At 62.4% G+C, this 56,614-nt stretch carries 48 protein-coding genes, 11 tRNA genes and 1 pseudogene; 28 read left to right on the top strand and 32 right to left on the bottom strand.

Translation table 11 applies throughout. From position 1 onward, the window contains the following. Positions 1-19 precede the first annotated feature (19 nt). From JHL16_RS11795 to JHL16_RS11785, 3 genes are read right to left on the bottom strand one after another with little or no spacing between them, the layout of a single operon-like run. On the bottom strand, positions 20-1,231 hold the full coding sequence (locus JHL16_RS11795; protein WP_200185048.1) for an ABC transporter permease: 1,212 nt from the start codon (positions 1,229-1,231) through the stop codon (positions 20-22). Beyond that, positions 1,231-1,935 carry an ABC transporter ATP-binding protein gene (locus tag JHL16_RS11790; RefSeq protein WP_137859060.1) on the bottom strand — a complete coding sequence of 235 codons (705 nt, stop codon included), beginning with the start codon at positions 1,933-1,935 and terminating at the stop codon, positions 1,231-1,233. The genes JHL16_RS11795 and JHL16_RS11790 overlap by 1 nt, the downstream gene beginning before the upstream one ends. Continuing rightward, positions 1,932-3,116 (bottom strand): efflux RND transporter periplasmic adaptor subunit, encoded by a 1,185-nt coding sequence (locus JHL16_RS11785; protein ID WP_348647200.1) that lies wholly within the window; start codon positions 3,114-3,116, stop codon positions 1,932-1,934. Before JHL16_RS11785 ends, JHL16_RS11790 begins: the two co-directional genes overlap by 4 nt. Positions 3,117-3,388: 272 nt before the next feature. Here JHL16_RS11785 and JHL16_RS11780 point away from each other — a divergent pair, with 272 nt between their 5' ends. Next, positions 3,389-3,649 carry a hypothetical protein gene (locus JHL16_RS11780; protein WP_200185047.1) on the top strand — a complete coding sequence of 87 codons (261 nt, stop codon included), beginning with the start codon at positions 3,389-3,391 and terminating at the stop codon, positions 3,647-3,649. A 9-nt stretch (positions 3,650-3,658) separates the two neighbouring features. Here the strand turns inward: JHL16_RS11780 and JHL16_RS11775 are convergent, their stop codons facing one another. Then, positions 3,659-5,212, bottom strand: coding sequence for a DHA2 family efflux MFS transporter permease subunit (locus JHL16_RS11775; protein WP_200185046.1), 1,554 nt, complete (start codon positions 5,210-5,212; stop codon positions 3,659-3,661). Between the two features lie 11 nt (positions 5,213-5,223). Continuing rightward, positions 5,224-6,462, bottom strand: a complete 1,239-nt coding sequence (locus tag JHL16_RS11770) for an HlyD family secretion protein (protein WP_200185045.1) — start codon at positions 6,460-6,462, stop codon at positions 5,224-5,226. Positions 6,463-6,680: 218 nt separating this feature from the next. Here JHL16_RS11770 and JHL16_RS11765 point away from each other — a divergent pair, with 218 nt between their 5' ends. Together JHL16_RS11765 and JHL16_RS11760 are read left to right on the top strand one after the other, a co-directional pair. After that, positions 6,681-7,319 carry a TetR/AcrR family transcriptional regulator gene (locus JHL16_RS11765; protein WP_246771014.1) on the top strand — a complete coding sequence of 213 codons (639 nt, stop codon included), beginning with the start codon at positions 6,681-6,683 and terminating at the stop codon, positions 7,317-7,319. 19 nt (positions 7,320-7,338) lie between these two features. Beyond that, on the top strand, positions 7,339-8,268 hold the full coding sequence (locus JHL16_RS11760) for a zinc-dependent alcohol dehydrogenase family protein (protein WP_200185043.1): 930 nt from the start codon (positions 7,339-7,341) through the stop codon (positions 8,266-8,268). Here the strand turns inward: JHL16_RS11760 and JHL16_RS11755 are convergent. Then, positions 8,252-9,910, bottom strand: a complete 1,659-nt coding sequence (locus JHL16_RS11755; protein WP_200185042.1) for a tetratricopeptide repeat protein — start codon at positions 9,908-9,910, stop codon at positions 8,252-8,254. The two genes, JHL16_RS11760 and JHL16_RS11755, sit on opposite strands and share 17 nt — an antisense overlap. Positions 9,911-10,118: 208 nt before the next feature. Here JHL16_RS11755 and JHL16_RS11750 point away from each other — a divergent pair, with 208 nt between their 5' ends. Together JHL16_RS11750 and JHL16_RS11745 are read left to right on the top strand one after the other, a co-directional pair. After that, positions 10,119-11,390, top strand: a complete 1,272-nt coding sequence (locus JHL16_RS11750; protein WP_200185041.1) for an SDR family oxidoreductase — start codon at positions 10,119-10,121, stop codon at positions 11,388-11,390. Further along, positions 11,387-11,863, top strand: coding sequence for a DUF2269 family protein (locus JHL16_RS11745; RefSeq protein ID WP_200185040.1), 477 nt, complete (start codon positions 11,387-11,389; stop codon positions 11,861-11,863). The genes JHL16_RS11750 and JHL16_RS11745 overlap by 4 nt, the downstream gene beginning before the upstream one ends. On the opposite strand, the gene JHL16_RS11740 is transcribed toward JHL16_RS11745, so the two are convergent. Together JHL16_RS11740 and JHL16_RS11735 are read right to left on the bottom strand one after the other, a co-directional pair. Then, on the bottom strand, positions 11,864-12,274 hold the full coding sequence (locus tag JHL16_RS11740; RefSeq protein ID WP_200185039.1) for a hypothetical protein: 411 nt from the start codon (positions 12,272-12,274) through the stop codon (positions 11,864-11,866). It abuts the gene before it with no gap. 96 nt (positions 12,275-12,370) lie between these two features. Further along, a complete protein-coding gene (locus tag JHL16_RS11735; protein ID WP_137859134.1) occupies positions 12,371-12,730 on the bottom strand; it encodes a DUF4406 domain-containing protein in 360 nt (119 codons plus the stop codon). A 91-nt stretch (positions 12,731-12,821) separates the two neighbouring features. Here JHL16_RS11735 and JHL16_RS11730 point away from each other — a divergent pair, with 91 nt between their 5' ends. Then, positions 12,822-13,562, top strand: coding sequence for a DeoR/GlpR family DNA-binding transcription regulator (locus tag JHL16_RS11730; protein WP_200185038.1), 741 nt, complete (start codon positions 12,822-12,824; stop codon positions 13,560-13,562). Positions 13,563-13,616: 54 nt separating this feature from the next. Here JHL16_RS11730 and groL read toward each other — a convergent pair whose 3' ends face one another. After that, positions 13,617-15,254: a chaperonin GroEL gene (groL, locus tag JHL16_RS11725; protein ID WP_200185037.1), complete on the bottom strand. Its 1,638-nt coding sequence runs from the start codon at positions 15,252-15,254 to the stop codon at positions 13,617-13,619. A gap of 44 nt (positions 15,255-15,298) precedes the next feature. Continuing rightward, positions 15,299-15,613, bottom strand: coding sequence for a co-chaperone GroES (locus JHL16_RS11720; protein ID WP_119270047.1), 315 nt, complete (start codon positions 15,611-15,613; stop codon positions 15,299-15,301). Positions 15,614-16,100: 487 nt separating this feature from the next. On the opposite strand from JHL16_RS11720, the gene JHL16_RS11715 reads away from it, so the two are divergent. From JHL16_RS11715 to JHL16_RS11685, 7 genes are all read left to right on the top strand, one after another. After that, positions 16,101-17,150 carry an ATP-NAD kinase family protein gene (locus JHL16_RS11715; protein WP_200185036.1) on the top strand — a complete coding sequence of 350 codons (1,050 nt, stop codon included), beginning with the start codon at positions 16,101-16,103 and terminating at the stop codon, positions 17,148-17,150. A 12-nt stretch (positions 17,151-17,162) separates the two neighbouring features. Then, complete coding sequence (locus JHL16_RS11710) at positions 17,163-18,146, top strand: thiamine pyrophosphate-dependent dehydrogenase E1 component subunit alpha (RefSeq protein ID WP_200185035.1); 984 nt, start codon at positions 17,163-17,165, stop codon at positions 18,144-18,146. A 12-nt stretch (positions 18,147-18,158) separates the two neighbouring features. Further along, positions 18,159-19,166 (top strand): alpha-ketoacid dehydrogenase subunit beta, encoded by a 1,008-nt coding sequence (locus JHL16_RS11705; protein ID WP_200185034.1) that lies wholly within the window; start codon positions 18,159-18,161, stop codon positions 19,164-19,166. A gap of 9 nt (positions 19,167-19,175) precedes the next feature. Beyond that, on the top strand, positions 19,176-20,291 hold the full coding sequence (locus JHL16_RS11700) for an acetoin dehydrogenase dihydrolipoyllysine-residue acetyltransferase subunit (RefSeq protein WP_200185033.1): 1,116 nt from the start codon (positions 19,176-19,178) through the stop codon (positions 20,289-20,291). A gap of 130 nt (positions 20,292-20,421) precedes the next feature. Then, positions 20,422-20,748, top strand: a complete 327-nt coding sequence (locus tag JHL16_RS11695; RefSeq protein ID WP_200185032.1) for a hypothetical protein — start codon at positions 20,422-20,424, stop codon at positions 20,746-20,748. Between the two features lie 169 nt (positions 20,749-20,917). Further along, positions 20,918-21,217 carry a hypothetical protein gene (locus JHL16_RS11690; RefSeq protein ID WP_200185031.1) on the top strand — a complete coding sequence of 100 codons (300 nt, stop codon included), beginning with the start codon at positions 20,918-20,920 and terminating at the stop codon, positions 21,215-21,217. 181 nt (positions 21,218-21,398) lie between these two features. Beyond that, complete coding sequence (locus tag JHL16_RS11685) at positions 21,399-21,743, top strand: hypothetical protein (protein WP_200185030.1); 345 nt, start codon at positions 21,399-21,401, stop codon at positions 21,741-21,743. Between the two features lie 66 nt (positions 21,744-21,809). Here JHL16_RS11685 and otnI read toward each other — a convergent pair whose 3' ends face one another. Further along, complete coding sequence (gene otnI / locus JHL16_RS11680; protein ID WP_200185029.1) at positions 21,810-22,610, bottom strand: 2-oxo-tetronate isomerase; 801 nt, start codon at positions 22,608-22,610, stop codon at positions 21,810-21,812. 67 nt (positions 22,611-22,677) lie between these two features. On the opposite strand from otnI, the gene JHL16_RS11675 reads away from it, so the two are divergent. From JHL16_RS11675 to JHL16_RS11640, 8 genes are read left to right on the top strand one after another with little or no spacing between them, the layout of a single operon-like run. After that, positions 22,678-25,152 carry a glycogen/starch/alpha-glucan phosphorylase gene (locus JHL16_RS11675; RefSeq protein ID WP_200185028.1) on the top strand — a complete coding sequence of 825 codons (2,475 nt, stop codon included), beginning with the start codon at positions 22,678-22,680 and terminating at the stop codon, positions 25,150-25,152. A gap of 9 nt (positions 25,153-25,161) precedes the next feature. After that, the gene (gene glgB, locus JHL16_RS11670; RefSeq protein ID WP_200185027.1) at positions 25,162-27,357 is read left to right on the top strand and encodes a 1,4-alpha-glucan branching protein GlgB; all 2,196 of its coding nucleotides are present in this window, start codon (positions 25,162-25,164) and stop codon (positions 27,355-27,357) included. Positions 27,358-27,367: 10 nt separating this feature from the next. Continuing rightward, a complete protein-coding gene (glgC, locus tag JHL16_RS11665; protein WP_200185026.1) occupies positions 27,368-28,630 on the top strand; it encodes a glucose-1-phosphate adenylyltransferase in 1,263 nt (420 codons plus the stop codon). After that, a complete protein-coding gene (glgA, locus tag JHL16_RS11660; protein ID WP_200187116.1) occupies positions 28,630-30,072 on the top strand; it encodes a glycogen synthase GlgA in 1,443 nt (480 codons plus the stop codon). The genes glgC and glgA overlap by 1 nt, the downstream gene beginning before the upstream one ends. A gap of 27 nt (positions 30,073-30,099) precedes the next feature. Then, positions 30,100-31,728 carry an alpha-D-glucose phosphate-specific phosphoglucomutase gene (locus JHL16_RS11655; RefSeq protein ID WP_200185025.1) on the top strand — a complete coding sequence of 543 codons (1,629 nt, stop codon included), beginning with the start codon at positions 30,100-30,102 and terminating at the stop codon, positions 31,726-31,728. Continuing rightward, a complete protein-coding gene (gene glgX / locus JHL16_RS11650) occupies positions 31,706-35,386 on the top strand; it encodes a glycogen debranching protein GlgX (protein WP_200185024.1) in 3,681 nt (1,226 codons plus the stop codon). Before JHL16_RS11655 ends, glgX begins: the two co-directional genes overlap by 23 nt. Beyond that, positions 35,387-35,974, top strand: coding sequence for an NUDIX domain-containing protein (locus tag JHL16_RS11645; RefSeq protein ID WP_200185023.1), 588 nt, complete (start codon positions 35,387-35,389; stop codon positions 35,972-35,974). Then, positions 35,974-37,128, top strand: coding sequence for a Gfo/Idh/MocA family protein (locus JHL16_RS11640; protein ID WP_200185022.1), 1,155 nt, complete (start codon positions 35,974-35,976; stop codon positions 37,126-37,128). Before JHL16_RS11645 ends, JHL16_RS11640 begins: the two co-directional genes overlap by 1 nt. Positions 37,129-37,282: 154 nt before the next feature. Here the strand turns inward: JHL16_RS11640 and JHL16_RS11635 are convergent, their stop codons facing one another. Both JHL16_RS11635 and JHL16_RS11630 read right to left on the bottom strand, forming a co-directional pair. Then, positions 37,283-37,591, bottom strand: coding sequence for a hypothetical protein (locus JHL16_RS11635; RefSeq protein WP_200185021.1), 309 nt, complete (start codon positions 37,589-37,591; stop codon positions 37,283-37,285). A gap of 44 nt (positions 37,592-37,635) precedes the next feature. Then, positions 37,636-38,430: a helix-turn-helix transcriptional regulator gene (locus JHL16_RS11630; protein ID WP_246770921.1), complete on the bottom strand. Its 795-nt coding sequence runs from the start codon at positions 38,428-38,430 to the stop codon at positions 37,636-37,638. Positions 38,431-38,516: 86 nt separating this feature from the next. On the opposite strand from JHL16_RS11630, the gene JHL16_RS11625 reads away from it, so the two are divergent. Then, positions 38,517-40,076: an MFS transporter gene (locus JHL16_RS11625; protein WP_200185020.1), complete on the top strand. Its 1,560-nt coding sequence runs from the start codon at positions 38,517-38,519 to the stop codon at positions 40,074-40,076. Between the two features lie 638 nt (positions 40,077-40,714). Here JHL16_RS11625 and JHL16_RS34945 read toward each other — a convergent pair. The 3 genes and pseudogenes from JHL16_RS34945 to JHL16_RS11615 all read right to left on the bottom strand — a co-directional run. Further along, positions 40,715-40,918: pseudogene (locus tag JHL16_RS34945) on the bottom strand (glutathione-dependent formaldehyde dehydrogenase); the annotation flags it as partial. Between the two features lie 60 nt (positions 40,919-40,978). After that, a complete protein-coding gene (locus JHL16_RS11620; RefSeq protein WP_200185019.1) occupies positions 40,979-41,350 on the bottom strand; it encodes a hypothetical protein in 372 nt (123 codons plus the stop codon). A 118-nt stretch (positions 41,351-41,468) separates the two neighbouring features. Beyond that, positions 41,469-41,969, bottom strand: coding sequence for a YciE/YciF ferroxidase family protein (locus JHL16_RS11615; protein ID WP_200185018.1), 501 nt, complete (start codon positions 41,967-41,969; stop codon positions 41,469-41,471). A gap of 141 nt (positions 41,970-42,110) precedes the next feature. Here JHL16_RS11615 and JHL16_RS11610 point away from each other — a divergent pair, with 141 nt between their 5' ends. The 4 genes from JHL16_RS11610 (at position 42,111) to JHL16_RS11595 (ending at position 44,928) form a co-directional block, all read left to right on the top strand. Next, positions 42,111-42,395 carry a hypothetical protein gene (locus tag JHL16_RS11610; protein ID WP_200185017.1) on the top strand — a complete coding sequence of 95 codons (285 nt, stop codon included), beginning with the start codon at positions 42,111-42,113 and terminating at the stop codon, positions 42,393-42,395. A 75-nt stretch (positions 42,396-42,470) separates the two neighbouring features. Next, on the top strand, positions 42,471-43,466 hold the full coding sequence (locus JHL16_RS11605) for a YihY/virulence factor BrkB family protein (RefSeq protein WP_200185016.1): 996 nt from the start codon (positions 42,471-42,473) through the stop codon (positions 43,464-43,466). A gap of 99 nt (positions 43,467-43,565) precedes the next feature. Beyond that, a complete protein-coding gene (locus JHL16_RS11600; protein ID WP_200185015.1) occupies positions 43,566-43,742 on the top strand; it encodes a hypothetical protein in 177 nt (58 codons plus the stop codon). Between the two features lie 781 nt (positions 43,743-44,523). Further along, positions 44,524-44,928 (top strand): hypothetical protein, encoded by a 405-nt coding sequence (locus tag JHL16_RS11595; protein WP_200185014.1) that lies wholly within the window; start codon positions 44,524-44,526, stop codon positions 44,926-44,928. A gap of 77 nt (positions 44,929-45,005) precedes the next feature. Here the strand turns inward: JHL16_RS11595 and JHL16_RS11590 are convergent, their stop codons facing one another. After that, positions 45,006-45,338, bottom strand: a complete 333-nt coding sequence (locus tag JHL16_RS11590; RefSeq protein WP_200185013.1) for a YciI family protein — start codon at positions 45,336-45,338, stop codon at positions 45,006-45,008. Positions 45,339-45,625: 287 nt separating this feature from the next. Here JHL16_RS11590 and JHL16_RS11585 point away from each other — a divergent pair, with 287 nt between their 5' ends. Continuing rightward, positions 45,626-45,940, top strand: coding sequence for a hypothetical protein (locus tag JHL16_RS11585; RefSeq protein ID WP_200185012.1), 315 nt, complete (start codon positions 45,626-45,628; stop codon positions 45,938-45,940). 806 nt (positions 45,941-46,746) lie between these two features. On the opposite strand, the gene JHL16_RS11580 is transcribed toward JHL16_RS11585, so the two are convergent. After that, the gene (locus JHL16_RS11580; RefSeq protein WP_200185011.1) at positions 46,747-47,076 is read right to left on the bottom strand and encodes a DUF4279 domain-containing protein; all 330 of its coding nucleotides are present in this window, start codon (positions 47,074-47,076) and stop codon (positions 46,747-46,749) included. Between the two features lie 352 nt (positions 47,077-47,428). Here JHL16_RS11580 and JHL16_RS11575 point away from each other — a divergent pair, with 352 nt between their 5' ends. Further along, positions 47,429-48,010 (top strand): GNAT family N-acetyltransferase, encoded by a 582-nt coding sequence (locus JHL16_RS11575; protein WP_200185010.1) that lies wholly within the window; start codon positions 47,429-47,431, stop codon positions 48,008-48,010. Between the two features lie 101 nt (positions 48,011-48,111). Here the strand turns inward: JHL16_RS11575 and JHL16_RS11570 are convergent. The 14 genes from JHL16_RS11570 to JHL16_RS11505 form a co-directional block, all read right to left on the bottom strand. Then, positions 48,112-48,188: transfer RNA gene (locus JHL16_RS11570), tRNA-Arg, on the bottom strand. 11 nt (positions 48,189-48,199) lie between these two features. Further along, a tRNA-Cys gene (locus JHL16_RS11565) sits at positions 48,200-48,273 on the bottom strand. A 271-nt stretch (positions 48,274-48,544) separates the two neighbouring features. Further along, a complete protein-coding gene (locus tag JHL16_RS11560; RefSeq protein WP_200185009.1) occupies positions 48,545-49,081 on the bottom strand; it encodes an HNH endonuclease in 537 nt (178 codons plus the stop codon). Between the two features lie 21 nt (positions 49,082-49,102). Further along, a tRNA-Ile gene (locus JHL16_RS11555) sits at positions 49,103-49,177 on the bottom strand. Positions 49,178-49,186: 9 nt separating this feature from the next. Beyond that, positions 49,187-49,264, bottom strand: a tRNA-Pro gene (locus JHL16_RS11550). A 61-nt stretch (positions 49,265-49,325) separates the two neighbouring features. Then, positions 49,326-49,400, bottom strand: a tRNA-Asp gene (locus JHL16_RS11545). A gap of 139 nt (positions 49,401-49,539) precedes the next feature. Continuing rightward, positions 49,540-49,625: transfer RNA gene (locus JHL16_RS11540), tRNA-Lys, on the bottom strand. 6 nt (positions 49,626-49,631) lie between these two features. Further along, positions 49,632-49,721: transfer RNA gene (locus JHL16_RS11535), tRNA-Lys, on the bottom strand. Positions 49,722-49,937: 216 nt separating this feature from the next. Continuing rightward, a complete protein-coding gene (locus tag JHL16_RS11530; RefSeq protein WP_200185008.1) occupies positions 49,938-52,910 on the bottom strand; it encodes a caspase family protein in 2,973 nt (990 codons plus the stop codon). 125 nt (positions 52,911-53,035) lie between these two features. After that, a tRNA-His gene (locus JHL16_RS11525) sits at positions 53,036-53,111 on the bottom strand. A 148-nt stretch (positions 53,112-53,259) separates the two neighbouring features. After that, a tRNA-Gln gene (locus JHL16_RS11520) sits at positions 53,260-53,334 on the bottom strand. Between the two features lie 208 nt (positions 53,335-53,542). Further along, positions 53,543-53,626 (bottom strand) — tRNA-Asn (locus JHL16_RS11515). A 59-nt stretch (positions 53,627-53,685) separates the two neighbouring features. Beyond that, positions 53,686-53,759, bottom strand: a tRNA-Gly gene (locus JHL16_RS11510). A gap of 94 nt (positions 53,760-53,853) precedes the next feature. Then, positions 53,854-56,614: autotransporter outer membrane beta-barrel domain-containing protein (locus JHL16_RS11505; protein ID WP_200185007.1), on the bottom strand; the 2,761-nt coding region annotated here is incomplete at its 5' end.

Here is a 56,614-nt window from a genome sequence, read left to right as displayed (position 1 = left end):
TTTAGAAGGAGAGAAGACGTCACTCGTGGCGCAATGCCTCGATCGGATCGAGCCTGGCGGCGCGGCGCGCCGGGAAGAATCCGAAGCCCAGGCCGATAGCGCCTGAAAACAGGAAGGCGAGCACGATGATCGACAGGCTCGGCGCGAAGGGAATGGCGAGGAAATAGCCGGCGGCGCCGGCCAGCGCCAGGCCGAGCATGATGCCGATCACGCCACCCAGCAAAGCCAGCACCAGCGCCTCGACCAGGAACTGGGTGAGCACCTGGCGCTCGAGCGCGCCGATGGCGAGGCGAATGCCGATCTCTCGGGTGCGCTCGGTGACCGAGACCAGCATGATATTCATGATGCCGATGCCGCCGACCAGCAGGCTGACGCCCGCCACCGCGCTCAACAGGCCGGTGAGCAGTGTCGAGGTGGAGGTCATGGTCGAGATGATCTGGCTCATGTCGCGTACCGTGAAGGTGTCGTCCTTGTCGGGACCGACGCGGCGGACCTCGCGCAATATCTGCTCGGTACTGGCAGTGACGGCGGGAATGTCCTCAGCCGTCGCCGCCGAAATATAGATGGTGGGAATGCGGGTATTGCCGGCGAGCCGGCGCTGATAGGTGCGCAGCGGCATGACGACCGTATTGTCCTGGTCGTTGCCGAAGGCGCCTTGCCCTTTGCTGGCGAGCACGCCGATCACGTCGCAGGAAATCGTGCCGACGCGCATCCGCTTGCCGAGGCCGCTATCGGGCGTGAAGAGGGCGTCCTCGACGCTCTTGCCGATGATACAGACGGCGCTGCCGGATTTGACCTCGCCATCGGTGAAAGGACGGCCTTGCGCGAAGCTCCAGTCCTGGGCGGCGAAGAACTCGGAATCAGTGCCGGTCACCGTGGTCGCGAAGTTGAGCGCGCCATAAATGAGCGTGGCGGCGCGGGTGGCGGACGGTGCTATGGCGCGCACGCCGGTCAGCTCGGCGCGCAATTTCGCCAGCGTGCGGTCGTCGAAGGAGCGGTTCTCCTGGCCGGCGCCGCCGGGGCCGAATGTGTTGCGGCCGGGCTGCACGATCAGCAGATTACTGCCGAGCTTGGAGAGATCCTCGGTCACGCGCTGCGTCGTGCCATTGCCGATGGTCACCATGGCGATCACCGCGCCGACGCCGATGACGATGCCGAGCAGCGTCAGGATCGAGCGCAGCACATTGCGGCGGACCGACAGCAGAGCGAGCTTGAAAGCTTCCCACAACATCAGGCGGCCTCGCGCCGGTGCTCGGACTCGATATGGCCGTCGAGGAACCGGATGGTGCGGTGGGCGAAGGCGGCCATGTCGGGCTCATGCGTCACCATGATGATGGTGAGGCCGCGCTCGTCATTGAGGCGGGTCAGAAGCTCCATGATCTCATGGCTGCGCGCGGTGTCGAGATTGCCGGTCGGCTCGTCGGCGAGCAGCACCAATGGATCGGTGACGATGGCGCGGGCGATGGCGACACGCTGCTGCTGGCCACCCGACAGCTGCGCCGGGGTGTGATGCTCACGGCCTTCCAGGCCGACGAGCCGCAGAGCCTCGATGGCGCGCTCGTGGCGTTCATGGCGCGGCGTGCCGCGATAAACGAGGGGCAGCTCGATATTCTCGACCGCGGTGGTGCGGGCGAGGAGATTATAGCCCTGGAAGACGAAGCCGAGGAAATTGCGCCGCAGCAAGGCGCGCTGGTCGCGGCTGAGCGCCGTCACATCGGCGCCGCCGAAGAGATAACGCCCGGCGGTCGGCTTATCGAGGCAACCCAGAATGTTCATCGCGGTCGATTTGCCGGAGCCCGACGGGCCCATGATGGCGAGGAATTCGCCGCGCTCGATGGCGAGGTCGACACCCGCCAGCGCTTTGACCCGGCCGGCGCCTTCGCCATAGATCTTCTGGACCTTCTCGAAGGCGATGAAGGGCTGAAGCTTCGTCATTGTCCAGCCGAGCGCGAGGTGGTGATCACCTGATCGCCGCCCTTGAGATCGCCTTGAAGGATCTGGGTTAGCTTGCCGTCGGTGACGCCGGTGGTGACACTCACCTGCTGCGGCTTGCCATCCTTGAGGACGTAGATGCTGCGCTCATTGGCCGGGGTGTCGCGCTTGGGCTCGCCGCGGCCGCCGCGCGGCCGCGGGAAGAAGATGCGGGTCAGATCGAAGCCGGTCTCGGTACGACGCTGCGGCGGCTGGTAGCGCAAGGCGGCATTGGGCGCGGCCAGCGTGTCTGGAACCTTCTGCGTGATGATCTGAGCCGTTGCCGTCATGCCGGGACGCAGCAGCAGCTCGGTATTGTCGACGGTGAGGATGGCCTTGTAGGTGACGACGCCGTCGGTGGTGAGGGGCGAGAATTCGAGTGTTTCGATCTTGGCCGGGAAGGCCTTGCCCGGATAGGCATCGACGGTGAACTGGGCGTCCTGGCCGGCCTTCACTGCGCCGATGTCGGCTTCGTCGATATTGGCCTCGACCTGCATGCGCTTCAGATCCTCGGCGAGGGTGAAGAGGATCGGCGCCTGGAGCGAGGAGGCGACCGTCTGGCCGGGCTGCACGGCGCGCTTCAGCACGATGCCGTCGACGGGGGAAACAATGCTCGATTTGCCGATGTCGATCTCCTGCAGCGCGATATCGGCCTTGGCGACCTCGATATCGGCTTCCGCCGAGGCGACGGCGGCGATGGCGCTGTCGCGGGTTGCGGTCGCATCGTCGAGAGTCTGGGTGGCGGCGAAGCCTTTCTTGCTCAAGGCGGCTTGGCGCTCATAAGCGAGGCGGCGCTGCTCCAAGGTAGCCTTGGCGTCGGCGAGCTTCGCCTCGCTGGCGGCAAGTGTCGCCTTGGCGCGGCCGAGCTGGGCATTGAGGCGCTTGACGTCGAGGCCGGCCAGCACGTCGCCCTTCTTGACCAGGCTGTTGTTGTCGACATTGACGGTGCGCACGACGCCCGAGATTTCGCTCGAGACATCGACCTGCGTGGTAGGCTGGACGGTGCCGGTGGCGGTCACCGTGACGGTGAGCGGCGTCATGACCGCAGGCGTCGTGTCATAGACGAATCTGGCGGCTGACGAGTCTGGTGACCCATACCAGTAAGCGAGGCCGCCCAGGGCGGCCGCGCCGATGAGAAAATACACGAATTTCCGGCTCCAACGTTTTGTTTTGGAACGGGAATCAAGACCTATAGCGGCCTCGATCTCGGCCGGATCGATGGGTTTTTGCATATTCATTCGTCAAACTCTCTCCACGAGAGATAAGACGACTCTGCGTCGGAATTCCGGCGCAAGGCCCGCCACGGTCCTTCCTTTCTGAAATGTCACTTGGAGATTATAATTCTGCTCCAAACCAAGCAGATACCAGAGGGCCTATGCGCGATTCCCACCTTCATTCACAACAATCGGTTCGGCACTTGCGGCGCGAGACGCGCCTGCAAGCCGCGCGCATCGCGTTCCCGGCCATCGGCATCGCCGCTTATTATCTGGTGACGTCCGCGATGCCGATTTTCAATGCCGTGCTCGGCTCATCGGGATTCGAGGTCTCGCAAGAAATCGAGGATGGCTTCACGACCGGCATCCTGCTCACGATCGTCGCTATTGCGGTCTACTATCTGGCGCTCAGGGCGTTGTGGCGCCTCAAGGTCGTCGAGGCTGCTCATTCGGCCTCTCACTAGCCTTCCGAGCTAGTGACCGCCGGCGGGCGCGCCACGTGGAGCGGGCTTGCGCACCAGAGGCACCAGCAGAACCATCGTCAGGAACACCGCGCCCAGAACGAGGAAGACATCTGAGAAGGCCATCACCAGGGACTCCCGGTGCGCCGACTGGGTCATCAGCTTGATCGCCGCCAGCTCGCTGTCGCTGCCGAGGCGGGTACTGAAAGCCTGCGTCATGGTCTGAAGCCGCTCGACCGCCGCCTGGCTGCTCCAATTCACCGCCTCATGCAGCCTGGCGATGTGGAGATCGGTGCGGTCATTGAGCAGTGTGGTGATGAGGGCGAGGCCGACGGCGCCACCCAGATTGCGGGTGAGGTTGAAGAGGCCGGAGCCGTTCTTGATGAGCTGCGGCGACAGCGTGCCGAGCGCCAGCATCGAAACGGGCACGATCAGCAGCATCAAAGCGACGCCCCGCATGGCCTGCGGGATGAACAATTCGACGAAGGCCCAGTCCTTGGTGATCGGCACGAGCTCGAGACAGGAGACGGCGAACAGCACCATGCCGAAGCCGACGATCCAGCGCGCATCGAAGCGCTGGGCGAGGCGGCCGGCAAAAGGCGCCGTCATCATCTGGAACAGGCCGGTAACGAACATCGTCTCGCCGATCTGCAGCGAGTCGTAGCCACGGACCCGCGCCAGGAAGACCGGATAGAGATAGACGAGGCCATAGAGGCCGACGCCGATGAAGAAGGAGAATATCGAGCCGGTGGCGAAGTTGCGATCGCCAAAGGTCCTGAGATCGACGACCGGCTCCTCGGCGGTGAAGGCGCGCCAGAAGAACAGGACGGCGCCGACGCCCGAGACGATGGCGAGATTGCGCACCGTGTCGTCGCTGAACCAGTCATATTGCGGGCCTTCCTCGAGCACATATTCGAGTCCACCCAGGAAGGCCGCCAGCGTCACCAGGCCGATATAGTCGAATTTCCGCAGCAGCTTGAAGTCGGGCTTGTCGAAATCGATGAGGAAATAGGCGGCGGCCGTCACCGCGATGCCCGGCACGACATTGACCAGGAACAGCCAGTGCCAGGAGAACAGATTGGTCAGATAGCCGCCGACGGTCGGGCCGATGGTCGGCGCCATGGTGGCGATGAGGCCGACCATCGCCGTGACGGAGCCGCGCTTCTGCGGTGGGAAGATGGTGAAGGAGGCGGCGAAGACCGAGGGGATCATGGCGCCGCCGATGAAGCCCTGCAGCGCCCGGTAGATCATCATCTGGTCGATCGAGGTGGCAGTGGCGCAGAGCGCGCTGGTGAGGGTGAAGCCGCCGGCGGCAATGGCGAAGAGATAACGCGTCGACAGAGCGCGGCTGAGAAAGCCCGACAGCGGGATCATCACCACTTCGGCGATGAGATAAGAGGTTTGTACCCAGGAGATCTCAGAGGCGCCGGCGGAGAGGCCGGCCTGAATCTCGTTCAGCGACGAGGAGACGATCTGGATGTCGAGGATCGCCATGAACATGCCGACGGCCATGGCGATGAAGGCGAAGAGCCGGCGCCTCGGCATGATGTCGGTGGGGGTGTCCATGGCGTCATGCCTTATTTCGCGGCGACGGTTTTTCCCTTGTCGCGGCTGTCGATCGAGACGACGACCGACATGCCGGGCCTGAGCAGGCTTTCGGCCGCGACATTGGCGGGAACGGCGATACGCACCGCGACACGCTGGGTGACCTTGGTGAAGTTGCCGGTGGCGTTGTCGGGCGGCAGCAGGCTGAAGACGGCGCCGGAAGCGGGCGCGATGCTGGTCACGGTGCCGGTCACCGGCGTCTCGTCATAGGCATCGACCGCGATATAAGCGGGCGCGCCCACATGAATGTCGGCGAGCTGCGTCTCTTTGTAGTTGGCATCGACATAGACCTCGCTCAACGGCACGAGCGCCAGGAGGCGCTGGCCGGGCGACACAAACTGGCCCGACTGCACGGCGCGATTGCCGATGACGCCGTCGAAGGGCGCGCGCACGACGGTGCGCTCGAGATCGAGGTTCTTCTGGGCAAGCGTGTTGTGATCCTGATCCAGAGCGCGCTCGGCCTCGACACGCTGAGCCTGGAGCACGGCGACATTGGCGTCAGCCGAGGTGAGGCCCGCCTTGGCGGTTTCGAGCCCCGCTTGCGCCTTTTCCTGATTGGCCTGGGCCTGCTCGAGCGATTGCTGGGTGGCGAAGTCGCTCTGCTTCAAGCGCTCGGCGCGTTTCAGGTCAGCGCTGGTGAGATCGAGATCGGCCTGGGCCGAGGTGATCTGCGCCTGAGCCTGGATGACGGTTGTCCTCGCCGCTTCGATCTGCCGGTCGATGCGGTCGATCGTGGCCTGCTGCGAGGCGATCTGCGCTTGTGCCGTGGCGACTGCCAGGCGTTCATCCGAGTCATCGAGGGTGACGAGGGGATCGCCGGCCTTGACCGTGCTGTTGGTCTCGACCGGCACGTTCACGACATAGCCGGCGATGCGCGGGGAAATGGTGGTGAAGTCGGCGCCGACATAGGCATCGTCGGTCTCGACCTGGAAGCGGCCGACCGTCCACCACTGATGGCCGAAATAGACAGCGGCGGTGCCGGCCAGCAGCCCGGCGGCGATCAGGGCCAGGCTTTTGCCGCTCCGGCGTTTGGCCGGCGGGGCAGGGGGCGCCTCGGCCGGTTTGGCCGGGGCGAGGGCCGGCGGAAGCGGCGCCGCGTCGCTCCGGGCGGGCTTCGGCAAATCGGGCGCTTCGGTTTTTTCCCGCCGCAAGGCAGGGTGATCGGTTTTAATGGCTTCGCTTTGCTCGGGCGCCAGAACGATCTTGTTCATCGCAGATCCTCAAAACTGGAGGGTCAAAATGACCGAACTGTTCGGTCAATGAGGCTGAATGGCTTGAAATAGGCCTCCTGAAGCCCTAAATCAAGATCGAACCGAACGGTTCGGTCAAATTTAATCCGACCGTAAGGCTTCCGCTGCGGTGGTTTGTGGTATCCTGCGAGTCCCTGAATCACAGCCGGACCGGCCGATGGAGTTGTGAAGTGAGCGTGATGGAACTGGACGGACCGCCCGCCGCCGAACTGGCGCCAGGGCAGGACCCGCGCAAACGCCGGCAGATCCTGGAAGGGGCCCGCAAGGTGTTCCTGGCCAAAGGCTTCGATGGCGCCAGCATGAACGACATCGCCAAAGTCGCCGGCGTGTCGAAAGGCACGCTCTATGTCTATTTCGAGAACAAGGAGCGTCTGTTCGTCGATCTGATCGCCGAGGAGAAGCGCGCCGATCTGTGGGATGTGGTTACCCTCGATCACAGTGACCACGACATCGTCAAGGTGCTCAACCGCTTCGGCAGCGACTTCCTCAAGATCATGACCAGCCCTTATTACATAAGGGCGATGCGCACCGTCTTTTCGATCGTCGAGCGCATGCCGGAGATCGGCGCCGAGTATTATGAGCGTGGCCCCAAGGTCTGCGCCGGCAAGCTCGCCGACTATCTCGCGGCGCAAGTGGATGTGGGCGTGCTGGCGATCGAGGATTGCTCGCTCGCCGCCCAGCAATTCATGGACCTCTCGCAATCGGTGCTCATCCGCCGCCAGCTGTTCAATGCGGCGCCGACGCCGAGTGAAGAGGATATCGCTCAGCATGTGGCACGCGCCGTGACCTTCTTCCTCCGGGTCTACAAGCCGAGCTGACAGAGCTCCGGCCGACTGCATGCTGCGTATCGTCGCCCATGGTTTCGGAGCACCGGCCGATGTGCTTGTCTGCGAGCCGGCGCCGCGCGTTGAGCCCGAGCCATCGGGCGTCGTGGTGCGCATGCGGGCCAGCGCCATCAATCCCTCCGATCTGGTGTCGGTCTCCGGCGCCTATTCCTTTCGGATACCGTTGCCCTTCGTTCCCGGTTTCGAAGGCGTGGGGGTGATCGACGCAATCGACGCGGAAGTCTCCGGCCTTCGCATGGGGCAAAGAGTCCTGCCGCTCGGTTCAGCGGGCGGATGGCAGAGTTTCAAGGCTTTGCCGGCCGAATGGTGCATTCCGGTGCCCGACGATCTCAGTGATGAGCAAGCGGCGACGGCCTATGTGAATCCCTTGACCGCGCGGCTCATACTGCGAACCTTGGCGCCGTCGCCTGGAATGCTGGTCGCGGTCAATGCGGCGAACTCCGCCATCGGTCGTATATTGCTGCGCCTGCTCGATGCGATGAACATCAGATCGCTGGCGATCGTGCGGTCCAAGCAAGCTATGGCGCTGCTCGCGGATGAACCAATTTGCAATGTGATCCTGGCGGGTGAGCCTCTGCCACCGCTCGATGGTGGTTTCGACGCCATCGGCGGTGACGATGGCGCGGCGATGGCGCAGGCGATCAGGTCTGGCGGTGCTCTTATGCATTACGGACTGCTTTCAGGCAGGCCGCTTCCGCCCGGCCTTCGATCTGTAAAGCCCTTCTGGCTGCGCAACTGGGTCCATGCCGCCTCCCGCGCGGAGCTTCGGGCCGCGATGGCTGAGGTGTTCGACGATATTCGCTCAGGCCTCGCCGCAACGACGATCGAAGCGTGTTATCCACTCTCCGCGTATCGCGTCGCCCTGGCGCACAATGCGCAAGCCAGCCGGTGCGGCAAGATCCTCTTCAAGCCACAGCTTTGAGTCGGCAGAAGCAGGACGCCTTGACCGGCACGTCGGCGCGCGCCGCCGCAATGTCGAGCAGCTTCTTGATGATGATCGCGTCGGTGTGTTTGCCGAGCTTCTCCAGGCATTCGTGATAGCCATGCAGGCTCCAGACATTGTTCGGATGCTGGCAGGCGCGGCGCAGCGTCTTGTCGAGGCCGAGATCGGCGCGATAGACCGCCTCGGCTTCCGCCACCTTGCCCTGCTCGAGGAGGAGGGCACCCAGCGCATGGCGGGTCGGCTGCATCCAGCCCCAGGGCTCATCATAGGGGAGCGAGTCGTCGAGCTCGACCGACTTGCGTAAGTGAGCGAAGGCCTGGTCGAACCGGCCTTTGCGATAGGCGATCTCGCCTTTCATCATCTCGGCGGCGATTGCCAAGATATCGAGCGCCGTGTTGTTGAAGAGATAACGCGTCGGTGGCACTTGCGCGACCGCGGCCTCGAAACGTTTGGCTTCCGCCTCTGCCGCCGGCACGTCGCCCGACGCGGCATGCGCCACCGCCTTGGCGTAGTGCGTCAGCGCCGTCGTCACGCAATAGAGCTTGGCGTTTGCGGGGACTTTCTCGGCGATGATCTCGCGCCATTTGCCGAAACGGATCAGCACATGGAGCTTCATCGGCACGAAGCTTTCAAGCCAGTCGGCCATCGGCGGCACCTCGACGGTGAGCAGCTCTTCGGTGAGGGTAGAGGCCATCTCCTCAGCGGCGGTAATCGCGGGGACATACTGGCCGAGAAACATCGCGCCGTAGATCTTGAAGTGGAAGTCGTGGCAGCGATAGAGCGAATAGAAATTCAAGCCACCTTCGCGCGCGAAATATTTGCGGTCCGCCTGCATGGCGCGGTCGTTCCATTCGACGACATTGTGATAGTCGCCGCACAACACGTCGATATGGGTCGGCATGTGAAGCAGATGCCCGGCGTCGGGCACGAGATGGCGCAGACGGTCGCCGGCTCTAAGGGCGCGCTCCGGCGTCGGCGACATCTCCATGAGATGGATATACATATGGAGGAGGCCCGGATGGTCGTTGCCGCCCGGCTGCTTCATGGCCTTCTCCAGTACCTCGATCGCTTCCAGCGTGTCGGCCCCCTCGGCGGGCGCGCCGATCTCGATGTTCCATAATTGCCAGGGCGTGCGGTTCATGATTGCCTCGGCGAACAAGGTCGCCACGTCGAGATCCTGGCCATGGGCCTGATAGGCCTTGCGCATGGCGGCGGCATAATCGTCATTCCAGATTGGAGTCACCTGGCCCGGCTCACGCGACGGGTAGCGTAGGGCCAGCGGCTCGATGACGGCGCGCTCGACGGCGCTGGCCTTGTCCTTCAGCCGCAGCGCCTCGGCGGTTGCCTTGTGGGCGGTCGTCAGCGACCGTTCGAGATCGACCGTGTCGAAGGCCTTCCATTGCTTGTTGTAATTGGGGCCGGAGGCATAAGCGATGCCCCACCAAGCCATGGCGCAATCGGGGTCGGCCTTGGTCGCTTTCTCAAAGCAGCGTACCGCTTCCTCATGATTGAAGCCGTAACACCAGACGAGGCCGCGATCGAACCATTTCTGCGCGTCGGCCGATCGGGTCGTGACCGGGCGGCCGAAGGAACCCAGCTCATAATCATAGTCGGTCGTCATGCTTGCCTCATGGAGTTGCCGGGGCGCATCGTCATGGCTCTGCGAATCATCGTCAATCCCTATTACGATCGGCTTGATTTCATTGGCGCGCATCCCGGCGCGGTGAAATCACTTCGCTGAATGGGATTCGCGCCAAAATCAACAAGTTGGAGCAAATCCTTGTCGCCAAAGTCTTCAACTTTGGCGGGATTTGCTCTGGAGATTTCACTTGCGCATTCTGGTTCTGGGGGCGGGCGGCTTCATCGGCCGGCATATCGTGGCGGAATTGCTGAAAGGTGGCCATCAGCCGGTAGGCGCCGTGCGGCGCGCGGCGGATTTCGCGCGCGCTTTTCCCGGTGCTGCGGCGGTCGCCTGCGATCTGGCGCGAGATGTCGCCGTCGCCGACTGGTTGCCGCGGCTCGCAGGTGTCGATGCGGTGGTGAATGCGGCAGGTGTTCTCAGCGGCGCCGGGATGGAGGCCGTGCATGTCACGGCGCCGCGGGCGCTCTATGAAGCGTGCGCGCAAGCTGACGTGAAACGGGTGGTGCTCATCTCGGCCATCAGCGCCAGGCCTGAAGTCGACACCGATTATGCGCGCGCCAAGCTCGCCGGCGAGAAGCTGCTGCAGGATGGCCCGCTCGACTGGACCATTCTGAAACCCTCGCTCATCGTGGCGAAGGGTTCCTATGGCGGCACCTCGCTCATCCGTGGGCTTGCCGGCCTGCCGCTGTTCACGCCTTTGGTGGGCGACAGCCATTTTGCCTTCTCGCCGCTGCATGCCCAGGACCTTGCTCGAGCGGTACGGGTCGTTTGCGAGGAGGGGCGTTTCAGCCGGCAGGTTCTCGAACCCGCGGGACCTGAGATCATTTCGCTGCGTGATCTGCTCTCCCGTTACCGGACTTGGCTCGGTTTGCCGCCCGCGCCGTACCTCTCCATTCCGATGGGTGTCATGCGAGGGCTTGCCGGGCTCGGCGACCGGATGGGCAGGGGCCCTGTCTCCAGCAACAGCCTGGCGCAGCTCATCGCGGGCAATGAAGGTGATGGCGAGCGCTTCGCGCGCGAGATCGGCTTCACGCCCCGCTCGCTTGCCCAGTTCATGGCCGAGGAGCCGGCCGAAGTACAGGATCGCTGGCATGCGCGGCTGTTCTTCATGGCGCCGGTGCTCAAATTCGCGCTGGCGTTGATGTGGCTCCTCTCGGGGCTCATCGGTTTTTTCACCGGCCTGCCGCTGGCGCAGAAGGTTCTCGCAGCGCTGGGGCTTCCGTCGGGCTTGGCCATGCCGGTCGTCGTGCTCACCTGTCTCATCGATCTCGCCATCTGTTTCCTGGTGTTGAGCGGGCGCAAAGCCACCGTGGCGCAGCTCATCGTCATCGCCGGCTACACACTGGCGCTCACTTTCGCGCTGCCGGTGCTGTGGCTCGATCCCTTGGGGCCGCTGCTCAAGAACATCCCGATCGTGGCGGCGGTGCTTTGCCACGGCGTTCTGAGGGAGCAGAGATGATCGATCCTTATCTGCTCATCAAATGGCTGCATGTGGTGAGCTCGACCATTCTGTTCGGCTTCGGCGCCGGCACCGCCTATTATTTCTGGCTGGCGCATCGCAGCGGTGATCCGCGCATCATCGCCTCGGTCGGGCGCATGGTTGTCAGAGCGGACTGGATCTTCACCGGTACGAGCGGCGTCGTACAGCCGGTGACCGGCATCGCGCTGGCGCATCTGTCCGGCATCGACTTTCGCGAATCCTGGCTGGTCGCGAGCTTCTGCCTCTATTTTCTGGCGCTCGCCTGCTGGCTGCCGGTCGTCGCCTTGCAGATCAAGGTGCAAAGATTGGCGAGCCGCGCCGCGGCGCAGGGGGCGCCGTTGGGTGACGATTACCGGCGGGCGATGCGCCTGTGGTTCGTTCTCGGCTGGCCCGCTTTCATCGGCCTTCTCTGCGTCTTCTGGCTGATGATCGCGCGGCCGGTGCTGTGGTGATCAGCGGCCCAGCCGCGGATTGGGCATATAGGTCGGGCAGTGATAGAAATTGACGCCGTACAGTACGAAGACCTTCTTCGACTTGCGGACGAGCGGCAAGGCGACGGCTTTCGTCTGACCGTCGGTCGTCAGCTGCACCGCCAGATTGATGGTCTTGCGGTCGATGCTGACATCGGTGATCTGGCCGACCGAGGTGTTCCAGTTGATCTCGTCCTGGGTCAGATTGATGAAAGCGCGCTTGTCCTTGTAGTCGGGGCCGTTCGGATCGGCGCGGTTCATCATCTGGCACCAGTCCATGTTCTGGGCGTAGGTGCCGGATACGAGCGGGATCTCCTCGCGTGCCTTTGCGCCGCCTGTGGCGACGACGAGAGCGGCCAACCCAGCGAACAGCATCGGTGATCCAAAGCGCATGAAAGTCCTCCTGAACGGGCGATCCATAACATAGAAAAGGCGGGACCGAAGCCCTGCCTTCGTTACACAATGTGAACAGGTGGTTTCTGGCCGATCTTAGGCAGCGTGATCGGGTATCTCGGAAATATCGTGATAGACCGGGATGCCGCGGCGGCGCGCGATGCGCACATCTTCCTCGGCGCCCTTCGAATCGCCCGGGAGGCGCAAGACCGCGTCGCAATGCTCAAGCAGCCGTCCCGCTGTCGGGTGGAGGACGCGGTCATAGAGCGTGTCGCCGACTTCCTTGCCGCCCGCTGTCTGCCAGATCGGCAGCGCCACCCATTCGCCGATCATCGGCACATGGCCTTTTTCGAAGATCGGCCAGGAGGCTTCTTCGAGGCGCTTCAGATTGGCGGCCATCCGGGCCGGATCATCGCCGGTGCCTGACCGATAGGGGCCGGCGATCAGGATCATCATGGGTTTCTTCGACATGGGACACTCCAGAGTTAACTGACGGCTGGTCTTATCAGTTCGTGACATTTCGTGCAAGATCGTGTAAATTCGTGCAATGCTGACGGAACAGAGAAAACAATTGCTGCTCGACCGGCTGGCCAGGGACGGCCGGATCGTGGCGAAGGAGCTGAGCGCCGAGCTCAGGCTCTCCGAGGACACGATCCGCCGGGATTTGCGCGAACTCGCAGGCGAGGGCCGGCTCACAAGGGTGCATGGCGGGGCGCTGCCGGCGTCTCCGACGGTTGCCAATATCGCCGCCCGACGATCCATGGCGACGGATGAGAAGTCCCGGCTTGGCCGCAAGGCAGCGAGCCTGATCCAGCGCCGGCAGCGCGTCTTCATCGATGGCGGGACGACGCATCTGGAGCTCGTCCGGGCGCTGCCGCTCGGTCTCGATTTCACCGTCATCACCCACAGTCCGACCATCGCCGCGGCGCTCGAGCCGCATCAGGCTGTCGAGGTGATCCTGATCGGCGGCCGGCTGTTCCGGCACTCGATGGTTGCGGTCGGGGCGGAAGCGCTCGAGCAGATCCAGCGTCTGCGCATCGATCTGGGCTTCGTCGGCCTGACCGGCCTCCATCCGGAGGAGGGCGGCACCACGGGGGATTTCGAGGAGGCGGCGATCAAGCGCGCAATGATCGCGCGGTCGGCGGAGACTGTTGTGCTGGTCACTGCTGAAAAGCTGGGTGCGGTCTCGGCTTTCAATGTCTGCGCCATGAAAGACCTCACCTCGATTGTGGTGACGCGCGAGACGGAGGTGAAAGCCTTCGCCGGCGTTGAGATCATTCGGGCATGAAAAAAAACCCCGGTGTTTCCACCGGGGTTCGTGTTTCTTGCCTGATCGGCTGGATTAGAAGTCCATGCCGCCCATGCCACCGCCGCCCGGCATCGCCGGAGCCGGGGCCTTGTCCTTCGGCTTCTCGGCGACCATGGCTTCGGTCGTGATGAGGAGCGAGGAGACGGAAGCAGCGTCCTGAAGAGCGGTACGCACGACCTTGGTCGGGTCGATGATGCCCTTCTCGACGAGATCACCATACTCTTCGTTCTGCGCGTCGAAGCCGAAGTTGCCCGACTTCTCGAGCACCTTGCCGACGACGATCGAGCCTTCAACGCCGGCGTTCTCGGCGATCTGGCGGATCGGGGCTTCAAGAGCCTTCGACACGATCTTGATGCCGGCCTGGATGTCGGCATTGTCCGACTTCAGGGCATCAACGGCCTTCTTGGCGCGCAGCAGAGCGACGCCGCCGCCCGGCACGATGCCTTCTTCGACCGCAGCGCGGGTCGCATTGAGCGCGTCATCGACGCGGTCCTTGCGCTCCTTCACTTCGACTTCCGTCGAGCCGCCGACCTTGATGACGGCGACGCCGCCCGCGAGCTTGGCCAGGCGCTCCTGGAGCTTCTCACGGTCGTAGTCCGACGTCGTCTCTTCGATCTGCTGCTTGATCTGGGCAACGCGGCCCTGGATGTCGTTCTTCTTGCCATGTCCGTCGACGATGGTGGTGTTCTCCTTCTCGACGCGCACGCGCTTGGCGCGGCCGAGCATTTCCACCGTGACGTTCTCAAGCTTGATGCCGAGATCTTCCGAGATCACCTGGCCGCCGGTGAGGACAGCGATGTCCTCCAGCATGGCCTTGCGGCGATCGCCGAAGCCCGGGGCCTTGACGGCCGCGACCTTGAGGCCGCCACGGAGCTTGTTGACGACGAGGGTGGCGAGAGCTTCGCCTTCGACGTCCTCAGCGATGATGAGGAGCGGACGGCCGGTCTGCACCACGGCTTCGAGAACCGGGAGCATGGCCTGGAGGCCCGACAGCTTCTTCTCGTGCAGGAGGATGTAAACGTCCTCGAGCTCGGCGATCATCTTGTCGGCGTTGGTGATGAAGTAGGGGGAGAGATAGCCGCGGTCGAACTGCATGCCCTCGACGACGTCGAGTTCGGTGTCGAGCGACTTGGCTTCCTCAACCGTGATGACGCCTTCGTTGCCGACCTTCTGCATGGCCTTGGCGATCATGTCGCCAATGTCCTTCTCGCCATTGGCGGAGATGGTGCCAACCTGGCCGACTTCGTCGGAGCCCTTGACCTTCTTCGAGCGCTTCTTGATGTCCTCGATGGCGGCGCGGACAGCCTGATCGACGCCACGCTTCAGATCCATCGGGTTCATGCCGGCGGCAACCGCCTTGGCGCCTTCGCGCACGATCGCCTGGGCGAGCACGCAAGCCGTGGTGGTGCCGTCGCCCGCGACGTCATTCGTCTTGGAGGCGACTTCGCGCACCATCTGGGCGCCCATGTTCTCGAACTTGTCTTCGAGTTCGATTTCCTTGGCGACCGTCACACCGTCCTTGGTGGTGCGGGGCGCGCCGAAGGACTTGTCGATCACGACGTTGCGGCCCTTGGGACCGAGCGTGACCTTGACCGCATTGGCGAGAATGTCGACGCCGCGGAGCATGCGCTCACGGGCTTCGCCACCGAAGCGGACTTCTTTCGCTGCCATGTTGTTATTCCTCTACTGAAATGTTGAGCTACAGACGGATAAGATCAGGCCGCCTTCTTCGAGGACGACTTGCCCTCGAGAACGCCCATGATGTCCGACTCTTTCATGATCAGATATTCGGTGCCGTCGATCTTGACCTCGGTCCCCGACCACTTGCCGAACAGGACAATGTCGCCAGCCTTGACGTCGATCGGGATCAGCTTGCCCGCTTCGTCGCGGCCACCCGGGCCGACGGCGATGATCTCGCCCTGCATCGGCTTTTCCTGGGCGGTTTCGGGGATGATGATGCCACCCTTGGTCTTGGTGTCTTCCTCAACTCGGCGCACAACCACTCGGTCGTGCAGAGGACGGAACTTCATGCGATGTCTCCTTCGTTGGTCGCATTGTTCGATGGGGTCGCCGGAGCCTGGAGCAATGAAAGCGAGGCCTCCCAACCCCGTTTCCGGCGCCTGTTAGCACTCGTCGATTAAGAGTGCCAACAGCTGCCCGCTCAGATAGGGCAGAGGGCCTGGAGCGTCAAGGGGAAGGCTTTGAAAATAAATGGTTACCGATCGGTCACGGGCGGTAGGTCGCCGCCTGGGGGTGGCGAAGACGCGCACGCGGCAATGACCTTAGCGCTGCGGTGCCCTGCCGCCCAGCCATGAAAAAAAGCTTCAACTCCTGGTCCGTCCCGGCGGAGGTCCTGGAATTTTAGCATTCTTTCCCGTTCAGAATGATCATTTCGGCCCCTGTCACCACCTTTTGTACCGGTCCTCTACGACAATGGTCCCATGACGCGACGGGATCGCACGTTGAGGCTTGTGAAAAATAATTTCACGAGTCATCGTAGTGTCGGAGGAACCCAAATTGGCTCCGACTGTCGGCATCATTGCCAATCCGGTATCGGCACGTGACATACGTCGCGTGATCGCCAATGCGACCAGCCTCCAGATTACCGACCGCGCCAATATCGTGCTCCGGGTGCTCGCCTGCCTGAAGGCTTCCGGCATCGAGCGGGTGGTGATGATGCCCGACAATGGCGGCATAAGGCACCATGTGCGGCGCGGCGTCGAGCGCTCCCGCAATCTGGGCGAGCATGAATTCCCGGACCTCAGCTATCTCGACATGACCGTCACGGGGACGGTGGACGACACGGTGCGGGCCGCCGATCTCATGCGCCAGCAAGGTATCGCGGCGATCGTGGTCCTGGGCGGCGACGGCACCCATCGCGCCGTCGTCTCGCGCTCGGGCGATATTCCGATCGCCGGCATCTCGACCGGCACCAACAATGCCTTTCCCGAACATCGCGAACCCACCATCACCGGGCTCGCCGTCGGCCTCGCGGTAACTGGCCGGGTGCCGGAGGCGGTCGCCTATGCGCCCAACAAGAAGCTCGTGGTCCGCATCAACGACCAGGCGGCCGAGATCGCGCTGGTCGATGTGGCGCTCGTCACCGAGCGGGTGGTGGGGGCGAGGGCCCTGTGGAAGCCCGAGACGTTCCGCGAGCTGTTCGTCACCTTCGCCGAGCCCGAGGTCATCGGCATGTCGGCCATCGCCGGATTGCTCGAGCCGGTGAAGCGCTCGGAGCCGGGCGGCCTGCATGTGCTGCTGGCGCCGACGGAAGAGGCGGCCCTCACGCTCAACGTGCCGATCGCGCCCGGCTATATGCGCCCGATCGGCATCGCCCGCTGGCAGAGGCTCAGCGCCGGCAAAGCCCATGGGCCTCAGATCACCTCAGGCTCGATCGCCCTCGATGGCGAGCGCGAGCTTTCATTCTCGGAGCGCGACCGGGTTTCGGTCATGCTCGAAGAAAACGCCTTCCGCACTGTCAATGTCGCCGCCGTCATGGATTACGCGGCGCGCCACGGGCTCATGCGGCAGGCCGGACAAAAGGAACGTAAACGCCAAGTTTCGTGATGGGAGGAGATAATGAGCAAAAATCCATTTCCGCTCGACAAGCAAGGCCTGCTCGAGGCCTACCGGACGATGCGGACGATCCGCGAATTCGAGGAGCGGGTGCACAATGAATTCGCCAAGGGCGATATTCCGGGCTTCGTGCATCTTTATGCCGGCGAGGAAGCCTCCGGCACCGGCATCATGATGCATCTCAATGACCGCGATCGCATCGCGTCCACACACAGAGGCCATGGCCATTGCATCGCCAAGGGCGTCGATGTGAAGGAGATGATGGGCGAGATCTATGGCAAAGCCATGGGCTCGTGCCGCGGCAAGGGCGGCTCGATGCATATCGCCGATCTCTCCAAGGGCATGATGGGCGCCAATGGCATTCTGGGCGCTGGCGCACCGCTCGCCTGTGGCGCGGCACTCGCCGCCAAGTTCCGCGGCGATGGCGGGGTCGGCATTTCCTTCGTCGGCGACGGCGCCTCCAACCAGGGCATGTTCCTCGAAAGCCTCAATCTGGCAGCGGTGTGGAATTTGCCGGCGATCTTCGTCGTCGAGAATAACGGCTATGCCGAATCCACCTCGCGCGAATATGCGGTCGCGGTCGACTCCTATGTCGATCGCGCGGCGGGTTTCGGACTTCCCGGCGTTACCGTCGACGGCACCGACTTCTTCGCCGTCTATGAAGCGGCGGGAGAGATCATCAAGCGGGCGCGCGAAGGCGGCGGCCCGGCGCTGCTCGAATGCAAGATGATCCGCTTCTTCGGCCATTTCGAGGGCGACCAGCAGACCTATCGCGGCAAAGGCGAGGTCGAGCATATCCGCGCCAACCAGGACTGCATCAAGCTCTTCGCCGACAAGGTGTTGGATGCGGGCGTGATCAAGAGACCTGAGCTCGAGGCGATCGACAAGGAGATCGTGAAGCTGATCGACGAGGCGGTGATCACGGCCAAGGCGGCACCTTTGCCGACGGCCAAGGATCTCATGACCGACGTCTATGTGACTTATTGAGGGGAGGGAACAATGGCACGCAAGATCAGTATGCGGCAGGCTCTGAACGAAGCGCTCGACCAGGAGATGGCGCGCGATCCGACGGTGTTCGTGATGGGCGAGGATATCGTCGGCGGCATGGGCGGTGACGGCGAGAAGGACGCCTGGGGCGGTGTGCTCGGCGTCACCAAGGGCCTCTATGCCAAATATGGTGACCGGCTGCTCGACACGCCGCTCTCCGAATCCGCCTATATCGGGGCCGCCGTGGGGGCTGCCGCCTGCGGCATGCGCCCGGTCGCCGAACTGATGTTTATCGACTTCATGGGCGTGTGTTTCGACGAGATCTTCAACCAGGCCGCCAAGTTCAAATATATGTTCGGCGGCAAGGCCGAGACGCCGGTCGTCATCCGCACCATGATCGGCGGTGGCTTCCGCGCCGCCGCCCAGCATTCACAAGTGCTGACGCCGCTCTTCACCCATATTCCGGGACTGAAAGTGGTGGTGCCGTCGAATGCCTATGACGCCAAGGGACTGCTCATCCAGTCGATCCGCGACAACGATCCCGTCATCTTCTGCGAGCACAAGAATCTCTACGGCCTCGAAACCGACGTGCCGCAGGAATCCTACGCTATCCCGTTCGGCGAGGCGAATGTGGTGCGTGAAGGCAAGCACGTCACCATCGTGACCTATGGCATGATGGTTCATCGCGCCTTGGATGCCGCCGCGGCGCTCGCCAAGGACAAGGTCGAATGCGAGGTGATCGATCTCCGGACGCTGTCGCCCATCGATTGGGATACGGTGCTCGAAAGTGTCGAGAATACCGGACGGCTCGTCTGCGTCGACGAAGCGCATCCGCGCTGCTCGATCGCCAGCGACGTCTCGGCCAAGGTCTCGCAGGAGATCTTCAAGGCGCTGAAAGCGGGCATCCAGATGGTAACCTCGCCGCACACGCCGGTGCCGTTCTCGCCTTCGCTCGAAGACATCTATCTGCCGAGCGCCGACAAGATCGCTACCGCCGTCCGCAAGACCATGGCCAATTGAGGAGGGGTGATGTCGGAGAAGCGTATCATCCCCATCGTGATGCCGAAATGGGGGCTCTCCATGGCGGAGGGCAAGCTGGCGTCATGGCTGATGAAGGACGGCGACAGCGTGAAGGCCGGCGACCAGCTCCTCGAGGTGGAAACCGACAAGATCGCCGGCGCCGTCGAGGCGAATGAGGGCGGCATCCTGCGCCGCCGCATCGGCCAGGAGGACACGATCTATCCGATCAAGACGCTGATCGGCGTCGTGGCGGATGCCGACGTCCCGGATGCCGATATCGACGCGTTTGTCGGCTCCTATGTGGTGCCGGTGGCCGAGGAGGGCGAGGAAGAAGCGGCGGGTCCGCGTTATGAGTTCGCCGACACGGCCGCAGGCCGGCTGCGCTACACCAAACGTGGCAGCGACGATAATACGGTGCTGCTCATCCACGGCTTCGGCGGCGATCTCGACAACTGGCTGTTCAATGCCGATGCACTGGCGGAAGGGGCGACTGTCTATGCGCTCGATCTGCCAGGCCATGGCCAGTCGACCAAGAAGGTGGACGAGCCGACCGTCGCTGGACTCGCCAAAGCGGTGTTGAGCTTCATGGACACGGTGAAGATCGACAAGGCGCATCTCGTCGGCCATTCGATGGGCGGCGCCGTCGCGATCGAGGTGGCGCGCCTGGCAAAGCCGCGGGTGAAATCGGTAACGCTGATTTCCTCCGCCGGTCTCGGGCCCGACATCAACATGGACTACATTGACGGCTTCGTCGCCTCGGCGTCGCGCCGTGACCTGAAGCCGGTGCTGGAGAATCTGTTCGCCGACAGCGGGCTGGTGAGCCGCCAGATGGTGGACGACCTTCTCAAATACAAAAGGCTCGATGGTGTCGGCGACGCGCTTACCGCGTTGAAGAACGGTGTCTTCGCTGGTGGACGGCAGGCGGCGCTACTCGCCGATGCGCTTGCCGCTTCAGGTGTACCGGCACTTGTCGTCTGGGGCGCGGAGGACAAGATCGTGCCCGCCGCTCACGCGACGGCGGCCAAAGGCGCCAAGGTGGAGATCATCGAAGGCGCTGGCCACATGGTTCAGATGGAGCAGGCGGGCCGCGTCAACGGCCTCATCAAGGTGATGATCGGCGGGTGAGGCGAGGCTTACCGGAAATTCATCTAAGCCTTGAAAATACATAACAATATTTAACCCGCTTGGATGGGAACGACGGCGTTCGGGCGCAGTTTGCCGAGGGTAACTTCACCCTCCTCCATGGAGATCTCCCATGTTCAGCAAACTCGCTCTCGCCGCCGCGGTGGCGCTTCCCCTCGGCATGCTCGGCCTGTCGGGCGCGGCGCTCGCCGACTACAACACGCATTATTACATTCCGGTGAAGCCGATCGCGTCGGCGCATAGACCGGCGGCGGCACCGATGCTGCATCGCGCGGCGCTGACCTGTGCCGCGGCCGGCCGGATGATCCGCGCCGATGGCTATAAAAACGTGAAGGCGCGCGACTGCGATGACAGGAACTTTGTGTTCCATGCCGTCCGCCATGGCCGCGCCGTCCTGCTGCATGTCAATCCGCGCAACGGACATGTGTGGCGCGCCTGATCCGGCATGACAGAGTTGTAATCTCGAGGGAGTTCCGGAGACGGAGCTCCCTTTTTCATTTTGTGCATTCCGTCCTCGCGACCTGACAAAGGTTTAACCCGCGGCAGGGGGAACAGCCGAAGCCGAACAAGTGTTCAGTCCGGGGAGCTTTCCACCAAGGAGTTATATCATGTTCAATAAGCTCGTTCTCGCGGCCGCCGTCGCCATTCCTCTCGGCATGCTGGGCCTGTCGGGGTCGGCGATGGCCGGCTACAGCCCGACATCTCACACGCCTCTTGCCCGCATGCCTTTGCGGAATACCGGAGCGATGAGCTGCGCCGATGCCCGCCAGTTGCTCCGTGAGGACGGATATCGGAATGTCGTGGCCCGCGAGTGTGACGCGAGAACCTACCTGTTCGGCGCCACGCGCGGGGGCCGTCACGTGGTCCTGCGCGTCAATTCGCGTAACGGACATGTCAGGCCTGTCTGATATCGACGTCACCAAGCGCCGAATGCGCGAGGGGCTCCGGAAACGGAGCCCCTTCTTTATGTCGCGATCAACCCCTCACATTTTCTTGATGGATCTAACCGAGGTGTAACCTCCGCATACGGAACATCTGTCCAGCCTCTCCTGTTACTCGGGGGTAACAGTTTTGCTGTGGAGGACGATCATGTTCAGCAAACTTCTTCTCGCAAGCGTAGTCCTGATCCCACTTGGCGTCGCCAGCCTGTCGGCATCGACAATGGCCGAAGACATGTGGAATCCCAATTCGAGCTACAATCCGAAATACGACATCAAGATCTATCCGAAGGCGCCGGTCCGGCACATCCAGGCTCCGATGCATCATGCGATGCTGAGTTGCCAGGCCGCCGGCAGGATCGTGCGCCATGACGGATTCCACAATGTGCAGGTTCGTGAATGCGGCGGCCGGGTCGACATGTTCCGCGCCGAGCGGCACGGCCATCCCGTCCTCGTCGACGTCAATCCGCGCAATGGCCATGCCTGGGTTGCCTGATCGGCGTTGACCCCCGGATTGTGAGTATGGGTGAAGAGTCGTGAAGAGCTCCGGCAACGGGGCTCTTCATTTTGGCTTCCCCTGGCCGATACCGTAAGACTTCAGCCAGCCCAGGCCGTCAAGTGTTCCAGCACGCGGGCGATATTCGCAGCCGATCCAGCCATCATAACCCAATTCGTCGATGAGGCCGAAGAGATAGGGCAGGTTGATCTCCTGGCTTTCGTCCGGCTCGTTGCGGCCGGGGACGCCGGCGACCTGGATGTGGCCGATGAGGGGGAAATGCCGGCGCAGCGTGTCGGCGACGGCGCCGCGGCTCATCTGCTGGTGATAGATGTCATATTGCAGCTTCACATGGGGAAGTGCCACCGCCGCCAGAATGCCCGCCGCCTGATCGGCCGAGCTCAGGAAATAACCCGGCATGTCGACCGGGTTGAGCGGCTCGATGAGGAGAGTGATGCCACGCGGCCGCGCCAGCTCGCCCGCCCAGCGGAGATTCTCGACAAAGCAGGACTCGCAAGCCTGGCTGTTCTCGCCGGGGGCGGGGATTCCGGCCATCACATGGATACGCGGGTTGGCGAGCGCCACCGCGTAGTCCAGGGCCAGCTCGAATTGCTGCCGGAACAGGTCGCGCTTTTGGGGCAGAGCGGCCGAGCCGCGCTCGCCGGCGGCCCAATCGCCGGGTGGGGAATTGAACAAAATTTGTGCAAGTCCGGCCTCGGCCCGGCGCCTGACGATCTCGGCCTTGTCGAATTCATAGGGAAACAGGAATTCGACGCCCGTGAAGCCCGCTTCGGCGGCGGCGGCGAAACGCTCCAGAAAGGGCATTTCCTGGAACATCATGCTTAAATTCGCGGCAAAGCGCGGCATCCTTAACCTCGTCAAATAATCTTGCTGTCCGTGGCATTATACTAGACCATAAACTCATCGAGGGCCCATGGTTCAGACCGTTACGCAAATTCATCCCGATGCGCCGAAGCCGGCGCCCCGCCGCACCGATGCCGCGACGTTACGCGCCGAGATCCTGGAGAAGCTCGCTTATACGGTAGGCAAGGACCCGCTGGTGGCGCGCGATCACGACTGGCTGGCGGCGACCATCCATGCGGTGCGCGACCGCGTCATCGACCATTGGATGAACTCGACGCGCGACGCCTATGCCAAGAGCGCCAAGCGCGTTTACTATTTCTCGCTCGAATTCCTCATCGGCCGGCTGTTGCGCGACGCGATGAGCAATCTGGGCCTGGTCGAGCCCGTCACCCAGGCGCTCAAGAGCCTCAATGTCGATCTCGATCTGGTCGAGGCGCTGGAGCCCGACGCGGCGCTCGGCAATGGCGGCCTGGGCCGGCTCGCCGCCTGCTTCATGGAAAGCATGGCGAGCGTCGATATCCCTGCCTATGGCTATGGCATCCGCTACCAGCACGGCCTCTTCAAGCAGAAGATCAAGGACGGCCAGCAGATCGAGCTGCCGGAAGACTGGCTCGCCCACGGCAATCCCTGGGAGTTCGAGCGCCGCGAGGCGGCCTATGACATCAGTTTCGGCGGCCGTGTCGAAACCGTCGAGAAGGACGACAATTCCTTCAAGCATACATGGCGGCCGAGCGAGACGGTGCAGGCGGTCGCCTTCGATACGCCGATCGCCGGATGGCGCGGCAAACGCGTCAACACCTTGCGGCTGTGGAGCGCCCAGGCGCTCGACCCGATCCGGCTCGATGCCTTCAATCGCGGCGACCATGTGGGCGCCTTGGCCGAGCAGAACCGCGCCGAGACGATCACGCAGGTGCTCTATCCCTCGGACAGCACCGAAGCTGGCCAGGAATTGCGGCTGCGCCAGGAATATTTCTTCGTGTCGGCCTCGCTGCAGGATCTGGTGCGCCGCCATCTGAAACAGTTCGGCGCGCTCGAGAGCCTACCGGATAAAGTGGCGATCCAGCTCAATGATACACATCCGGCGGTGGCCGTCGCCGAGCTGATGCGCATCCTGGTCGATCTCAACGGGCTTGACTGGGACGCGGCCTGGGCGCTCACCACCGCATCGATTTCCTACACCAATCACACGCTCCTGCCCGAGGCGCTCGAGACCTGGCCGTTGCATCTCTTCGAGCGGCTGCTGCCGCGGCATATGCAGATCATCTATGCGATCAATGCCAAATTGCTGCAGGAGGCGCGGGCCCGTTCGGCGAGCGATGCGCAATTGGCCTCCCTGTCGCTCATCGACGAACATGGCGGCCGGCGCGTGCGCATGGGCCAGCTCGCTTTTGCGGGGTCGCACAAGGTCAATGGCGTGTCGGGTCTCCATACCGAGCTCATGAAGACCACGGTTTTCCGCGACCTCAACGATCTGTTTCCCGACCGCATCACCAACAAGACGAACGGCATCACGCCGAGGCGTTGGCTGTTCCAGGCCAATGACGGGCTGACCCGACTCATCACCGACGCCATCGGCGACAAGGTGCTGGACGATCTGGATTCACTCACTGAGCTGAACCGGTTTGCCGGCGATGCGGGCTTTCAGCAGCGTTTCGCCGAGGTCAAGCGCGCCAACAAGATCAGGCTGGCGCGCGAGATCCAGGAGCGCATGGGCCTCAAGGTCGACCCTTCCGCGATGTTCGATGTGCAGGTGAAGCGCATCCACGAATACAAACGCCAGCTGCTCAATATCCTCGAGGCCATCTCGGTCTATAACCAGATCCGATCGCATCCCGAGAAGAACTGGGTGCCGCGGGTAAAGATCTTCGGCGGCAAGGCGGCGGCGAGCTACTGGCAGGCGAAGCTCATCATCCGTCTCGCCAATGACGTGGCCCGCGTGGTCAATGCGGATCCCGCGGTGCGCGGCCTGCTCAAGGTTGCCTTCATTCCCAATTACAATGTGAGCCTCGCCGAAGTCATCGTGCCGGCCGCCGATCTCTCCGAGCAGATTTCCACGGCCGGCATGGAAGCTTCCGGCACCGGCAACATGAAATTCGCGCTCAATGGCGCGCTCACCATCGGCACGCTCGACGGCGCCAATGTCGAGATCCGCGATCATGTCGGCGCCGACAATATCGTGATCTTCGGCATGACGGCCGAGGAAGTGGCGCAGCGCCGCGCGCAAGGCTACGACCCCCGCAGCGTCATCGAGGCAACGCCGGAGCTGAAGGATGTGCTCGACATGATGCGCGCCGGTATCTTCTCGCCGGGCGAGCCCGACCGTTATAAGGGCCTTATCGATGTTCTTTATGGCAGCGACTGGTTTTTGGTCGCCGCCGATTTCGCCGCTTACACGAAGGCGCAGCGCCAGGTCGATGATCTGTGGAGCGAGCCGCAGCGCTGGCACGACAAGGCGATCCGCAACACGGCCAATATGGCCTGGTTTTCAGCCGACCGGACGATCCGCGACTATGCGCGGGAAATCTGGACCGTGCCGTCCATGTGAGAAGGGCACATGACAGCGGTCTCATGGCAACTTGACCGGGGAGAGATCGCGGCGCTTGTTGCGGGAAGCCATGGCGATCCGTTTGCGCGGCTCGGTGTTCATGAAGCCGATGGCGTCTTTGTTACGCGGGCGGTCATTCCGGGAGCTCAAGAAGTTTCAGCTTTTAGCCTCGGTGGACAGGCGCTTGGCAAGCTCGAGGCTGGGGGCGGGGAGGGCTTCTTCGAAGGCCGAATCGCGCTGAAGCGGCGAGCGCCTCTTCGCTATGAGGCGCGTAATGCGCAAGGCCAGTGGTCGCTGATCGATCCTTATTCCTTCGGGCCGGTGATGGGGCCGATGGATGATTATTATGCGGCCCAGGGCACGCATCTCCGGCTTTACGACAAGCTCGGCGCCCATGCGATCACGCATGAAGGGGCCGCCGGTGTCGCCTTCGCGGTCTGGGCCCCTAACGCCAAACGTGTTTCGGTGGTGGGCGACTTCAATCGCTGGGACGGCCGGCGGCATGTAATGCGCCATCGGCGCGGCGCGGGGTTGTGGGAAATCTTCATCCCTGAACTGGGACCAGGGACCGTCTATAAATTCGAGATCATCGGCGCCGAGGGCAAGCTCCTGCCGCTCAAGGCCGATCCCTTCGCCTTCCAGTCGGAGTTCAGGCCCAAGACCGCTTCCGTCGTTGCGAGTCCGGACGCCTTCACCTGGAGCGATGCGGACTATCTCTCAGCGCGCGCGAATAAGGATCTGCGGCGCAGCCCGGTCTCCATCTATGAAGTGCATCTGGGGTCCTGGAAGCGCCATGCCGATGGCGGCTATTTCAGCTATCGCGAGCTCGCCGACGAGCTTCTGCCCTATGTCGCCGATATGGGCTTCACCCATCTCGAATTGCTGCCGGTCAGCGAATACCCCTATGACCCGTCCTGGGGCTATCAGCCGACCGGGCTATATGCGCCGACCGCCCGTTTCGGCACGCCTGCCGACTTCGCTCATTTCGTCGACCGCGCCCATGCGCTGGGGCTCGGCGTCCTGCTCGACTGGGTGCCGGCGCATTTCCCGACCGACGAACATGGGCTCGCTCATTTCGACGGCACCAGCCTTTATGAGCATGACGATCCACGTCGCGGCTTCCATCCCGACTGGAACACCGCCATCTATAATTTCGGCCGCACCGAGGTGCAGGGCTTCCTGGTCAACAATGCGCTCTATTGGATGGAGCGTTTCCACGCCGATGGCCTGCGCGTCGATGCGGTGGCGTCGATGCTCTATCTCGACTATTCGCGCAAGGCCGACGAATGGATTCCGAATGAGGAGGGTGGGCGCGAGAACAAGGAAGCCATCGCCTTCCTGCGGCGCATGAATGCCGCCGCCTATGGCGCACATCAGGGCATCGCCACGATCGCCGAGGAATCGACCTCATGGCCCGGCGTGTCGCAGCCCGTCCATGCCGGCGGGCTCGGCTTCGGCTTCAAGTGGAATATGGGCTTCATGCATGACACGCTCGCCTACATGGCGCGCGAACCCATTCACCGCAAGCATCACCACAACGACCTGACCTTCGGTCTGCTCTACGCTTTCTCGGAGAATTTCGTGCTGCCGCTGTCGCATGACGAGGTCGTGCATGGCAAAGGCTCGCTCCTCACCAAGATGGCAGGCGACGACTGGCAGAAATTCGCGAATCTGCGGGCCTATTATGCTTTCATGTGGGCCTATCCCGGCAAGAAGCTCCTGTTCATGGGACAGGAATTCGCGCAGAGGCGCGAATGGAGCGAGGCGCGGGGGCTCGACTGGGAGCTCCTGCAATATCCCTCGCATGGCGGGGTCAAAGCATTGCTGCGCGACCTCAACGCGCTCTATCGCGCCTTGCCGCAGCTCCATGCGCGTGACTGCGAGGCGGAAGGCTTCGAGTGGCTGATCGCCGATGATCACGAGAATTCGGTCTTCGCCTGGATGCGGCGGTCGGGCGGGAACCATCGCCCGGTGGTCGCCGTTGCCAATCTGACGCCGGTGCCGCGCCAGGACTATGTGCTGCCTTTGCCTTTTGCGGGGCCGTGGCGCGAGCGCATCAATACGGATGCCGCTTTTTATGGCGGTAGCGGCCAGGGCAATTTTGGTGCCATCATGGCCGAGAACCACGCTTCGCATGGACAGCCCGCCAGCGCGCGACTGACTTTGCCGCCGCTCGCGACACTGATCCTCGAAAGTGAAGGATAGGGAGGAGAGCATGGGGGAGACTCGCAGACATTCACCACTGGCGCGTGATGCCATGGCCTATGTGCTGGCCGGGGGGCGCGGTTCGAGGCTCATGGAATTGACCGCCAAACGCGCCAAGCCCGCGGTCTATTTCGGCGGCAAGACGCGTATCATCGATTTCGCGCTCGCCAATGCGATCAATTCCGGTATCCGGCGCCTGGGCGTCGCTACCCAATACAAGGCGCACAGCCTGATCCGCCATCTGCAGCGCGGCTGGAATTTCCTACGCCCCGAGCGCAACGAAAGCTTCGACGTCCTGCCAGCGAGCCAGCGCGTCTCGGAAGACCAGTGGTATGCCGGCACCGCCGATGCGGTCTATCAGAATCTCGACATCATCGAGAGCTACGGCCCCGAATTCATGATCATCCTGGCGGGCGATCACATCTACAAGATGGATTACGAGCTCATGCTGCAGCAGCATGTCGACAGTGGCGCCGATGTCACCGTCGGCTGCCTCGAAGTGCCGCGTAAGGAGGCGACGGGTTTCGGGGTGATGCATGTCGACGACAAGGATCAGATCATCAGCTTCATCGAGAAACCCAAGGATCCGCCCGGCATGCCGGACAAGCCCGACATGGCCTTGGCCTCGATGGGCATCTATGTGTTCAAGACCTCGTTCCTCTGCGAGCAACTGCGCCGCGATGCGGCGGAGAAGGGCTCGGAGCGCGACTTCGGCAAGAACCTCATTCCCTATATCGTCAAGCACGGCAAAGCCGTGGCGCATCGCTTCACCCGCTCCTGTGTGCGCTCGGAAAACGAAAGCCAGTCCTATTGGCGCGATGTCGGCACCGTCGATGCCTATTGGGAGGCCAATATCGATTTGACCGATGTGGTGCCGGCGCTCGATCTCTATGATCGCAACTGGCCGATCTGGACCTATTCGGAACTGGTGCCGCCGGCCAAGTTCGTCCATGACGAGGATGGAAGGCGCGGCAAAGCGGTGAGCTCGCTGGTGTCGGGCGGCTGCATCATCTCGGGCGCCGGCGTGAAGAACTCGCTGCTCTTCACCGGAGTCAGGGTCAATTCCTATTCGCGCCTCGAACAGGCGGTGGTGCTGCCGCATGTCAATATCGCCCGCAGCGCCCGGCTGAAACGGGTCGTCATCGACCGTGGTGTCGAGATTCCGGAAGGGCTGGTGGTCGGCGATGATCCGGTGCTTGACGCCAAACGGTTCCGGCGCACCGAAAATGGCATCTGCCTCATCACCCAACCGATGCTCGACAAGCTCGTATGATGAAGGTCCTGGCCGTCGCTTCGGAAGTGTTTGCGCTGGTCAAGACCGGCGGGCTCGCCGATGTTGCGGGCGCCCTGCCTGCCGCGCTCAAGCATCACGGCATCGAGATGCGGGTGATGCTGCCGGGTTATCCCGCCGTAATGGCGGCGCTCAAAGACGCCAAGCCGGTCAAAGTCTATGGTGATCTCTTCGGCGGCAAAGGGCGCATTCTGACCGGACGCGCGCAGGGGCTCGATCTCCTGGTGGTCGAGGCGGCGCATCTCTTCGACCGGCCGGGCAATCCTTATCTCGGTCCCGACGGCAAGGATTGGCCCGACAACTGGAAACGGTTCGCGGCGCTCTCTTATGCCGCCGCGGATGTCGGCAGTGGCGAGGTTGCGGCCTTCATGCCGGAGATCGTGCATGCGCATGACTGGCAGGCCGCACTCACCCCGGCCTATCTGCATTTCGCGTCCGGGCCTGTCGCCAGGACCGTCATGACCGTGCATAATCTCGCTTTCCAGGGACAATATCCGGCCAGCATCTTCGCGCAACTGAAGCTGCCGGCTGCGGCCTTCGCGATCAACGGCGTCGAATATTATGGCGGCGTCGGCTATCTCAAGGCGGGACTTCATTATGCCGATGCGATCACCACGGTGAGCCCGAGCTATGCCGATGAGATCACCACGCAAGCCGACGGCATGGGACTCGACGGGCTATTGCGCTTGCGACGTGACCGACTGACCGGCATCGTCAACGGCATCGACACCGATATCTGGAATCCGGCGAGCGATGCGCATCTGGCGCAATCCTATGTGCCGCGCAATTTCATCCAGCGGCGCGAAGCGAATAAACGCGAAGTCGAACGGCGTTTCGGCCTCGACCAGGATGACGGGCTCTTGTTCTGCGTGGTGAGCCGTCTCACCTGGCAGAAGGGCATGGACCTGCTCGTGCAATGTCTCGACGATCTCGTCGGGCTTGGCGCCAGGCTGGCGATGCTAGGGGCCGGCGACGCGCAGCTCGAATCCGACTTCACCCAAGCGGCGGCGCGTCACAAAGGCCGCATAGGCACGGTGATCGGTTATGACGAGACGATCTCGCATCTCCTGCAGGGCGGCGCTGATGCCATTCTCATTCCATCGCGTTTCGAGCCTTGCGGCCTGACCCAGCTCTATGGCTTACGTTATGGCTGCGTGCCGGTCGTCTCGCATGTCGGCGGGCTCGCCGATACGATCGTCGATGCGAATGAGGCCGCGTTGGAGCAGGGCAGCGCCACCGGCATCCAGTTCGCGCCCGTCGATGTGCCCTCGCTCACCCGCGCGATCGAACGTTCGGTAAGGCTTTATGCCGACCGCAAGGCCTGGAACGGGCTTCAAAAAGCCGGCATGAAGACTGATGTATCCTGGGAGAAGAGTGCGGCGCGCTACGCGTTGCTCTATAAGAACCTGCTGCACCGATCCTGATAGATGATATCCACCTTGCGAGGCCCGATGATCAAGACCATTGCGACCAAACCTTTCGCCGACCAGAAGCCCGGAACCTCGGGCCTGCGCAAGAAAGTGCCGGTGTTCCAGCAACCGCATTATGTCGAGAATTTCATCCAGTCGATCTTCGACGCCCTGGAGGGTTTCAAAGGCAAGACCCTGGTGATTGGTGGTGATGGACGTTACTACAACCGCGAGGTCGCGCAGATCGCGATCAAGATGGCGGCGGCAAACGGCTTCGGCCGTGTGCTGGTCGGACAGAACGGTCTCTTGTCGACGCCGGCCGCGTCCTGCGTCATCCGCAAGCACAAGGCGTTTGGCGGCATCGTGCTGTCGGCGAGCCACAATCCCGGCGGTCCCGACGGTGACTTCGGCATCAAATACAACATCTCGAATGGCGGCCCGGCGCCGGAAAAGATCACCGAGGCGATCTTCGCGCGCAGCAAGGTGATTGACCGCTATCTGATCGCCGATGCTCCCGATGTCGCGCTCGACAAGATCGGCACCAGCGAAGTGGCTGGCATGCGGGTCCAGGTTTTCGACTCCGTCGCCGACTATCAGGCGCTGATGGAGCAATTGTTCGATTTCGACGTGATCCGCGACATGTTCGCCGGCACGTTCCGCATGCGCTTCGATGCGATGCATGCGGCGACCGGTCCCTATGCCAAGGCGATCCTCGAGAAAACCTTGGGCGCGCCGGAGGGAACGGTCGTCAACGGCGTGCCGCTGCCCGATTTCGGCGGTCACCATCCCGATCCCAATCTCGTCCATGCAAAGGACCTCTATGACCTGATGATGTCGAAGGAGGCGCCTGACTTCGGCGCGGCGTCGGATGGCGACGGCGACCGCAATCTCATCATCGGGCGCAATATCTTCGTGACGCCGTCCGACTCGCTGGCGCTCCTCGCCGCCAATGCGCATCTGGCGCCCGGCTATGCCAAGGGCATCGCCGGCATCGCCCGCTCGATGCCGACCAGCATGGCCGCCGACCGCGTCGCCGAACGGCTCAAGGTCAAATGCTACGAGACGCCAACGGGGTGGAAGTTCTTCGGCAATCTGCTCGATGCCGGGCTCGCCACGATCTGCGGCGAGGAAAGCGCCGGCACCGGCTCCAACCATGTGCGCGAGAAAGACGGGCTGTGGGCGGTGCTGCTGTGGCTCAACATACTGGGCAAGCGCAAGGAGAGCGTCGAGAATATCGTGTTCCAGCATTGGCGTGATTATGGCCGCAATTTCTATACGCGGCATGACTACGAGGCGATCGATGCGGGCCAGGCTAACGAGCTGATGGCGCATCTGCGCTCGTTCATCGGCAAGAAGGATGTTTCGGCTCTGGGTGCCAAGATCCTCACTCTGTCGGACGACTTCGCCTATCACGATCCGGTCGACAACTCGGATTCGAAAGGCCAGGGCATCCGTTTCCTGTTCAAGGACGGCTCGCGCATCATCTTCCGCCTGTCGGGCACCGGCACGGAAGGCGCCACTTTGCGCGTCTATATCGAAAACTATGAGCCCGATCCCGCCAAGCAGGGCGGCGACACCCAGACGGCGCTTGCCGATCTGATCCAGATCGCCCGCAACCTCGCCGAAATCGAGAGCCGCACCGGCCGCAATGCCCCCACCGTCATCACCTGACGAACTGGGCGTAACGCTCCAGGAAGACGGCGCGCATATCGCCGTCTTCTCGCGCCACGCGTCACGTATCGACGTCTGTCTTTTCGACGACAAGGACAGGGTAACGCAGCGCTTCACGCTGGACCGGCAGGGCGATGTGTTCTCCAGCTTCCTTCCCGGCATCGGTGTCGGGCAGCGCTATGGCCTCCGGGCCGATGGGCCTTTCGCGCCGGAGCAGGGCCATCGCTTCGACCCCTCCAAGCTGCTGGTCGATCCCTATGCGCGCCGGCTCGATCGGCCATTCGCGCATCGGCCGGAGCTGATCGCGAGAGATGTCGAGACGGCGGCTTTCGTGCCGAAGGCGATCATCGAGCGGCCGGGCATGGCCATGCGGCCGCGCAAGCCAAGGCAGCCTGGCATCATCTATGAGATCGCGGTCAAGGCCTTCACCATGCGCCATCCGGCGGTGCCGGAAGCTCTGCGTGGTACGGTGGCTGCCCTGGCGCATCCGGCGGTTCTCGAGCATTTGACCGACCTCGGCGTCGACACGGTGGAACTGATGCCGCTCGCCGCCTGGATCGACGAGCGGCATCTGCCGCCGCTCGGCCTCCACAATGGCTGGGGCTACAATCCGGTGACCTTCATGGCGCCCGATCCGCGCCTGGCGCCCGGCGGCTTCGCCGAGATCCGCGACACGGTGCGCGCGCTTCATGATGCCGGAATGCAGGTCGTTCTCGATGTCGTCTACAACCACACGGGTGAAAGCGACGCGGAAGGAACGACACTGTCGCTGCGCGGCCTCGACGTGGCAAGCTATTACCGGCATGACGGCGGCTTCCATCTCATCAACGACACGGGCTGTGGCAACACACTCGCCGCGGAAAGCGATCCGGCCTTGCGGCTTGTCCTCGACGCCATGCGTGTCTGGGCAAGCGAGACAGGACTTGATGGCTTCCGCTTCGATCTCGCGCCTATTCTCGGCCGGGGAGCCGATGGCTTCTCCGGCGATGCGCCTTTTTTCGACGCGGTGGATCGCGATCCGCTTCTCAAGGATCTGCTGCTCATCGCCGAGCCTTGGGATATCGGGCCCGGCGGCTATCAGCTGGGACGTTTCCCGAAGCGCTGGCTCGAATGGAACGATCGCTATCGCGACGATCTGCGCCGCTTCTGGCGCGGCGACCGTGGCATGGTGGGGACACTCGCCACACGGCTTGCCGGGTCATCCGATATTTTCGATGCCCCGCGCGGAGTGAGCTTCATCGCGGCTCATGACGGCTTCACCTTGCGCGATCTCGTCTCCTATGCGGGCAAGCATAATGAGGCGAATGGCGAGAACAACCGCGACGGGACTGACGGCAATTTCTCCTGGAACAATGGTGCTGAAGGCGAGACGCAGGACACAGAGATACTGGCCAGCCGGGGGCTTGACCAGCGGGCGCTGCTCGCCAGCCTGCTGTTGTCACGCGGCACGGTCATGCTCACCGCCGGTGATGAATTTGGCCGCAGCCAGTCCGGTAACAACAACGCCTATGCGCAGGACAATGAGCTGACCTGGCTCGATTGGGAGAAGGCCGATCATGAGCTTCTCGACTATGTGCGGATGCTCGCAAAATTCCGGCAGTCACGAGGCGCCTTCGCCGACGATGGCTTCCTGATCGGCAAAGCGCGCGATGCGACGGGGCTTCCTGATGTCGTCTGGCTCAACGCCGTCGGCGCGACCCTGCGCGAGGAGGAGTGGAACGATCCCGAGCGCCGGCTGCTCGGCGCCGCTTTCTATGATTATGCGACAAGCGCGCGCTTCTGCGTCTGGTTCAATGCCGGCTGGTCGGCGGTGACCGTCACGCTGCCGCAAAACCGTGAGGACGGGAGTTGGCGGCCGGCCGATGGACACGAGGTGCCGGCCCGCAGCGTCGCACTCTTCGTCGAGGAGATGAAGGTCAAACGCAGCGCGGCGCCGACGGATCAGATCGTCAACGTGCTGGCCGAAGAAGCTGGCATCCAGCCCGTCTGGTGGACGGTCGATGGCGAGCGGCACGACGTTTCGATCGCGACCAAGCGGACACTGCTCAAGGCGATGGGACTCGGCACGGAGACCGGCGGCGATGTGGCGGAAGGCCTGCGGCGCTTGCGGGCACTGGCGAAGCCCACGCTTGAAGAGCGCAAGTGTTTTCTCTCATCGGCGTTGACGCAGGGCCGAAAGATCTTCGGGCTTGCCGCTCATCTCTATGCGTTGCGTGGAGCGCAGCCGACGGCGCTCGGCAATTTCACGACGCTGGGCGAGTTTGGCGACGCCGCCCGACGGGCGGGCGCCAGCTTTGCCGGCATCAACCCGCTGCATCATCTCTTTCCCACCGATCGCGACCGCGCCAGCCCCTATCAACCTTCCGACCGGCGCTTCATCGATCCGATCTATATCGATGCTCAAGCCGGTGCGTCGCTCGCCACGCTCCGCCATGTGGACTACGAGGCGGCCTGGCGCGAGATCAAACGCGCGCTTCTCGTCGAATTCGATACTTTCGATGAGACAGACGCGTCCTTTCAACGCTTCTGCGCCGAGAATGGCGAAGCGCTGCATCTCCATGCCGTCTTCGAGACGATCGCCGATCGTCAGGGAGGCGTCGATCGGCAGAAATGGCCGGCCGAATTGCGCGAGGCACGCTCGCCGCAGGTCCAAGCCTTCGCGGATGCGCAGCGGAAGGATGTGTTGTTCCGCAAGTGGCTGCAATGGCGAGCCGATCAGCAGTTCGGAGAGGCGGCGGCGCACGGGGCGGTCTATGGCGACCTGGCGCTGGGCACCGCCTTCGATGGCGGCGAGATCTGGGCCGATCCGGAAACCTTCGCGTTTGGCGTGTCGCTCGGCGCACCGCCCGATCCGTTTTCGGCGCTCGGCCAGGTGTGGAATCTGGCGCCGTTCAATCCGCATGTGCTGGTGGAGCGGGAGCTCGCGCCTTACCGTGAGATCCTGCGCGCCAATATGCGGCACTGCGGTATGCTGCGTATCGATCATGTGCTCGGCCTCCAGCGGCAGTTCTGGGTGCCGCAAGGCGCCGAAGGCAAGGACGGTGCCTATGTGAGCTTTCCGGTCGACCAGCTGATGGCGCTGGTAGCGGAAGAAAGCCTGGCGCATCGCTGTATGGTGGTGGGCGAGGATCTGGGCACGGTTCCGGACGGTTTGCGCGATCGGCTCACGCGCGGCAGCTTCCTCTCCTACAAGGTTCTGTGGTTCGAGCGCGACGGCGCGGTGTTCCGCGCGCCTGAGGCCTATCCCTATCTGTCGCTCGCCTGTCTCGGCTCGCATGATTTGCCGACCTTCGCCGGCTGGGCATCCGGCGCTCATCTCGATCTCGATCATCGGCTCAAGCGCAATCCGAACGAAGCGAAGCAGCGCCGCGATTACGAGATCGAACGTGCCGAGCTGCAGACCGCCTTCGATGCGGCCGGCCTCGCGCGCGGTGATCCGATACTGGCCGCGCATGAATTCCTGGACCGGACCGGCTCAGGCATAGCATTCGTGCAGGTCGACGATCTTCTCGGAGAGACGGAGCCGCTCAACGTGCCGGGCACCGACCGCGAATATCCGAACTGGCGGCGCCGTTCGGCGCGGCCGATATATGAGGGACTGAGCGACGCGCGCGCTCAGGCCATATTGAAAATCATGCGTAAGCAACGGAGCGAATAAGTGCCTTTTGTCCCCAAGATCATCATCGCCTCGGCGGAGCTCGTCTATTCCGGCTGGGCGAAGCTCACGCGCTATACGCTCGATATCGAGCGGCTGGATGGCAGCATGATGCGGGCAGTGCGCGAGATCCATGATCATGGTCATGGCGCGGCGGTCCTCCCCTTCGATGAAACGCGCCGCACCGTGCTGCTGGTGCGGCAGTTCCGCCTGCCGCCGCATCTCAGCGGCGGCAATGGCATGATGATCGAAGCCTGCGCCGGCCTGCTCGACGGCGACGCGCCGGAGGTGTGCGCGGCGCGCGAGGCGGAAGAAGAGCTCGGCTATCGGATCCACAACCTCAAATCCGCAGGCCGCGTCTGGGGCTCGCCAGGGGCGATCACCGAAAGCATCTGGCTCTTCCTGGCGGACTACGCGGCGAGCGACCGGATTTACAAGGGCGGCGGCAAGGACGGCGAGGACGAGGACATCGAGATCCTCGAAATGTCGCTCGCGGACGCGATGAACCTCGTCGCCCGCAATGAAATTGCAGATGCAAAAACCATCGTTCTGTTGCAGCATCTGTGGATCGCAAGGCAAAGGCAGGGCTGATGGCTGACATTGTGAGAAGACCGATCCGCTGGGGCATGGTCGGCGGCGGCATTGGCGGCTTCATCGGCGAGGCGCATCGCATGGCGGCTCGGCTCGATGGAAAGTTCGAGCTCGTCGCCGGGGCGCTCTCGTCCGATCCGGAACGGGCGCGCCTGTCGGCGGCGCAATGTTTCATCGCGCCCGAGCGCAGCTATGCCGACTATCGCGAAATGGCGAAGGCCGAGGCGGCACGCCCCGACGGCATCGAGGTGGTGAGCGTCGTGACGCCGAATGCGTCGCATCATGCGATCGTCTCGGCGTTCCTGGAGCAGGGCATCGCGGTCATCTGCGACAAGCCGCTCGCCACCAGCCTTGCCGATGCCGAGGACCTCGTGGCGCGCGCGGCGGAGGCGCAGCGGCTGCTGGGGGTAACCTACAATTATTCCGGCTATCCGATGATCCGCCATGCGCGCAGTCTCATCGCGGAAGGCGGCATCGGCGAGGTCAGGATGGTGCAGGCGGAGTTTGCGCTGGGCTGGCTGGCGGTGCCGCTCGAGCAGGAAGGCGTCAAGCAGGCCTGGCGCACCGATCCCGCGAGTGCCGGGCCAAGCGGCGTCGTCGCCGATATCGGCACCCATGCCTATCATCTCCTGCGCTTCGTGACCGGCCTTGAGGTGCAGACGCTCGCCGCCGATCTCTCCACCATGGTCGCGGGTCGTAAGCTCGAGGACAATGCCAATATCCTCCTGCGTTTCAAGGATGGTGCGCGCGGCATCCTGTGGGCGAGCATGGTGGCGGCGGGTGAGAGCGTCGGCTTCCGTCTGCGCGTCTATGGTGCGACCGGCCATATCGCCTGGGATGAGGCCTTCCCCGATCAGCTGCATCTCCGACTTCTCGACGGCACCGACCAGACGCTGCATCGCGGGAGCAAGCTGTCGCCCTTGGCGAAGTCGGCGACGCGTCTCGTCTCCGGTCTGCCGGAAGGCTTCATCGAGGCCTTCGCCAATCTTTATGGCGATTATGCCGAGCAGATTATCGCCAGGCGCGAGAAGCGGGCGTCCGATCCGTTGAGCCTGCTCGCACCGACCGGTGCGGACGGCGTCGATGCGCTCGCTTTCGTGGAAGCGGTGCTGCAGTCGGGTCGCGCCGATGCCAGCTGGGTGGCGGTCGGCTGATCCGCTGTACTTCCGCTGCAAACAACAGCGGAATTTGCAGCGGATTAGCAGGGGATCTGCAGGGATTTACAGCGGATTTTTCTTTCCCCTGTTGTTGGCTCACCAAAGATGGCCCGGATATGACCGTTTATTCAAGCCCTTTCCGGATCAAGCTCTAAGCCTTCTGATCGTAGACCAATACTTCGTCCCGGTAGATCTTAGAGCCGTGATACGGAAAAACATGGTTGCCACAGTGCTCCGTAAAAACGGCGATCGCATATTTGGCTTCGCTGACGATGTGAAACGCCCAGTTAAACTGCACGACAGAGCGGTCCATCAGCTCGATACGCAGCAGGCCACTTGGATGTTCGAACCATGGGCGAGTTCGCTCCGATATCTCTTCAATACGTCGGCCAAAATGCTCGGCCAGCTCTGGGGCCCATTGACGTTCGATCTGAAGGGCGAGGAATGGAACGGGATACATGCTGGTTCTTGCTCAGGTGGGAATTGATCCACAAGTAGTATGATTTACGACTGCTGAAAATAGACGACCATCTTGAGATGCCGGTATTCGTCCACCGTCAGCATCTCATGCGCGAAGTTGCGGCGCGTGCCGTCCGGGTCCAGGATCGTGCCGATGCCCCGCGCATAGAGGTCCATATCCGGCTGCTCGAACCAGCGGCGGAAGTCGGCGGACAGCTTCTTCATCTCGTCGACGAGAGCCAGCATGGCCGGATCGTCTGGGGTGGAGGCCAGATCGCAGCGAAATTGCGACAGCACCTTCGGGGCCTCGTCGCGCCAGCTCGGGCAGCGCCGGCGGAAAGCCGGATCGGCGAAGATCAGGCGGATCATATTGCGGTCGGGTTGCGCGCGGCCTTTGAAGCCGAACAAGTCGTCGGCCATCTGATTCCAGGCGACGATATCCCAGCGCAGATTGGCGACATAAGCGGGCCGGGTCACCAGATCATCGAGCAAGGTCTGGATGAGCGGGCCGACCGACGGCCATTGATAAGCCTCGGGCGGCGGCGGCCGCCGGTGCGCCAGCAGGAAGAGGTGACTGCATTCGGCGTCGTCGAGCTTGAGCGCTTTCGCCACCTTGAGCAGGAAGCTCTCCGAAACCTGGATGTCGCGGCCTTGCTCGAACCAGGTGTACCAGGTGAGACCGACACCGGCGAGGGCGGCCACTTCCTCACGCCTGAGGCCAGGCGTGCGACGGCGGCCGGTTGATGGCAGACCCGCCTCGACAGGTGTCAGCTTTTTCCGGCGGCGGATCAAAAAGTCGGAGAGATCGGTTCGGCTGCGGGCGAGACTACGATCGGGCAAGTCTGTTGCTTTCAGTAACAGGATAATTTCTTATATAGTAACAGGATAAATCTGCCTGGAAAGTCCGCCTCCCGCAAGGAGGTAGCATGACTTCTCAGGACCATCTCGAACTTGCCCTTTCAAGACCGGCGAACGCCGTGGGAGGCGCCCGCGCGTGGCTGGGGCTGGCGCTGCTGGCGTTGCCGACCCTGTTGCTCGGCCTCGATCTCACGCTGCTGCATCTGGCGCTTCCGGCCCTTGCCGCCGATCTGCGGCCGACCAGCACTGAGGCGCTGTGGATCATGGATGCCTATGGCTTCATGATCGCGGGCTTCCTCATCACCATGGGGACGGCTGGCGACCGTATCGGCCGCCGCAAGCTTTTGATGATGGGCTCGGCCGCCTTTGCCGTCGCCTCGGTGCTCGCCGCCTTTTCGACCAGCGCTTTCATGCTGATCGCGGCCCGGGCACTGCTCGGGATCGCCGGGGCGACCTTGATGCCCTCGACACTGGCGCTCATTGCCAACATGTTCGCCGATCCACGGCAGCGCGCACTCGGTTTCGGCATATGGGCCACCATGTTCGCGCTCGGCATGGCGTTGGGGCCGATCGTGGGCGGAGTGCTGCTCGGGCAGTTCTGGTGGGGGGCGGCCTTTCTCATCGCGGTGCCGGTTCTCGGCCTCTTGCTTCTGCTGGCGCCGGTCCTGCTGCCGGAATATCGCGCAGCACAGTCCGGCAAGCTCGACCTTGTCAGCGTCGGGCTTTCGCTCGCCGCGATGCTGCCGGTGATCTATGGCATCAAGCAGATCGCCAAGGACGGTTTCGGACTGCCGCCCATGGGAGCGATGGCGGTAGGACTCATCTTCGCCGTGGTGTTCGTCGGCCGGCAGCGGCGGCTCGCCGACCCGTTGCTCGATATATCCCTGTTTGCCAGCAGAGCCTTCAGCATCGCCCTGATCATATTGCTCTTCGGCCTCGTCGCCGTCGGCGGCACGATGCTGCTGGTCACGCAATATCTGCAACTGGTGGCCGGACTGTCTCCGCTTGTCGCAGGGCTCTGGATGGGACCGCCGGCTCTCGCCATGGTCGCTGCCGGCGTTGCGGCGCCGCTCCTTGCGCGGCGGGTACGGCCGGGCTTTGTCGTCGCCGGCGCGCTGGGCCTGTCGGCGGTGGGGTATCTCCTGCTGACCCAGCTGGACAACAGCGCAGCCAGTGTCGTCCTTGTCGTTGCCGGCTTTTCACTGGCCTATCTCGGGCTCGGCACCATCGCCGCACTGGGGACCGACCTCGTGGTAGGATCAGCGCCCGCAGACAAAGCCGGCTCAGCCGCGGCGATGTCCGAGACGGTGCAGGATCTCGGCGTCTCGCTCGGCATCGCGGTGCTCGGCAGCCTCGCCACCGCCCTCTATCGCAGGCAGATGCTCGAGCGCATCCCTGAAGGGCTTGGTTCTGAAGCGCGGGAGGCCGTCGGCGACAGCCTGTGGGCGGCCTCCTCGGTTGCAGCCGGAGTGCCACCAGGACTCATCGACGAGGCCCGAGCGGCGTTCACGGGAGGGTTCAGCGCTGCGGCCATGGTCAGTGCCGTGGGCGTTGCCGTTCTCGCCCTGCTTGCCGCCGTCTCTCTGCGGCATGTAGGGGTTAGTGGTGCCGCTCAGCCGCGCCAGTGAAGCGAACCGCTCGGAGTTTCCAGGTCACGCGGGCATTGCGGCCTGGAAACTCTAGGATGTTTTCGGCCCGCGGAGAAACTCCTGTTCTCGCAGTTCATCCAATCGTTCGGTAATATAGACATCGTCTGTGACGTAACGAATGTTATCCAGTGATATGCGCCTGCAGGGAAAATGCGTGATGATCTCCGCATCGGTTACCCGTTCGACATATCCAATCAGCCGTCCATCTGCAGCTATCACCCGCATATGCGCCTCAATTCGATCTTTTTGCGAGAGCATCGCGCATCTTTTCGACATCTACTATAGGGGACGCGCGAGCTAAAAAAGCCGGTTGGACGGCTCGGACTTTTGTTCGCGATTACGGCTTCCTGCGGTAACGCGGCACCGATAACTTCTGCTTTTCCTGGCAGATATCCGCATGGATCAAATATAAATCTGCGATCGGGTCTTCAGATATCTTGGCGAGTTTCATCGCTCGCTGGATCATATTCTCAAAATCGTCGGTTTTCTTGCGTAGTCGTCTTTGCATACGAACTCCCCGCCCCCGGGACTACCCAAACACCGAAAGGGCATTAAGGTTCCAAGAATGCGAAGATAAGATCCCCTTCAGGGGAGGGAGTAACCACAAGCGGCCGAGGTTAAGGCTTCAGGACGACCTTTATGCAGCCGTCTTTTCTGTCGCGAAATGTCTTATACAGGTCCGGTCCGTTTTCCAGCGGCGGGCGATATGTTTTCACTAAGGACGGGTCGAACTCACCGCGCTCGATCTTTTCGACCAGATGATACATGTAATGTTGGACCGGAGTTTGGGCCATCCTGAAGGTCAGCCCACGATTGATTGCTAGCCATGTTGTCTGACCCAAGGCTGCAGGCGTTTGAGACGGAACTTGCAGGCCGCTGACTTAAAGATTCCCGTCATCCTGAGCGAAAGCCGCTGCCTTCAGAGTTTCCCAATTCGTGCCATGCTCGCTCACCAGCTCTTCTGCCCGCTCTCGCGTGACACCTTCTTGCAGCAATGCCTCAACGGCCTCCTCTTCACTGCGATCCGCTGTGGGAGAGGCCATACACGCCGGTTGTTGCCCTTCGATCATCGGAGAATTCTGCGTATATTCGATCCGCTCCTCGGCGCTCTGGTCCTTTGTGTGCTCCGCTTGGTGCTCACGCGCCATCTTTTGAGCCTCCAAGGGGGTGGGGGGACGGCCCGTGCGCGGGTCGTAGCTGGCATCATAATTGTTGCCCGCGCTGGGAATATCGGCTTTGGGTTGGTCGGACATAGGGGGAAACTCCAATTGATTTTTTGGCGCTTGCGCTTGACTCTCGCATCGAACGGCGACCCCAAGCGCGAAGGCCCAAAGGAAAAACCCGCCAGTTACCTGGCGGGTTCATGGGTGATTATGCGGCCTCTTTTCGCGCGGCCGCGGGATTGACACTTTCGGCCAACCCGCTCAGTTTTTCGTCGGCGGCCTTTTCCTCTTCAAGGCTTTCCCTGAGCAGGTCCGCGGCTTCCGTCATGTCGAGCTGATTTGCCCAGGCGATGAGAGCGCCGTAACGGGCAATCTCGTAATGCTCCACAGCCTGAGCCGTGGCTATGAGGCCGGCATCCATCACGCCGTCGTCCTCCGCCTCTTCCATGAGATGGTCGCCCTCGGCCGACAGACCTTCAATCGCCTCGCACTTTTTCGCCTTGGGGGTCATTTCCATCAGTCCAAATACCTTCTCAAGGCGCGCGACCTGGCCGGCGGTTTCTTCCGCATGGGATGTAAATGCCTCGGCCAGCTCCTCCGTCGTGGCCTTTTTAGCCATCTTCGGCAGTATCTTAGTGAGCTTCTTCTCGGCGTAATACATGTCACGAAGAGTGTCTTCGAACAGGGCCTCAAGTGAATTCATGGCCATAACAGCAGTTCCTTATTTGGGGGGTATTCAATAGGAATGGCCGCCAGACTGATTCGTTCCAAATCCACACCGCGGTTTCCTTGAGCAGCGGCACTCAATTGCCCCGGCTGTGCGTGGTTTCGGGAACACAGGGAGTCTCGAATGGTTGATCCTTCAACGCATTTCGAAGGAGAGATGATGAGCATGAGCGAACATCCGGATATCTCAGAGGCAGCCCTCACAGCTTTGATACTGAAGGGGATCTCCCGTGAGGCCGCTGAGCAGCTGATAGACGCAGCCGGGTATCCGTCGGCCGAAGATAATCTGGAGGAGTGGGATGAGCGCGTTTCGGGCAGGCCACCATCGCAGGAGAGACGAAAGCAGATCCTGACCGAACATCATAAAAAGGGTTTGCCGCCTCTCGAGCCGCCTCCATTCGCTGAATGACGGAGCATTGTTCCGACGGGCGCCGGTTCATTGATTGATAGTGCCATCGGTCGGCGGAACTTTTACCGGCAGAGAATGTTCCTGGACTTAAATCAGCTGGAACCTAGTCGCGCGCCCAAGGCCGGGCGCTTCCTTTTGATGACCGGATGGGCCTTGAGAGGAACCTCGCTCTTGCGAAAGCCGAAAGCCTGGAGCGCTGTGCCGCGCGAGGTCAGAACGCCTCAGATATGGTGGTCGATCTGGCGAGATGCCGCGGCAGGGTGGATATCACATGGTGCCGGACAGTTGGGAGCGTCTCTCGCCTATTACTCCATATTCGCGATCGGGCCTCTACTCATCATCGCCATAGCCATTTCCTCCTTGGTATTCGATGAAACGGAAGTCCGCGGCAGAATAAGCGGACAGATTTCGGGCCTGATTGGTGTGGGGGCGGCAGATGGCATAGACAGACTCCTCACCGGCACTGGATCACCTTCACAAGGAGTATTCGCGTCGATCTTCGGCGTGGCAATTCTGCTGGTCGGAGCGCTTGGCGTCGTGGTTCAGCTGAAGAGCGCATTGAATACGGTGTTTGAAGTGCCGGCCCCGCCAAGCCTGGGCGTCTGGACGTTCATTCGAGTCTACGCCGTTTCGCTTGCCGTAGTGCTGGCGGCCGGCTTCCTCCTGCTCGTGTCATTGCTCATCTCGACAATCCTCTCATCAACGGGAACCCTCTTGGCGCCCTATATATTTCCCGCCGTGCTCCAAGGCGGAAATGTCATTGTTTCATTCTTTGTGTCGACCGCGATATTTTTTTCGATGTTCAAGTGGCTGCCGGATATCGACCTCGGATGGAGTTCAATTCTGCCGGGGGCTTTCCTTACTGCCGCGTTGTTTGATATCGGGCGCTTCCTGATCGGTCTCTACATTGGAAGGCAGGCGCTTGAATCAACTTATGGCGCCGCGGGCTCGCTCGTGGCCATCCTCATCTGGGTCTACTATTCATCTCAGATCGTTCTGTTTGGAGCGGAGTTCATTCGGGCCTATGCGCAGGCTTCCGGTTCTCGACGGAAGGATCTCGGCCACCGGTAGAAATTCTGCGCTCATTTCGAGCCGAGGAACTTTTGCGCTCCCCTGGAATTGCCGAGAGGTGACATTTGTGGACGCCTGTTCTTGTCGGAGTGTATTACCGTGAACTATAAGCCGGAGGAATTGGACCTTCTCGCATCCGTGCTCGACCGCGCTTTTGATGAAAAGCCGATACATTTGAGCCGAGAGCTGATGACCAGCAGGCTGCTGTGGATGGCGAGGAGAGGGGAGCGTGACCCCGATCTGCTGCTCAAGCATGCTTTGGGTAAACACGCATAGGGCATGCATGGCTGTGGCCGTTTGTGATCAATATGCTGTTCGGATCGCCACCGGCCTCTGCATCCATGTGGAGAAGCCATGACAGTATACTGCTCGCTAACTTCCGAAGTACGACAAGAGCAGGCAGTGCGCATTCAAGGAGACTTCTAACACTTACGGCTTCTTCGCCAGGTGGTAGCCCTTCCTGGCGATATCGGTGAGACATTTCCTGGTATCGATCCCGTAGAGTCCAGGCTCATCAGCGCTCATCTCCAACGACTCGAGGAATCGCCAGTCTGTGTGCGAGCCTGCTGGCGGGAGATTGGCTCGTTCATGTTCGGGAGTCACCCCGTAACACAAGACTGCCTCAAACACGGAAACCTTCACTCAGGCTCTCCCCTTCCGACGTGAAGGGTGCCGTCGCAAATCTGAGTTGCTGTCGTTGCTTACTCGTGACAGTGACAATCGCATTCATAGAGGCTAGCACCGGAAACGAGCGAGTGACAACCCGTGGTGGGGCGCGTAACCGGAAAGGGCGGCGCGTGGCCGATAGAGAAGAGAAGGTTGGCCATTAGCCCGAGCCCTCCAAGGAGAATGACCATTCATTTCCGGCACTCTTGCTTGAGCCTATCGGGCGGAGGCGTGCCGGGTATCCATGGATGCTGATGAGCAATACATGTCCAGCTGGGCGTCAGGGCGAAAGCCGGGCTACGAGAAAATGCTGACCGTATTCCTTGCTGGCCCCTTACAACACGACGTGGCATTTTGTAAGCTAATCTCAGGAAACAATCCGAGACGATCCATGGACTGGTATCTGCATCGGCAGGCGATAGGGCGGGCAGGGCCGGCTCTCATGATGGTCTCTATCATGTGGCTGATCGCGGGGTACTTCTATTTCGACCCCTTCGTCAGGCTGGGCTTCGTGCCCGCGCCGAAGGCATCGTGGGGCGAGACTGCGCATTGGCTCTATATCGAAACGGCAGTGAGAGGTGGTATTTCCGCAGGTGTGGGAGTCTTGATCGGCTATGTCATTCTTTATGCCCGGTTGCGCAGAGGAGCGCGCTTTGGTCCCGTATCTTGGTGGATTTACGTGCTGGCGGTCAGCGTCTTTCCTTTCGGCTTGATCATAGGTCTGGCCGCCTTGCACTACTTGCTGCCATTCTGGATACCCGGCTTCGATCTCTTTGCGGAGCTTGCCGCCAGTTGAAGCGGATGCCGTATGGATTATTGTCAACCGCTGGAGAGTTCTGATACGCCGCCTGCCGAACAAGCTGTGGCCTCATATCAGGGCGTCTCTTTCAATGGCCAGACTTCAACCACACCATGCGCCACTGCGCAGGGCACGTGCGAAACCTTCTCAATAGCTTCGCTCAAGTCGGCGGCCTCGATGATGGCGAAGCCGGCGACCGGCAAGGCCGACGACATAAACGGACCATCGCGGGTTTCCGTGCCGCGGGCCTCTGGATTGCGTACCTGCACAGGTGCGCCGGCGATCCCCATCACCGCGCCTTCGGACCGCAGCTTCGCATCCTGGGAGTGAGCGGCGTCCCTGAGAGGGCGGGGCGTACGGTCGTAGTCCGCCGCGTTGCCATATCCAATCGTGATGAACTTTGGCATGGTTCGTCTCCTTTCAGCGCCGGGGAGCAGCACCGGACGCAAGGCAGCGCGGACAGTACAGGGGCTCGGCTACCCTTTCGTTGGTCAAGGCGGGAAATCGGAAAAACCGCCTTGTTCCCCTTCCTGTCGCGTCCGATTGACACGCGCCAGCCTTGCCGTCGACAACGTGTCCGCCCGGCGGGAGGTTCCCTGCAGGATGCGCCAGCGCCTTTCGGCGCTTGCGCGTCCTGCGCAACCTTTACAATCGGAGACGGTATTCTGTACGATAACCGCAGGAGCCGGGCCGGATGACAATCAAGCCGAACGTGTTGCAGGGAATGTTCTTTTGGGTGTTTGGCGCCAGCCTGGCGACGGTGTGCGGCTTGATGCTGTTGCCCGGCATGATTTTCTTCGCCCCTGTGAAGGCGGATTATGGTGACTTTCCAGAGTATTCTATCATCAACATTATCAGCTTGACGGCGTTTGTGTGGTTTCTTGTCGCCTCCACAGCAGCCTATGTGACCCTGCGACGCCGAATGCACATGACCTTGCCGACGGGTACCAAGGCATCGTTGTTCGTGTTGGGGGTGCTGGTCAACAACGGCGTTGGCCTTGCCGCATAGTTCTGGGCCCGTGCCGTCCTTTAGAAAATCGCCCGAACCCTGAAAACAAGTCTCAGACGCGGTATTCTGGTGGATCAGTACGTGATTGGAGATGGTGAGGAATGAGTCGCCGTCCGCTCTGGAAGCCGAGAACCCTGGCAGTCTGCATCTGCGGGGGCATTCTGGCTGGCGCTTTGAACTGGATCATGCCCGGCTATACAGGGGGCATCGTCTTCTGTGGGCTCATGGTGATGATATATATCTGCCGTCTTGTTGAGAAGGTGAAAGATTGAAAGACTTCACCAGCTCTTTCTGAGCGTCACGGTCAGCCCCAGGGCGCCCAGTCGTCCGGCAACGGCCATGTCGACCTCAATTCGCCTCCGGCCACCTTGTGTACAAATGTAGCCGTTCCAAGCGCCAGCTCTTGATTTTCAGAGCTGACACAAAGAACCAGGCTCGCCACATCATCGATCGGCTGGAATTGACTGTCTGGTCACTCTGTTCACGCGAGTCATCCACAGCGAAGTCCACTCTGTTGTGTGGGGATCCGGATAGCTGTCTCCTTCCCAGTCGAAATTGCAGTTCGCGCCCCATAGGTACTCAGCAACCTGTGGATACGGTGGCCGCGGCCCGGGATTGACGAGGAAATATTTGGCGATCTGCAGCTTGTTCATGACCGCGATAAGCTCCTTTTGTAAGCGCTGAGTGCAAAGTCTAACGATGGCATTGCGCACTTAGTCTTCAGTTGTTGGGCCGTAGATATCGAAATCGAGGGACACACCACGCGACGACAACAGGCCGAGTGCCTCGGCGCTGATGTCGATCCCTTAATTGGACTCCTTCATGAACAAGCCGATGAATAGGTCCGGGGCGTATTTGGCGGACAAGTCACGCCAAACTGAAAGATCGGTGGTCAAGGCACCAAACAGCTCCCGGAACTGAGCCTCGAGATCGCCGGGCTCACGCCTTTCCACTTCAAAGCGCCAGCTGCCCGTCTTGGCTATGCGGGTAAAACCGGTATTCTTGCCTGTGATCATCTGCCCCTTGATGACTGACGCAGTCGGCGCCTGCCCGAGCCTCGCGGTCAGGTCGTCGGGATTCAGATCGTCACCAAAGAATCTGAGGCAAACTGTTGTTTCTGAGATAACCGCCATCATCCACTTCCTCATTCTGCAGAGGCGAGACTCGTTGGCTCGCTTCTGAAAGCCGTGACTTGTCGTCGATATCCATTCGAGGTGCTCAGATCGGCGCTCCGATCCGCTGAGCAATGAGGGCTCGGGGGAGCTTGGAGTCTTCATGGCTTTGCGGGCCAGCCCGCAGCCGCTCCGGTACCACACCTTGGGATTGTGTGGAAGGATCGCCTGGACAGGATACCATCAGAAGGAGACGGCCCCGGGTTCAAGGCAATGCAAGGGTTCGGCTACCCAATCGTTGGTCACTGTGGGAAATCGGAAAAACCACATTGCCCGCGCTATTGCGTTAGCGCCGCCTGAGGGCGAAAATGCCGTCATGAAAGAAGTTCGTTTTCCGAAGCTCGTGACACCACGCCTTTTGCTGCGGGCGCCGAGCGAGCGGGATATTCCGGCATGGTTTGCGCGTGCGACGGATGTCGAATCCGCATCCCTAGCCGGCGATCCTGTTCCCGACGACATAAGCTCAGGCAAGCAATGGCTGGCCCGTTCGCGTCAGCGGCTCGCTGACGGTCAGGCAATCCAATGGTCCATAGACCGAGCAGGAATATCCGACGCGATCGGGACAATAACTCTCTCCTTCAGCGCAACCGACGCCAAGGCAGCCGCGTTGGGATTTGTGCTGGCGCGGGCGCATTGGGGGCTCGGACTGGGCGGCGAGGCGGCGCGCGAAGTCCTCCGTTACGGGTTTGAAACTCTGGCGCTTGAACAGGTGGAGGCCGAGGCGGCGGCGCGCAATTCCGCGTCGCTTCGGATATTGGCGAAACTCGGTTTCAAACATATCGGGAGCTTCATCGATGAGTCTGACGGCGAGCCTTGCGAACGTTTTGTCCTCGTCGGCGGAAATTGGCGGAAAGACCGGGATTCGAACCCGGACGGCCTTTCGGCCTCGGCGCTCTAAGTCTTTGTTTGTACGCATCGGCTTGTCCGAGAAGCGCACGCACTTCTCGGGCCGATGCTCCAGCAGAGCGCTGGTTTGACCATTCACCCATCTCTCCTGATTGGTGCCCTCGGGCCGATTCGAACGGCCGACATCCGGTTTAGAAGGCCGGCGCTCTGATCCGCTGAGCTACGAGGGCGCGGGATAGCGTGGAGGTGTGGAGGCGAGTCGAACGCCTCTTCATGGCTTTGCAGGCCAGCCCGTAACCGCTCCGGCACCACACCTTGAGGTCTGATTCTGGCGGGTTCGCTTCAAACGAAGCTCCACCGAATTTTCCCTTCTCCCGTTGCGCAGCAATGGGAGAAGGTGCCCGATAGGGCGGATGAGGGCTCTTCTGAAACAGCGCAAAGTCTGAGGCAAAGAGCCCTCACCCGGCCTTCGGCCACCCTCTCCCATCCTGCGGACGGGAGAGGGGGGATATGGACAGGAGCGCAAGCGCCTTTCGGCGCTTGCGCGTGCCGCCGGTACATCCGCGGTCGGCACAATCTTCGTGGATCAGTTCTCCAGCTCGACGTCCCAATAGAGATAGTCGTTCCAGCTCTCATGCAGGTGGTTGGGCGGGAACGACCGCTTGGCGGCGAGGAGCTCATGCGGGGACGGCTCGCGCGGTGGCGTGACCGGACGCATGGCGGAGAACTTATCCTTAGCCTGGTTGCAGGGCGAGCAGGCCGCGACGATATTCTCCCAGGAAGTGACGCCACCGCGGCAGCGCGGCAGGACGTGGTCGAAGGTAAGGTCGGCCGCCGCGAACTTGCCGCCGCAATACTGGCACTTGAAGCGGTCGCGCAGAAAGACGTTGAAGCGCGTGAAGGCCACGCGTTGCGCCAAGGGTTGGTATTGCCGCAACGCCACGACCGAGGGAAGGCGGATCTCGGTCGAGGGACTGCGCGCGACGACGTCATACTCGGCGACGACCGAGATCTTCTCCGACAGGACGGCGCTCACCGCGTCCTGCCAGGGCAGAAGCGAGAGCGGGAAGTAGCTCAACGGCCGGAAGTCCGCGTTGAGCACGAGAGCAGGGTGGTGTTGCATGGCGAACTCCGGGTTGAAGGATGGTGCGCGCCCCCGGATTTGAACCGGGACCGAGGCGGTTATGAGCCGCCGGCTCTGCCGTTGAGCTAGACGCGCAAGTGAAGGTGGTCAGCGTGGTTGGATTTGAACCAACGACCCTCGCCTTCCGAGGGCGATACTCTGGCCGGGCTGAGCTACACGCTGACATCTTATTGGCGCAAATCCCTATCGCCAAAGTCTTCAACTTTGGCTGGATGTGCGCGAGTGGCGATCCTTGCGGGACTCGAACCCGCGACCAACGCATCGACAGTGCGCTGCTCTACCCCTGAGCTAAAGGACCTTGAGATTGGTATGGCGTTCTGGCTTCCATCGACGGCGCCATCTGTCCAGCTCCGCTTGCCTCACGTGCTTCGTCGACAACCAGTCACACGATTGCTGGGGCGGGGCAGGTCTGTCGCTATTGGTCGATAGCGATAATTTGGAAGACCAGGTGAGACTCGAACTCACGAAGGCTTTCGCCAGCAGCTTAAGAGGCTGCTCCCTTTGCCACTCGGGGCACTGGTCTGGGATTTGGGGGACCGGGCAGGAGTCAAACCTGCGTTGTGGCTTGCGCCAACCTGATTAAAAGTCAGGGCCGTTCGGTCACTACGGTAACCGGTCCGTCAGCATGTGATGTGGCACGCGCCGCGAGGCGGGGCATGCCTCGTAGCAATGGGAGGGTGAGGGGCACCCGGTCGTCGGGTGCATTCACATGTGAATCTGTTGCGATGGCTGTGTCAGAAAGAAGGGGTAACAGGGATGCCCCTCACCCTCCCAACGCTGGCGCGTTGGGTCCCTCCCTCTCCCCGCTTCGCGGGGCGAGGGGAAGCTGCATACTTCAGCGCAGGCCGTTCATGCGGGCCAGGATATGGTCCTTGGTCGCGGCGTAGACGGATTTGTCGTCGGTGCGCGACGCCGCTTTCTCGATGAGGTCCAAGGCGATCTGGTAGGCTTCGAGCGCGCTCTTGCGATCATTGTTGGCCTCCCAGACATAGGCCGACTCGACATGGGCATTGGCGATGTCCGACATGAATTCCGGATTGCCGGGCTCGATGGCCGCGGCCTGCTCGGCGAAGCTGCGGGCGGATTTGTAGAGATCGAGGGCGCGGTTGGGATCGTTCTTGGCCCAGGAGCCGCCGACCTTCATGTAGTTCTTGTAGACGTCCTTGAGGGCCCAAGGCCTTTTGGGGAAACGCTTTTCGTTGGCGAGCGCCACTTCGAGCTGCGTGTCATTGGCGGCCCAATAGGATTTGTAGTCCTTCTTCACCCAGTAGACGCGGGAGATGCGGTCGAGCATGACCGTGACATCCTGCCAGTAGATCTCCTGCTCGGGATGGGCGGCCGTCAGTTTCTCCGCGTAGCTAAGCCCTTCCTGCTCGGATTTGAGCGCGTCGTCATAACGCTTCAGCTGGATGTAAGATTCCGAGATCTTGGCATAATAGCCCCAGGCCTTGCGCTGCCAGTCGACATTCCTGGGGTCGAGGGCGGCGAGCTGCAGCGCGGAGGCATGCGCCTTCTTGGTGTAATCGAGCGCCGCCTGCTCGTCGGGCACGAAAGCATAATAGGTCGAGAGATTGGCATAGGACGCGGTCAGATCGCCGATCCACAGCTTGTTGGTGGGATCGGACTTGGCCAGCGCTTCACGGATGGCGATCGTCTCATTGTGGTCGGCCAGCACCTTGTCGAAATCGATATTGGTCTGATTGCCGAACCTGACCGCGAAGGCGCGGCCTTCCAACGCGCCGGCGAGGGCGCGCTGATAGGCGGTGTTCTTCGGGTCTGCCGACACCAGCCGACGCAGGATCTCGGCCGACGACTGATAGGAGGCGACGGCCAGGCGGTCGCGCTCCTCCTTGTTGCCCGGCGCATCAAAGCTGCGGCCGACTTCGCCGACCGCGATATAGGCGGTGGACAAAGCGAACTGGCGCTGCGGGTCGTCGGGCTTCGCCTCGGCCAGCTGCTGCGCCAGCGCCAGGCCGGACTTCGCGGATTCGCCGGCTTCCGCGAGCTTCTTCGCGGCCTGCTGAACCTCGCTCATCAGGAGGAAGGTGCGCGCCATCGCCACCTTGGGTCCATCGACCGCCGGGTCGCGCTCGACCAGCTTGCCGATGACGGTGCGGGCCTCCTCATAGGCCTGCAATGATTTCTCGTTGTCGCCCTGCAGCTTGTGCAGCGCGCCGATCTGCAGATAGGCGGCGGCCTCGGCCTCGAGCGCCTTGCCGTCTTGTGCATTGGCCTCGGCGATCGCCTTGCGGATGGCGAGGCCCTCTTCGTAAGCGCCCAATGCTGAGGTCGAGTCGCCCTGGTCGCGCAGCACGTCGCCGAGCTTCAGCCGGCTCGCCGCGACATTGGCCTGCCACAGCGTATTGTCCGGCTCCTTGCCGGCCAAGGTCTGGGCGATGGCATATTGGCGCTCATAGGCCTTGCGGCCTTCGGCCAGATTGCCGACGGTCAGATAAAGATCGCCGAGGGTTTCGAGCGAGGCGAGCTGCTGCGCGCGCTGATCGGCGGGCAGGGGATCAGAGCCGAGCTCGGCATAGAGGGCAGCCGCCTGCTCATAGCTGCCGATGGCGAGATCATATTTGAGGTCGGCGCGCGAGGCGCCGCCGCTCAGCACATGGGTCGCGGCCTCGGACAAAGTGCGCTCGAGGAAGTTCGTCTTGAGCGCGCTGCGCGAGGTGGAATCGATAGTGGCCGCCTCGGCGAGCTTGCCGCGCGCCGTGTCGAAGGCGCCCAGCGCCAGCTGCTGCTCGGCCTCCTGGCGCAGTTTCGTCACCTGCGGGTCGTTGGAGGACAAAGCGCGCATCTGGTTGCGCGTCGTCACGAAGGCGTCGGCCGCGTCGGTGAGCCGCCTGGTGCGCTGCTCGAGCGTCAGGTCCTTGGCGTCGGACGAAATGAGCGCGCCATAAAGCGGCGCCAGCGGCATGTCCTTCTCCTTGGCCAGCCGTTCGACCTCGTCACGCAGACCGGTGGTGACATCCGCCATGGCGAGCAGCAGGCGTTCACGCTCGGGGAGCTTCTCGACGGTCGTCGCGGCGAAGAACAGCGTGGGCAGGCCGTTTTCGATATAGGGCAGCTGATTGCCGCGCGACTGGTCGTAGACCTCCTGCTGGACGAGGGTGAGGGCGGAGCGGATTTCGAGACCGTCGGTGCCGAGATATTTCGACAGCGCCGTGGTGAAGGGCGAATTGGGGCCCTGGCCGTCGGACGCGGTGGCGCCCGGCGCGGCGGAAAAGGCGAAGAGCACATTCTCGGCATTGCCCATGCGGCCGAGGCCGGGCCTGATGTCGAGCGGCATCTCCGGCTCTTCGGCGACTGACGCGGCGCGGGTCGTTCCATCGCCGCCGGCGCCGCCGCCGAAAGGATCGTTGCGGCAGGCATCGAGCATGATGAGGCCGACCTTGCCGACTTCCGCGATGGTGGCGCGGATCTCGTCGAGCGGCATGGCCGAGGTTTTCAGAACATCGGCGCTGTCCGCCTTGGCGTCGGTGGGCAGCAGGAAGTTCTGGCCCGAGATCTCGACGCCGTGGCCGGCGAAGAACACCAGCGCCACATCGGCGCCCGCCGCATCCTCGCGGAAGTCCTCGAGTGCCCGGCGCATGCGTTTCAGATCGCGGTTCGATTCGAGCGTCACCTCGAAGCCGAGCTTCTCCAGCGTCTTCTCGATCGCCATCGCGTCATTGACGGCGTTGGAGAGGGGGCGGATGGTCTTGTAGTCGTCGGCCCCCATCACGAGGGCGACCCGCTTTTCGGCGAGCGCATGGAGCGGAGTCACAATGATGAAGAAGGCGGTCGCAGCGATGCGCAGCACGTCAGAAATCTCCCGGTCAGGTTGAGCGCAAGACACCACGTCAATATGGCAACCGCAAGCCTGATTTTGTGCGCTTCGATGGCCAGATTTTGACCGGGGGGAAACGGCACATCCATGGTTTCAGATGGTCCCGGCTCGAGGGCTCGAACCTCAATCTCGCGGTCCACAGCCGCGCGCTCTATCCACTTGAGCTAAACCGAGAGAAAATGTGGTCCCGGCGGTCCGGATCGAACGGACGACCTGCGGGTTATGATCCCGCCCCTCTACCGTTAGAGTCTTTTGTTGGGGCGCTTCCTTATCGCCAAAGTCGAGCAACTTTGGCGGGAAGCGCTCTGTTACACCGGGAAGCTGGATCTCCCTCTTGGGTTCGAACCAAGCCGGACGGGACCAAAGCCCGTTGCCCTACCTGCTAGGCGAAGGGAGAGTGGTCGCGCATGCGCGATGCCAAATGACTCAGGCCTTGCCGGCGGATCCGTCCGATCCGTCGACTTCTCGAATCCCCGATAGCGGCCTGCGGACTATCAGCGACCGATGGTGGGCGATCGCTTCGGGATTCACTCCGGTCCTTCCCGAGGTCCTTGGCTGAAGTCTCGGGAGTGACTTGGGTTGGTATCGCCTGTTGGCGACAGTGTTGGCTCCTGGGGCAGGACTCGAACCTGCAAACCTTGCGGCGCCTGATTAACAGTCAGGTGCGTTTGCCATTCCGCCACCCAGGAATCCTCCTCCGCCAAGGCTGCGGAGGACAGTTGATCGCAAGCGATCTTGCGAAGCAGGATGGCGCGGATTAGCGGAATCGAACCGCTATCATCGGAGTGGCGCTCCGAGGCCCAGCCAATAGACCAAATCCGCATTATGAAGGGGTGCACCGGACGAGATGAAACTGGGCACCGCTATGTGCATCGGCCCCATCGATCTCGACCAGGTAGGTCGCGAGCGGATATTCCTAGAACTCAACCGCGAGGGTCGCGTTGAGGCCGTGATCCTCGGCATCGTCGCCGATCTCGCCGCTATAGGCGATGCCGAACGTGGCGTCTGGCGAGATCGCGAGGTCGAAGCCCGCTTCCAGCACTGCCGCGTCGCGCGCGATCGGGGCGCCCGCGATCACGAAATCGGCTGAGCCGTCGAAAGCCAGGGTCGCTTCCGGCTGCACATCGCCGAAGGCATGGCGCCAGCCCGCCATGGCGCGGAACGATGCCGGCATCGCGCCGACCTCGAAGCCCGTCGCGGCGCGCAGGCCCAGCGTCGTGAAAGTGTTGTCGTTGGTCTCGGAGTCGCTCGTGAGCGCCGCCGGCCCGCCATTCTCCTCGTAGCTGCCGGTATGGGTCGAGACATAGGCGGCATTGGCGAAGGGCTCGAGCCGCACGGCGTCGAGATCGAACGCATAGCCCGCCTCGCCGAAGACCTGCACGGTGTCGGCATCGTAGTCGGCAGTGAGCTTGTCGCCGAGCGCATGCCGCTCGGTATCGACATCGTGCCAGGCATAGGCGACGCCGGCGCGCAAGCCGAAGGAGTCGATCTGCGTGCCGCCATAGAGGCCGATCTGGAAGGTGTCGGCGTCGCCGGAGGAATTGCGATCATCGGCATCGAAGCTCGAATGGGCATAGCCGGCGAGCACGCCGAGCCGTGCCGCATCGCTGACCGCCATGTCGGCGCCGGCGAGCATGCCGCCACTATTGCGGGTGAAGTCGGCGGCATTGCCGTCGCTGTCAGTCCTGGCCCAGGAGCCGAAGCCGCGCGTCCACAGAGCGAGGCCTTGCGTGTCGGCCGGCGCATTCGTCAGACCGGTGGCGCCGAAGCCCATGACCTGCTGGCCGGTGGCGGCGACGCTGCCGAAGGCCGAGCGCAAACGGTCATTGGCAGCATTGCGCCAGAACCGGCTGTCCTGTTGGAACATGCCGATGAGCGAGGCATGCACCTCACCCGACAATTGATCGAGCAGAGCGCGCGCTTCTTCATCGCTGCCCGTCATGGCGAGTGCCAACCACACGGCGCTGGTATCGTCGAGCGTATCGATGGCGCCTGCGGTGGCGCGCTGGTTGCGCGTCAGGGCGACATCGGTGAATTCGACGTTGTTGCGCTCCAGCTCGAGCGTCACGTCATTGCCGTCGCCGCCGGCATAGTCGATGAGCTTGTCCAGGAAGACGAGATTGTTGGTGTCGTTCAGCGTGAAAGTGCCGGTCACCGCATCAGTGAGATCGTTCTCGATGATGACATAAGGCCCGGTGAACACGCCCCAGCTGGCTGCGGTAGTAGGGGTGAGCACCAGATTGAGCGTGGCGCCGGTGATGTTTACGGTCCCGTTCACGATGATCTTGTCGGCCTGAGCAGGATTGGCCTCGATCTCCAATATGCCGGCATTGACGTAGTCGCCGTCGACCGTCTGGGTGTCGATCGAGTTGCCGGGCGCATGAATGCCGCCTGTCGCGATCGTCGTCTTGCCGATCGTGCCATTGCCGCCGAGCGTCGCGCCGCTGGCGACAAACATGGCGCCGCCGAGCTTGTTGTTGACCCGCAAGGTGCCCGCATTGACATAGGTCTCGCCATCATAGGCCGAGCTGTCGCCGGTGAAGATGAGCGCGCCGGTTCCTTCCTTGGAGAGGATCCCGGTGCCGTCGCTGGTGAGCTTGCCGGAATAGGTACCCTGGAAGCTCTGATCGAAGATGAGCTTGGCCTTGTTCAGGATGTCGCCTTGCAGGCTGTCCGTGTCGCCGAGCAGCGTGCCGTCCTCGATCGTCGTGCCGCCCAGATAGCTGTTGGTGCCGAAGAGCCGCAGCGTGTCGGCGCCGGTCTTGGTGAGCGAGCCGCTGCCGGTGATATTGCCGTTGAGGACGAGGTCGCCCGTTTCGATTTCGATCGTGGCGTCGCCGGTCAGCGAGACGGCCCGCCCGCTGGTGAAGCCTGCACTCGCGCGCAGTGTGGCGTCGCCAATCTCGATCCCGCCTGTCACAAAGCCGAGATTGCTGTCGGCCCCGACCTGCAGCACGCCGCCCGTGATCACCGTGCCGCCGGTATAGGTGTTGGCGCCGGTCAGGATCAGCGTGCCGCCGCCGATCTTGTTGACGCCGAAGGCGCCGGTCGATGAGATGGCGCCCGCATGGGTGCCGGTCTCGTTCGCATCGACATTTATGTCGAGATTGGCCTGGAGGTCGGTGTCGTTGCCGATCGTGATGCCGTCCTGGATGTCCAAGGTCGAGCCGAGGACGGTGAAGGTGCCGGTGCCGAGCGCGTTGTCGTGGCCGACGCTGATGGTGCCGCCGTTGATCGTCACCCCGCCGCTGAACGTGTTGTTGCCGGTGAGCACCAGCGTGCCGGCGCCGGTCTTTGCGAGGCGCCAGGAGCCGGCGGCGGAATAGCCGGCACAGCCGTCTGCGCAGTTTGGGCCGCCGGTTGCGTAAAGGGTTCCCGGGGCTCCGCCGGAGCCGGTCTGGTCGGCGATCACATCGTTGAGGGTTTGCGTATTGCCGGCATCGGGCGCGAAGGTGAGCGTGCCGTTGTTGCCCTGCAGGAAGATGCCGGAGCCGAAGGCCGAGCCGGCGCCGGCGTCGCTGCCGCCCGCTGTCCCGCCCGCAATGGTGTTGCCGTTGACGGTCAGATTGCCTTTGACGGTCAGGCTGCCGCCCTCGACCACGAAGATGGCGCCACCCATGCCGGCGCCGCCCCCGCCGCCGCTGCCCGCGAGACCGGCAGCACTGCCGGCGCCGCCG

The sequence above is a fragment of the Taklimakanibacter albus genome (assembly GCF_016595235.1).
In the GTDB taxonomy this organism is placed as follows: Bacteria; Pseudomonadota; Alphaproteobacteria; order Rhizobiales; family Aestuariivirgaceae; genus Taklimakanibacter; species Taklimakanibacter albus.
The sequence above is the reverse complement of the archived record's forward strand: the minus strand, read 5'-3'. Positions and strand labels throughout refer to the sequence as shown.

Bases quoted from the DNA above. Each gene is read 5' to 3' on its own strand.
- JHL16_RS11615 (WP_200185018.1), bottom strand. From the start codon at position 41,969: ATGGCCATGAATTCACTTGAGGCCCTGTTCGAAGACACTCTTCGTGAC.
- JHL16_RS11690 (WP_200185031.1), top strand. From the start codon at position 20,918: ATGTTCAATAAGCTCGTTCTCGCGGCCGCCGTCGCCATTCCTCTCGGC.
- JHL16_RS11700 (WP_200185033.1), top strand. From the start codon at position 19,176: ATGTCGGAGAAGCGTATCATCCCCATCGTGATGCCGAAATGGGGGCTC.
- glgX (WP_200185024.1), top strand. From the start codon at position 31,706: ATGCCCCCACCGTCATCACCTGACGAACTGGGCGTAACGCTCCAGGAA.
- JHL16_RS11610 (WP_200185017.1), top strand. From the start codon at position 42,111: ATGGTTGATCCTTCAACGCATTTCGAAGGAGAGATGATGAGCATGAGC.
- JHL16_RS11575 (WP_200185010.1), top strand. From the start codon at position 47,429: ATGAAAGAAGTTCGTTTTCCGAAGCTCGTGACACCACGCCTTTTGCTG.
- JHL16_RS11765 (WP_246771014.1), top strand. From the start codon at position 6,681: ATGGAACTGGACGGACCGCCCGCCGCCGAACTGGCGCCAGGGCAGGAC.
- glgB (WP_200185027.1), top strand. From the start codon at position 25,162: ATGACAGCGGTCTCATGGCAACTTGACCGGGGAGAGATCGCGGCGCTT.
- JHL16_RS11770 (WP_200185045.1), bottom strand. From the start codon at position 6,462: ATGAACAAGATCGTTCTGGCGCCCGAGCAAAGCGAAGCCATTAAAACC.
- otnI (WP_200185029.1), bottom strand. From the start codon at position 22,610: ATGCCGCGCTTTGCCGCGAATTTAAGCATGATGTTCCAGGAAATGCCC.
- JHL16_RS11625 (WP_200185020.1), top strand. From the start codon at position 38,517: ATGACTTCTCAGGACCATCTCGAACTTGCCCTTTCAAGACCGGCGAAC.
- JHL16_RS11585 (WP_200185012.1), top strand. From the start codon at position 45,626: ATGACAATCAAGCCGAACGTGTTGCAGGGAATGTTCTTTTGGGTGTTT.
- JHL16_RS11710 (WP_200185035.1), top strand. From the start codon at position 17,163: ATGAGCAAAAATCCATTTCCGCTCGACAAGCAAGGCCTGCTCGAGGCC.
- JHL16_RS11735 (WP_137859134.1), bottom strand. From the start codon at position 12,730: ATGATGATCCTGATCGCCGGCCCCTATCGGTCAGGCACCGGCGATGAT.
- JHL16_RS11745 (WP_200185040.1), top strand. From the start codon at position 11,387: ATGATCGATCCTTATCTGCTCATCAAATGGCTGCATGTGGTGAGCTCG.
- JHL16_RS11720 (WP_119270047.1), bottom strand. From the start codon at position 15,613: ATGAAGTTCCGTCCTCTGCACGACCGAGTGGTTGTGCGCCGAGTTGAG.
- JHL16_RS11790 (WP_137859060.1), bottom strand. From the start codon at position 1,935: ATGACGAAGCTTCAGCCCTTCATCGCCTTCGAGAAGGTCCAGAAGATC.
- JHL16_RS11705 (WP_200185034.1), top strand. From the start codon at position 18,159: ATGGCACGCAAGATCAGTATGCGGCAGGCTCTGAACGAAGCGCTCGAC.
- JHL16_RS11730 (WP_200185038.1), top strand. From the start codon at position 12,822: ATGCTGACGGAACAGAGAAAACAATTGCTGCTCGACCGGCTGGCCAGG.
- JHL16_RS11685 (WP_200185030.1), top strand. From the start codon at position 21,399: ATGTTCAGCAAACTTCTTCTCGCAAGCGTAGTCCTGATCCCACTTGGC.
- JHL16_RS11640 (WP_200185022.1), top strand. From the start codon at position 35,974: ATGGCTGACATTGTGAGAAGACCGATCCGCTGGGGCATGGTCGGCGGC.
- JHL16_RS11635 (WP_200185021.1), bottom strand. From the start codon at position 37,591: ATGTATCCCGTTCCATTCCTCGCCCTTCAGATCGAACGTCAATGGGCC.
- JHL16_RS11605 (WP_200185016.1), top strand. From the start codon at position 42,471: ATGTTCCTGGACTTAAATCAGCTGGAACCTAGTCGCGCGCCCAAGGCC.
- JHL16_RS11760 (WP_200185043.1), top strand. From the start codon at position 7,339: ATGCTGCGTATCGTCGCCCATGGTTTCGGAGCACCGGCCGATGTGCTT.
- JHL16_RS11580 (WP_200185011.1), bottom strand. From the start codon at position 47,076: ATGATGGCGGTTATCTCAGAAACAACAGTTTGCCTCAGATTCTTTGGT.
- JHL16_RS11620 (WP_200185019.1), bottom strand. From the start codon at position 41,350: ATGTCCGACCAACCCAAAGCCGATATTCCCAGCGCGGGCAACAATTAT.
- JHL16_RS11560 (WP_200185009.1), bottom strand. From the start codon at position 49,081: ATGCAACACCACCCTGCTCTCGTGCTCAACGCGGACTTCCGGCCGTTG.
- JHL16_RS11755 (WP_200185042.1), bottom strand. From the start codon at position 9,910: ATGACGACCGACTATGATTATGAGCTGGGTTCCTTCGGCCGCCCGGTC.
- groL (WP_200185037.1), bottom strand. From the start codon at position 15,254: ATGGCAGCGAAAGAAGTCCGCTTCGGTGGCGAAGCCCGTGAGCGCATG.
- JHL16_RS11595 (WP_200185014.1), top strand. From the start codon at position 44,524: ATGGACTGGTATCTGCATCGGCAGGCGATAGGGCGGGCAGGGCCGGCT.
- JHL16_RS11775 (WP_200185046.1), bottom strand. From the start codon at position 5,212: ATGGACACCCCCACCGACATCATGCCGAGGCGCCGGCTCTTCGCCTTC.
- JHL16_RS11795 (WP_200185048.1), bottom strand. From the start codon at position 1,231: ATGTTGTGGGAAGCTTTCAAGCTCGCTCTGCTGTCGGTCCGCCGCAAT.
- glgC (WP_200185026.1), top strand. From the start codon at position 27,368: ATGGGGGAGACTCGCAGACATTCACCACTGGCGCGTGATGCCATGGCC.
- JHL16_RS11590 (WP_200185013.1), bottom strand. From the start codon at position 45,338: ATGCCAAAGTTCATCACGATTGGATATGGCAACGCGGCGGACTACGAC.
- JHL16_RS11740 (WP_200185039.1), bottom strand. From the start codon at position 12,274: ATGCGCTTTGGATCACCGATGCTGTTCGCTGGGTTGGCCGCTCTCGTC.
- JHL16_RS11675 (WP_200185028.1), top strand. From the start codon at position 22,678: ATGGTTCAGACCGTTACGCAAATTCATCCCGATGCGCCGAAGCCGGCG.
- JHL16_RS11695 (WP_200185032.1), top strand. From the start codon at position 20,422: ATGTTCAGCAAACTCGCTCTCGCCGCCGCGGTGGCGCTTCCCCTCGGC.
- glgA (WP_200187116.1), top strand. From the start codon at position 28,630: ATGAAGGTCCTGGCCGTCGCTTCGGAAGTGTTTGCGCTGGTCAAGACC.
- JHL16_RS11655 (WP_200185025.1), top strand. From the start codon at position 30,100: ATGATCAAGACCATTGCGACCAAACCTTTCGCCGACCAGAAGCCCGGA.